The organism is Pantoea sp. UYEF8 (assembly GCF_040546285.1).
Lineage (GTDB): Bacteria > Pseudomonadota > Gammaproteobacteria > Enterobacterales > Enterobacteriaceae > Pantoea > Pantoea brenneri.
Window position 1 is genome coordinate 1 of sequence record NZ_JBEPNM010000002.1, and the last position, 57370, is coordinate 57370.

Genomic DNA, 57370 nt, shown 5'->3' on the forward strand with positions numbered 1-57370 from the left:
GAACTTTTGCTTTGCCACGGAACGGTCTGCGTTGTCGGGAAGATACGTGATCTGATCCTTCAACTCAGCAAAAGTTCGATTTATTCAACAAAGCCATGGAGATGTTAACAGCCGCAGGTTTCAAAAGAATTGAAAAGATTGACATTTACCCGCAAGAATACAATCGGTGGGAAAATACCCATTTCTATGCGTTAGTTTGCCACTTGTAAACTTAAAATAAGGGAGATCCATGAAAGCTTCTGCGCAAAGTTTAAAAAATGAAAACCTCACCTCGTTTCAGAAACGCACGGTTGCGCTTCTGGCAATACTCAAGACTTTCCTTGACGAGCATAATCTTCCTTATTTACTTGATGGTGGGACACTAATTGGTGCTATCCGACATCGGGGAATGATTCCCTGGGATGATGATATCGATCTCTCAATGTTAAGAGGAGATTATGATCAATTAATTTCGTTAAAAGATAAGCTGCCCTATCCATTGCAGTTAGCTTATTGGGGGAACGATCCTCAACATGTCTACCCATTTATCCGGATTTATGATGTCACAACATCTGTTACTTTTGGTTTTGTTAAACCGGTAGTCCGTGGTGTATGGATCGACATTTTTCCGATTGATGGCACGTTTAGCAATAGTTTACTTCGCCGTTGCCATATTAATACGCTGGCTTTTCTACGTATGCTGCTAACCAATCTGATGGGTGCTTATGTCAGTAAACCACTCCCCAGGCGAACACAATGTAAATACTATCTTTTCGGTATTCTGAGCCGGATAGCAGGAAAAAAATTTCTGATACGGGCACAACTGCGGCTGGCGACTTTGAAAGATCCTTTGCAGTCTGAAATATCAGCGCTGGTTGTGAGCATGGCTGGAGACAAAACTCATCAGCGGACCGGGCATTATCTGGATCGAATCGACGTCTGTTTCGAAGAACTTCACTGTTTCGCTCCTGCCGCTTACGATCGCATCCTGAAACAAGTTTATGGCGATTACCGTGTCCCGCCAATGCCCGATCAGCGGGATTCAATACATCAGATTGTGCATGTTGATTTGCATAAATCTTATCTGACCCATCAGTGATGCCTGTCAGTGAAGCGAGATCAGTTGCTGCACCAGGCTGCTGACCATTTTATCATGCGGTCATCATTCAACAGGCAACGCTGACGAACTTCACTTTGCAAAATTCTGCCCATCCTTTCACTGCCATCAGTGTCATTCAGATGGGCGCTGATTGCCTGGTGCCAGTCAGCATACTCGTTCGCTACGCACGTAATCGTAAAAGTATCGCTGCCACTAACGATGGACTTACTACAAATTAAGGGTATACCACAAGCACCATATTCAATAAGGTGCATGTAAACTTCAGCGTAAGTAAGTGGATGCCCATTGTGTGGGATTAGTGCAAGGTCAGGATGCATTTCTGTTAATGTCTTTTGATAAATTCCTTTATCAGCCTCGCGAATTACAATGTTAATCATTGGCCGCAGTGCCGGCGGGCAGTTGCCATAAATTACCCATTCAACCTGATCAGCAAATGCATCAATCAACCTGGCGACAATTCCCTGGATCTCATGATGACAAAGGTTACCTGGCAGGACAATCCGTGGTTTTTTTCCTTGTCTGTGCAAGCTGCTTAGCTGCCTCCATTGTGCCTCAGGCAACAAGGTCGGCATTATTAATATGTCAGAATGCCATGCTGAGAATATCTCAGCCTCTTTTTCATTATTAACAATTAAGCGATCAAAGTAATCGAGGTTGCTTCTTATGCTCGCGATAAAGTTTTGTCCTGCTTGCTGCTCATCTGACGACGTAATAATCTTTTGCAACCTGGTTGGATTGATCATGCCAACTTTGAAAGCCGAATTGAAGCGCGATAATTTTGCTATCCATGAATTAAAATTTTCGTCTATTTGTGGTTCAACAACTATCACGTCAGGATTATAGTTTGTCACTTCAGGTAATGTTGGCAGTGATGAAATGTGTTTTCCTTCAATAATCCCGGCATCGCGTAGGGCAGAGAACGGTTCTTTTACTCTGTAAACATTGATCCTCTCATCATCACCGGTCACTGATATTACCACCGGCAAGGGATGCCAGCTTAAGGGGAGCCAGGTATGCTGATCGCCGTTTTGCAGTGCAAATGGAAAGGATGGCGATAAATTTTTGTTATAAGCCGGGTCCTGACTAATTTGCGTTAGCCAGCGTTCAAGCATGATATTTTCTTCTTCTTTAGACGGTGATGCCGGAATGCCAGATAAGGTCTTTTCTGGCTGTCGACAGCCTCTTGCGTAAGGTGTCCAGACGATTATTCCGCCCAGTTGTTGTACGCGCAAGCAGAAATCAATATCGTCATTGTCGTTCAGATCGGCGTCAAATCCGTTAACGGCATAACAAAGATCTTTACTTACCAGCATAAAATCACCTGAAACGGCCGAATAATTTTGAGCGGCATGCAAACGTTTCATATAACTATTATCACCGTCGTCAGTGCCGTAAAATGGCTCCTCCGCTATACTGCCGTTTATTCCTAATATATAGCCGGCATGGCGAATGACATTATTCGCATAAAGCTGTTTGGCGCCAACAATAGCAACTTCAGGCCGTTGGGCATGATTCATCATATTATCCAGCCATTCTGGGTGCATGACATGAATATCACTGTTTAAAAACAGCAGATAATTACCCTGAGCATCAAGAATTGCCTGATTGGCCATCCCCGCTCGCTGCCAGGCCGCGGGGTAGTGCACTACTCTGATACGTTCAGAACCCAGGCTGGAAATACCTTTCAGCCACGCTGCTCTTTCCTTATCTTCCCGTTTATCTGCCACAATCAACAGTTCATAATTTTGGTAGTCAGTACTTTCCAGTACCGTCATCACACAGCGACTGACGCTGTTAAAATCCCGTGCCAGTATGGCTATGGTAACGAGTGGTTTACTCTGGTGATGATATTTCAGATGCCATGGGCCCTGGTGGGTTGGCAATACTTCTGCCTGGTTAAAACCACGGCGTTGAAGGTGTTCCAGCAGCAGACTCTGTTCCACAGCATGGTGTGTAGCAGGCGCCGTGGCTGTCAGCAAAAGTGGTTCTGTCAGGTGGCCAATGGTATCCATGTTAGCGGATTCAATAAGGCGTAGTTGAAGCTCAAATTCAAACATCTCTGTACAGCCCGGGTTTACTCCACCTGCTGCAATAATCCATTCGCGCTTAAAGAGCCAACCGCGAGACATCTGGTCAGGACAGCTTAAAAACAGATCCAGATTAAAATCAGGCCGGAAAAGGGTCCCCATCGGCTTACCCACCACCGGGTAAATGATGTCTGTATAGATAGCATTATACTGGCTGGCGTGTAGCAAGGTAGTGGACAGCACGTTAATGCCTGAAGGCAACAACTGGCAGCCTGCGTCAAGAAAGAGTAGCCATTCACTCTCCGATTGATTGATTAGGCTGTTCAGCGCAGCCAGACCGTCGGTCAGATCAAGCCGCAACTGTGCCGTTTCGGCAGGCAGATAATTTACCTGCTCGTCGGTCAGGGCAATAATCTGCCAGCTTAACCCGGCCACGCCTGCATTGAGGCTGTCGAGGGTGATATCCCAGGCTTCTCTGTTTCCATTTCGTGCATCAATAAATAACGTACAGCTGGAAGCGATAACGTGAGTAGTAAGATATTCGTTTAATAATTTTTGCTGAGCTGGACGTAATGTTCGCTTATCAAACCACATTTTCATTCTGCTGCTGGCAAGTGAAGCAGCGATTTCCTGCAATAGATTTTGTTCGCTAAATTGTTCTGGATGAGTCAGCGGCGCAACGCGAATTTGGCCAAATTTCCGGGCGGGATCGTGCCAGCCTAACTTTTTTAGCATCAGCGGCATATTTCTATGGGTAGCACTGACCATATCTGCATGTTCGCTGACCGTGGAAAGTGTCTGGCTACCTGAAATGCGATATTGAGAGAGTGTCTGAGTTACCATGGCCAGATGACCATAGCGCAGTACCTTAAGATAAATGGCGAGATCGGCCAAAAATGGCATTGATTGGCCGCCGAGTTTGAATATAGGCTCTCCCCCGGCCAGGATGGCTCGCAGTACAGCCGCGCGAATAAGTACCACGCTGGGTTCACCGATGAAATTAAGCGGCTTTGTCGCCTGGAAATTTATGACATCGAGTCCATAGAGCACACTATCACGGTTAAAAAGAGGCGCTGTGCCTTCGTGGTCTGGCAGGCGGCGTCCTTTAGCATCGATCATTTCACGATGAGACGTTGCCATGACAATATCAGGGTGCTGATTGATGGCTGCTACTAACTTACTGACACAGTCGGGTTTAAGAACGTCATCATCGTGCAGGAACTTTATATATTCACCTTGAGCTCTGTCCAGACAATCTGAGGTATTTGCCATTTCCCCTAGTGACGGACAATTGCGTTGATAGTAAACAGGCCAGCGTGAGAGTTGGCTGTTTTTTTTTACAATGCGTGCAATCTCATTATTGTGACTGTCATCGCCGATGATAATTTCACAGGCAGCATAATCCTGCTGAAGAACACTTTGCAGGGCAATCTCAAACCAGGTTGCTTTCCATGCTGGAATAATAATGCTGACAAGACCGGGAACAGGCACGGGAGATTTTCCTTGTATCAGGAAGCTTACCAGAGAATTACAAAGGATAGGCTTGCGTGAATTTTGGCTGGAATTTGATTTGATGTAATATTTTCACATTCAGATGACCATCAGCATGTCCGGATAAAATTCTGATAAGCATGTTGTTTACATGAAAGTAATTGTATTTTACCCGTTAATTGTTAAAAGCTATCGCGCGAGTATTTAGTAGCTTTGTCCGCTTTTGCCGCGATAAAAGCTCCTTTTATGGGTAGTGATCAGGGATCAGAGCTGCGTTATGAAGCAAATAGCTCTCATCAATTTTTTATTTCATCTGGATAGTTACAGGCGAGGGATTAACTGAAAGTTATTGGTTTTTTGGACGAATTGAGCTGCTTCGTTAATGGGATGCGTTGATTTGTTATTTTACGATAAGTTTCTGCTTATAAGCCATATTCAGCCGGGTAGCGAGTCAGCGAATAGATAAAGGCGAATAATTATAGAGTAAGTTATATTTTTCACCAGCAGCAGGGTTTATCAGGCTGCATCATCTTTTCAGGTTAAAAACGTTGTGCTGCTGAAAACCATCCAGCCAGAAAAGTCCTGACAGTCAACCAGAAAAAACCCCGCCGCAGCGAGGTTAATTCATCAGGCCGGTTTACACCAGGCTGACGGAGAGCAGGGTAATCTCTTCGGTTTGCAGCTCCATGTTCTTCTTAATCTCAAACATATACGCCTCCAGCGCCTCTTCAACCTCATTGCCCTCAATGAAAGCATGCGCGGTTACGTGATCCTCACCTTTTGGCTTAATCACATATGAAACGAACCACTTCTTATTCTGCATAATCGTCCTCTGTCTCAAGATTAAAATGTGCCACTTATTCCAGCTGGACTGCACACAGCTGCAGCCCGCTAATCGATGGGCGCCGGATGCAGCAGATCGATCACATCATCGATTTCATTGCTGGCCGCATGGCGATCCAGCGCTACAGCGTAATAGCGCCCCTTACAGTAGTGCCGGGTTACGGCAACCCGATGACCGGTATCACCGTCCGCTTCACCGCCGCTAGCGGTGCGCAGGTGCGGTGGGATCACCAGCTCAGTTTCCAACTCATCAGCCTCGATAATCAGATGACCACCGTCGCTGGAAAGCAGCAGGTGCTGAACGCTCATAGTCTCTCCTTTGTTGATCTGTCATGGGGTATCGGGAAAAGTGTAGCGCAAGGCTGCCAGGGTGCGGCGAGTGCAGACGCGGGCCGGGCTTCAGGCAAAAAAAAAGCCCCGCAGAGGGGGCTTGATGCAGATGCGATTCAATAGCGATTAGCCTGCCTGGTTCGCCAGCTTAGGTTTCAGAACGCGTTTGCCGATCTGAATACCGGGCTTCTCAACATATTTATACAGCAGCGACGCTAGCGCGTAGGTCACCGGAATAGCAGTAACGCAGACGGTCAGGAAACGCACCAGATCGCTTTTGAATTCGATGTCGGTATGGGTGAGCAGCAGGGCGATCAGCGGGATAACAATCAGCAGATGCAGCAGGTAAACCGAAAACGACACGTCGCCCAGCCAGGTGCTCAGACGGTTATTCAGCAGCTTACGCGGCAGCATAATCAGTCGTGCCATCAGGCTGTTTTCCTGATATTGCCACAGGATGGCGGTCATCCCGACGATCATCAGCGCTTCCATAATCACCTGCAGCTTAATCGCTTCCAGTCCTATCGCCACGCTGGCGACCGGGCCCAGTAGCGCATAAGCCACGTAGAGCAGGGATTTACGGCGAATCGCTTCGGCCAGCAACATACCCGAGAGGAACATGTTGAGCTTAATCAGGATCATCGACGGCATCTCGAAGGCTTCATAATAATCCGCCAGCAGATAACGTCCGGCGCAGCACAGCGCCATAATGCCAATCAGCGAAGCTGCATAGCCAAAGCGCAGCGTCACCAGCATGATGAACGGGAACAGCAGGTAGAACTGCATCTCCAGCCCAATACTCCAGTCTGGCAGCACGGTATTGAAGCCATACTCCGGCAACAGGCCAAACAGGAAACTGAAGTGGGTGAGAATATTGGTCAGGGACTGGTCGGTGTAACGCGATGACTCAGTCGCGGTGCCGGAGTAGAAATGGGCAATGGTGTCACGCATTTCGCCAAACCATGGGCCGTAAAACAGGGCGATGATTAACAGCAGGTAGTAGAGCGGCGCGATGCGGAAGAAGCGTCGGATCCAGAACTTCTTAATGGTCTCTGTGCTCTGCCACGGCTCTTTCTGCTGACGCTCGACGTAGTTTTTCGCCATCAGATAACCCGATAACAGAATAAACAGATCGACCCCAATGCCAGGGGATGAAATAAGCGTGATATGGCAATGAACCAGTAAGCTGATATGGCCAACTAATACCCAGAGAGAAGCGATGCCGCGTAATCCCTCCAGCTCCGTAGACCAACCTCGTGTTGCAGACATAACTATTCCTCGTTTTTATCCGACCTTCGGCGCTCACTAAGCCTTAAGGCAACAAATATGTAAACGGGCCTTTACAAAAGTAAGAAGATTCCGAGCACAGGTAAGAGGGAAAAAGCAACCGAAACAGGGCGGGTAAGCACAGGAAGTTAAGGGCGTGCCATGGCACACCCTTAATAAATATCACTGATTGAGATGGCCGATCAGGCCAGCTTTAACAGAATCATACCGGCCAGCAGCAGGGTTAATCCGGCCCAGCCTTTTTTGTTCAGACGCTGGCCAAATAACACCCAGCCAGCGGCGACAGTGGCGATAATCCCAAAACCACCCCAGACCGCATAGGCCACCGATAAATCGATACCTTTTACCGCTTGCGCCAGCGCACTAAAGGCCAGCAGCACACTGGCCAGCGAGAGCACGCCGTACAGCGGTTTCTTAAAACCATTGGAGTATTTGAGGAAGATGTTGGCGGCAATCTCCAGCACGATAGCCAGCGCCAGCCATGCGGCGTGAATCAGATCAGCGATGACCATGATTCACCTCCGGCGTTGCGCGGGTGCCGGTTTTAATCAGCACGATGCCGACCACCAACGTCATCAGGCCACAGAGTTTCAGTACTGACAGGTTTTCGCCAAACAGCTGCACGCTGAACAGGGTAATCAGCATGATGCCAATCCCTTCCCACAGCGCGTACGCCACGCCTAGCGCGATACGTTTAATCGCAAAACTCAGGAATATATAAGAACAGGCAATCATGCCCAGCATCATCAGGTAGCCCGACTGGCTGCCGTTGAGGCTGGACCATTTCATAAACAGGGTGCCGATAATTTCAGTAACAATAGCGAGTGATAATAAGATCCATGCACGCATGGTTTTTCTCCAGCAACGATAACAGTGCCTGCATCACACAACGTGTCAGCAGATTCAAAAGAGATGTCGAAGCGGAAAAGGGACTACAGGGCGCTACGCCAGTGTTGATCGGCGGCGTTCCAGCCAGAGAGGGAAGTGGTAAAAGTGACAGGGATTGAAATGAACATTCTGCTCATAATATTAACGACGCATCCACATTGTTGCTTCTCATCAGTGGACGAATAGTGCCTCCGGTTATAAACACGCCAGATTTATAGCATTTCGCCTGACTGAAGATCAATAGCAGATTATGCTTCGTTTCGGCTTCATTTAGGTCTATCGCAAGGCAACAACAGCGTAATCAGGATGAATGTGTTAATGAGAGGTGAATATAAAAAACAGCCGGGCAACAACGTGCCCGGCTGTGGTTATGTGACAACGTCACCGATTAGTCAGCGCGCTGCGCGACCTTACGCACCGGGGCATCGCCGGCAACGTAATAGCGGGCGGTGCTGCGCGGCAGCGGATCGCGGCCACGGATCAGATCGGCAATCTTCTCGCCAATCATGATGGTGGTGGCGTTGAGGTTGCCGGTGATGATCAGTGGCATGATCGACGCATCGACCACACGTAACCCTTGCAGGCCATGCACCCGGCCTTCACCGTCGACCACCGACATCTCGTCGTTACCCATTTTACAGGTGCCGCACGGGTGATAAGCGGTTTCGCCATGGTTACGCACAAACTCATCCAGCTGTTCGTCGGTCTGGCACTCCAGCCCTGGGCTGATCTCACGGCCGCGATATTTATCCAGCGCGGGCTGATTAATAATCTCGCGCGTAATACGAATCGCATCGCGGAACTCATGCCAGTCCTGCTCGTGTGACATGTAGTTAAACAGAATCGCCGGATGACGACGTGGATCGCGTGACTTCAGCCGGACATGGCCGCGGCTCGGTGAGCGCATTGAGCCGACGTGACACTGGAAGCCGTGCGCATCGACCGCGTTTGAACCGTTGTAGTTAATCGCCACCGGCAGAAAGTGGTACTGAATATTCGGCCAGCTGAACTCTTCACGGCTGCGGATAAAGCCGCCTGCTTCGAACTGGTTGCTGGCACCAATCCCGCTGCCGTTGAACATCCACTCGGCACCGATTTTCGGCTGGTTCCACCATTTCAGCGCCGGGTAGAGCGACACCGGCTCTTTACATTCGTACTGCAGATACATCTCCAGATGGTCCTGCAGGTTCTCTCCGACGCCCGGCAGGTCATGGACCAGCGGAATATCAAACTGCTTCAGCAGTTCCGGTGAGCCGACACCGGAACGTTGCAGGATTTGCGGAGAGGCGATAGCACCGGCGCACAGCAGCACTTCGCGGCGGGCCGTGACTTTATGGATGCTATTGCTGTCACCCTGCAGATACTCCACGCCGACGGCACGCTTACCGTCAAACACGATGCGGTCGGTGGTGGCATGGGTAATGATCTTCAGGTTCGGCCGGCCTTTTGCCTGGTCAAGATAGCCACGGGCGGTGCTGGAACGGCGTCCCTGCGGCGTCACGGTGCGGTCCATCGGACCAAAACCTTCCTGCTGGAAACCGTTGAGGTCGTCAGTGCGCGGATAACCGGCCTGAACACCCGCTTCGATCATCGCTTCAAACAGCACGTTATTGCCGGCTTTCGGCGTCGCTACGCATACCGGGCCGTCACCGCCGTGGAAGTCATTCGGACCGATATCGCGGGTTTCCGCTTTGCGATAGTAGGGCAGGCAGTCAAGATAGCTCCAGTGCTCCAGCCCAGGCGCGGTGGCCCAGTTATCCAGATCCATGGCGTTGCCGCGGATGTAGCACATGCCGTTAATCAGCGACGAACCGCCCAGGCCTTTGCCGCGACCACACTCCATGCGGCGATTGTTCATGTAAGGCTCTGGCTCAGTTTCGTAGGCCCAGTTATAGCGTTTTCCCTGCAATGGATAGGCCAGTGCCGCAGGCATCTGGGTCCTGAAATCAAATCGATAATCCGGGCCGCCCGCTTCCAGCAGCAGTACATTGACGTTGCTGTCCTCGGTCAGACGGGTGGCCAAAACGTTCCCTGCGGATCCGGCTCCAATAATGATGTAATCAAATTCCATTCATCGTTCCTCAGGTTTTATTGATTAAAATACCGACTGAAAACGCGACAGCTCAACCTGCACTGACTTCACCTGGGTGTAGCTCTGCAGCGTCATCAGGCCATTTTCGCGTCCAATCCCGGAGTGCTTGTAGCCGCCAACCGGCATTTCCGCTGCCGATTCACCCCAGGTGTTGATCCAGCAAATGCCGGCTTCAATCTGATGGATCACGCGGTGCGCCCGGTTCAGGTCCTGGGTGACCAGCCCGGCAGCCAGACCAAAGTCGGTGTCGTTGGCGCGGCGGATCACTTCTTCTTCGCTGTCGTAGCTCAGAATCGACATCACCGGCCCGAAGATTTCCTCACGGACGATCTTCATCTCATCGCGGCAGTCGGTGAACACCGTGGGTGCCACCCAGGCGCCCTGATCGAACTCGCCACCGGTCAGACGTTTTCCGCCGCACAGCAGGCGTGCACCTTCGGCAATACCTGATTCGATGTAGCGCATCACGTTATCGCGATGACTGAAGCTGACCATCGGGCCAAAGTTGGTCTCTGGCTTACGCAGATCGCCCGCCCGGATGCGGGCCACGCGCTCGCTGATTTTGGCTTCGAACGCCGCCTGCAGTCTGGTCGGGATAAATACCCGGGTACCGTTGGTGCAGACCTGGCCCGAGCTGTAGAAGTTGGCCATCATGGCGATGTCAGCCGCCAGATCGAGATCGGCGTCATCAAAGATGATCAGCGGTGATTTGCCGCCCAGCTCCATGGTGACCTCTTTCAGGGTTGAACCGGCTGCGTTGGCCATCACTTTTTTGCCGCTGACAACACCACCGGTGAACGACACTTTGTCGATGCCGGGATGTTCGGTCAGCAACTGGCCGGTGACCGAACCGATGCCTGGCAGCACGTTGAACACGCCGTCCGGCAGGCCCGCTTCGGTGTAAATCTCCGCCAGTTTCAGGGCGGTAAGCGGCGTGATTTCGCTGGGTTTGAAAATCATCGCGTTACCGGCCGCCAGCGCCGGTGCTGATTTCCACAGCGCAATCTGAATCGGGTAGTTCCAGGCACCGATACCGGCCACCACGCCCAGCGGTTCGCGGCGGGTGTAGACGAAAGCGGTATCGCGCAGCGGGATCTGCTGGCCTTCAAGGGCCGGCACCAGCCCGGCGTAGTACTCCAGCACGTCAGCACCGGTAACAATGTCGACGCTGGCGGTTTCGCTCAGCGGTTTACCGGTATCCAGCATCTCCAGCTCAGCCAGTTCATCGTTGCGCTCACGCAGAATATCGACGGCGCGGCGCAGAATGCGTGAACGCTCCATTGCGGTCATCGCGGCCCAGACTTTCTGGCCTTTACGGGCGGCGACAACGGCGCGATCGACATCCTGCTGGCCGGCAGCGTGGACCTCTGCCAGCACTTCGCCGTTGACCGGGTTGATCGTCTGGAACGTCTCGCCAGACGCCGCGGCAACGTAAGCGCCATCAATGTAGAGTTTCTGCTCGGTGAATCGGGACATGGTTTCTCCTTCCGTTATTCGTGCTCGCCAGCCAGTTGCTGACGGATGAATTGGGTCGTCAGTGTGCGGGCCACCACCGGCTTAAACGGCTCACCGCTCAGCGCGGCGCGCAGCCATAAGCCATCAATCAGGGCGGCCAGCCCGTGTGCGGCGAGGCGTGCCTGTTCCAGTGGCAGCTCGCGGCGAAATTCAGCGACCAGCGTCGAGAAAAGACGTCGACTGCTGACCCGCTCAAGGCGATTCAGTTGGGGCTGGTGCATGCTGCTGGCCCAGAAATCGAGCCAGGCTTTCATCGCGGCGCTATGCACCTGAGTTTCATCAAAATTACCGTCGACAATCGCCCGCAGACGTTCTTCTGGTGAGGCATTGGCCAGCGGCTGTAGCCGGCTTGAAACCGCATCACGCAGCTGACGCGTCACATCACGCATCGTCGCTTCCAGCAGGCCGTTCTTGTCTTTGAAGTAGTGACTGATGATGCCGGTCGAGACACCCGCCCGGCGGGCAATCTGGGCGATGGTGGCATCGTTAATCCCCACTTCGTTAATCGTGCTCAGGGTCGCATCAATCAGTTGCCGACGTCGTATCGGCTGCATCCCCACCTTTGGCATAGCTCCAGCTCCACCCTCAAATCGAGGGACTATTAAAACTTTTTTTGATTGCACGTTCAATATAAAAAGAAAAGTTGTTAGGATGCTGTTCTTTAAATGTAGCGAAAGCGAAACGGTATTGAGTGCTAAAACAGACCGGATTGCCGAAGCGACAAATCAGGAAGAGAAATAACAACATCAGGCCGCGCGGCGCGTCAGCCGCAGACGGCGACATTTATCCATTGCGTATTTTCAGGAAAACTAACCAGAGGTAATCGATGAATAATCCACCTGCCGGTGAAAAAGACAGACTCAATCCCGTTGTGTTCTACACCTCTGCCGGATTGATTCTGACGTTTTCACTCGTGACGATTCTCTACAGCGATCTGGCCGCCGGCTGGATCCTCGCGGCGGTCAACTGGGTTTCCGCCACCTTCGGCTGGTACTACATGCTGGCTGCCACGCTCTACATCGTGTTCGTGCTCTACATGGCCTGCTCACGCTTTGGCTCGATCAAGCTGGGACCGGAGCAGTCCAAACCTGAATTCAGCGTACTGAGCTGGTCGGCGATGCTGTTTGCCGCCGGGATTGGCATCGACCTGATGTTCTTCTCGGTCGCCGAGCCGGTGACGCAGTACATGCAGCCGCCGGAAGGGGCGGGGCAGACGCTGGAAGCCGCCCGTCAGGCGATGGTCTGGACGCTGTTCCACTACGGTCTGACCGGCTGGTCGATGTACGCACTGATGGGGATTGCGCTCGGCTACTTCAGCTATCGCTACAATCTGCCTTTGACCATCCGTTCCGCGCTCTACCCGATTTTTGGTAAACGTATTTACGGTCCGATTGGTCATACCGTCGATATCGCTGCGGTGGTCGGCACCATTTTTGGTATCGCCACCACGCTGGGGATAGGGGTGGTGCAGCTCAATTACGGTCTGAAGGTGCTGTTTGATATTCCGGAAGGCCTGACCGCCCAGACCGCGTTGATTGTGCTGTCGGTGGTGATCGCAACCATTTCCGTTACTTCCGGCGTTGATAAGGGGATCCGTATCCTGTCGGAGCTGAACGTGGTGCTGGCGCTGGGACTGATCCTGTTTGTGCTGTTCTTCGGCAATACCGAATTCCTGCTGAATGCGCTGGTGCTGAACGTCGGCGATTACATTAACCGTTTCATGGGCATGACGCTGAATACCTTCGCTTTTGATCGTCCGACCCAATGGATGAATAGCTGGACGCTATTCTTCTGGGCGTGGTGGGTTGCCTGGTCACCGTTCGTCGGGCTGTTCCTGGCGCGTATCTCCCGTGGCCGTACTATCCGTGAGTTCGTGCTCGGTACGCTGATCATTCCGTTCACCTTTACGCTGCTGTGGCTGTCGGTGTTTGGTAACGCCGCGCTTTACCAGATTATTCACGGCAATGCCGGTTTCGCCCAGGAAGTGATGGCCCATGCGGAACGCGGTTTCTACAGCCTGCTGGCGCAGTATCCGGCGTTTAAACTCAGTGCCTCGGTCGCCACCATCACCGGTATGCTGTTCTACGTGACGTCAGCCGATTCCGGTTCGCTGGTGCTGGGTAACTTCACTTCGAAGCTGAAGGATATCAACAGCGATGCGCCTAACTGGCTGCGCATCTTCTGGTCGATTGCGATTGGCGTCCTGACGCTGAGTATGCTGATGACCAACGGTATTTCTGCCCTGCAGAACACCACGGTGATCATGGGTCTGCCGTTCAGTTTCGTGATCTTCTTTGTGATGGCGGGACTGTATAAATCGCTGAAGATAGAAGACTATCGCCGCGCCAGCGCCACCCGTGATACCGCACCGTATCTGGCGCACGCTACCGACCGTCTGACCTGGAAAAAACGGCTGTCGCGCCTGATGAACTATCCTGGCTCGCGTTATACCCAACAGATGATGGAGAACACCATCTATCCGGCGATGCAGGAAGTGGCGAAAGAGCTGGAGCTGCGCGGCGGCGGGGTGACGCTGGAAAGCGTTGCACCGGATGAGGCCAATCCCATCGGTTATCTGGATCTGCGCGTCCACCTCGGCGAAGAGCAGGACTTTGTCTATCAGGTCTGGCCACAGCAATACTCTGTTCCGGGCTTTACCTATCGCGCCCGCAGCGGTAAATCGACCTATTACCGGCTGGAAACCTTCCTGCTGGAAGGCAGTCAGGGCAACGATTTAATGGATTACAGCAAAGAGCAGGTGATTATCGACATACTCGATCAGTATGAGCGCCACCTGAACTTTATCCATCTCAATCGTGAAGCGCCGGGCAGCAACATTACCTTCCCGAGCGTGTAACAACCGGCCCGTAAACATGCAGATGTTTACGGGCTTTTTTATTCCCGCTGCGGCTGACGACGATAATCCGGCACCGTAGCGCGATTAAATCGACTATCTTTAGGGCGTTACTGGCCTGATGCCTGCCAGGTGTAGACAGGGAGTCGTATGCGTAAAATATTCAGTACTTTTCTGCCGCTGTATACCACCACACTGCTGATGCTGCTGGGGTCGGGCTTGTTAACCACCTATGTTTCGCTGCGGCTGGCCAGCGAGCAGGTCAATGGCGCGCTGATCGGCGCAATTATCGCCGCGAACTATATCGGGCTGGTGATTGGCGGCAAGGTCGGGCACAACCTGATTGCCCGGGTCGGCCATATCCGCGCCTACGTCGCCTGCGCCGGGATTATCACCGCTTCGGTGATTGGCCACGGCCTGACCGATTTTATTCCGCTGTGGGTTTTTCTGCGCCTGATTATCGGGCTGTGCATGATGTGTCAGTACATGGTGCTGGAGAGCTGGCTCAACGATCAGGCGGAGTCGTCGCAGCGCGGAGTGATTTTTGGCTTCTATATGGTCGCGACGTACCTGGGCCTGAGCGGCGGCCAGGTGGTGCTCAGCCTGCAAAGCGGCTTTGACGTCAGCACACTGCTAATCGTGGCGCTCTGCTTCGCCCTCTGTCTGGTGCCGATCGCGCTCACCACCCGCACCCACGTGCAGCCGATGTCGCCAGCACCGATGGAGCTGAGCTACTTCATTCGCACCATTCCGAAACTGCTCGGCACCACTCTGGTGACCGGAATGGTGATTGGTGCATTTTACGGTCTGGCGCCGGTCTACGGCAGCAGCAAAGGCTTTACCACCAGCCAGACCGGCTACTTTATGAGTCTGACCATCTTTGCCGGGCTGGTATCACAGTTTCCGCTGAGCTGGCTGTCGGATCGTTACGACCGCCAGCGGTTGTTGTTTATCATGGCGCTGCTGTTTGCCGTGGCCTGCGTGCCGCTGGTGTTGCTGCCGCATCTGACGTTCAACTGGATGATTGGCATCGCCTTTGTTGCCAGCATGATGCAGTTCTCGCTCTATCCGTTGCAGGTGGCGCTGGCAAACGATCAGGTGGCTCCTGAACGGCGGGTGTCGTTAACCGCCTGTCTGCTGATGGCGTTTGGGATTGGGGCCAGTATCGGGCCGCTGGTGGTCGGGGCGCTGATACAGCCGCTGGGCAGCAATATGCTCTACCTGTTCTTTACCCTCTGCGCACTGATGATTGCCGGACTGAGTTACGTTAAAGCGCCGGGGCCGCTGCCGACCACCGAAGTGCCGTTGCCGCACGTGGTAATGCCGGACAGTCTCGCCACGTCACCGCTGGGTGCTGCGTTGATTCCCACGCTGGAAGAAGAGGTGATTCAGGCATCGATGGGCAGCGGCGAGCCGGAGCCTGAACCGGATCCTGACGATTTACAGCCAGACGACGATCGGCAGCAACCGGAACCGACGGACAACCGGTCGCCACACTAACGCGAGCGGTGGGCGCCAGTTCATGCCGCCGCTTAAGCTGCCGCACGAACTGGCGCATGCGCTGCCATAGCAACCTGGCCGGATCTGGCTCTCTCTTGTCTGATTGACGTCTCGACAATCCGGCCAGCTCAGGCGAAGCTGGGGCACACCTTCTCTTCAGGACGACCGCCATGCTGGAACTTCGCCCCAACTGTGAGTACTGCGATACCGATCTACCGCCCGCCTCAACCGAAGCACGCATCTGTTCATTCGAATGCACCTTTTGCGCTGACTGCGCAGAGCAGCATCTTCAGCATCTTTGCCCGAACTGTGGCGGTGAGCTGGTACGGCGACCGATTCGGCCGGCTGAAAAACTGATTAACTACCCGGCGAAACGCCGCGCCTGATCGGCGTAAGACAAAAGGGTTGCGCGGGTGAACGGTGCAAACCTCATCAACAGACGTGGCCGGAACAGGTGCATTGTCATGGCCGGCGCGATCAGCCTGCCGGTATGACACCCAGCGCCAGACGACATCGCGTTGATGACGGCCGATCCCTGCCATGGGCCTGCCCAGCCGGTCTGGGCTGAACAGCCAGCTATTCGATCTATACTTCAGCTACCGCCTCAACACGCTGAAGGCCACACCATGCACTATCACTATCTCAACGGTGAAAACTGGGACCGGATCTGGATTGTCGGGGATCTGCACGGCTGTCGTCGCGAACTCGATGCGCTGTTACTGCAGCACCGGTTCAATCCGCAGCAGGATTTACTGATTTCAACCGGCGATTTAATCGATCGTGGGCCAGATAGTCCCGGCTGCCTGGCGCTGATGGATGAGCCCTGGTTTCGCTGTGTGCGTGGCAATCATGAAGAGATGGCGCTGGCGGCGTTACAGGGTCACGAAATGGATCTCTGGCAGATGAATGGGGGAGACTGGTTCTGGCAACTGCGCGGTGCCGCGCTGATCGGCGCCCGGCATGCGCTGCAACGCTGCCAGGAACTGCCGCTGATTCTGCATCTGCAGCTCGACCAGCGGATTGTAGTAGTGGCGCATGCTGATTATCCGGCGGCTGGCTATAGCTGGGAAAAGTCGCTTAACTGGCAGGATGTGGTGTGGAGCCGCCGCCGACTGCAGGCGATTCAGTCGGGGCAGCGCAGTGCTATCCAGGGCGCAGACGCGTTCTATTTTGGTCATACGCCACTCCAGCAGCCGCTGGAGGTGGAGAACCTGCATTACATTGATACCGGCGCCGTGTTTGGTAATCACCTGACGCTGCGACAACTGCAGTGACTCAGCGGAACAGGCGTCCGTCACGCACCAGTTCGCGCGGATAACTGTTTTTAATCCGGCTGCCGACCTTCTTCGCCAGCCCCAGCGGCTGATGTTGCCAGGTGACAATCATCTCATCACGCGTCGGAGCCGTTTCAGGATAGATATCCCGGCCGCGATACCACTCTTCCGCCTCAGCGGCGCTGAGTTCAAATATCTGTTCCGGCGTTGGCCGGGCCAGCGCGATCACCGCTTCATGCTGCCAGCGATAGCCTTTGGCAAAGGTCTCTGCCAGTTTCAGGCCAATTCGTGAGAAGCGCACTTTGCCTAACAGCGGCGTGACGGCGGCCGGGAACAGCCAGATCTCTTTATCGCGCTGCCACAGCTCCAGTGAATCATCCCACGTCAGTGAAACTGCCGCCGCCGCCTGCCTGATTTCGCTCTCCAGCTTGCGGCTCAGGTGTGAGAACGGCAGCTTGCCCACCTTATACGTCGGGACTGGCAGCGGCTCAACCGACGCCGTTTTACGCAGCCGCGCAACAAAGAAGCCCTCGCTATCGAACAGCTGCGGGAAGACGTGCAGATAACCCTCTGGCGTTGCGGCCTGGGCAGCCCCGTCAAATAACCGATCGAGTGGCTCCACTTCAGCCGCGCCGGGATAGCGCTGCAGCAGCCAGTCAATCACCTGCTGATTCTCGATCTGATTCAGGGTACAGGTCGAATAGACCAGCGTCCCGCCAGGCTTCAGCGCGTGGAAGGCACTGTCAATCAGGTCGCGCTGGGTGGCGGCGATCGCTGCGGTGGTTTCCAGCGTCCAGTTTTTCATGGCGTCGGCATCCTTACGGATCACCCCTTCGCCTGAACAGGGCGCATCCAGCAGTATCGCATCGAACTGCTCCGGCAGTGCCGGGCCAAAAACCCGGGCATCAAAGTGGGTCAGGGCGCTGTTGCTGACGCCACAGCGGCTGATATTGGCATGCAGCACCTTGACCCGGCTGGCGGAAAACTCGTTAGCCAGGATGATCCCCTGGTTATTCATCCGTGCCGCGATCTGGGTGGTTTTAGAGCCCGGCGCAGCGGCCATGTCCATCACCGCTGTCACCTCAGACTGCGCATCAAACAGCGCAGTCACCGGCAGCATCGAGCTGGCTTCCTGAATGTAAAACAGGCCACTCAGGTGCTCAGCTACGCTGCCGAGCGGCAGGCTCTCATCTTCCCGGCTGATCCAGAATCCTTCGTCACACCACGGCACCGGCGTCAGTTGCCAGCCATACTGCGCGGTCTGAGCGAGGAAATCGGCCACGCTGATTTTCAGCGTGTTGACGCGCAGGCTGCGGCGCAGCGGTTGCTGGCTGATGGCGAGAAACGCTTCGAAGCTGGCATCATCTGGCAGGGCCTGGCGCATCAGGGCAAGAAAATCAGCGGGGAAAAACAGAGAGGAGTCTGACACAGGTACATTCCAGTTAAGGCAAAGGCGGCAGTGTAACATGCAGAAAGCAAACGGGCAGCCTGGCTGCCCGGATGAGAGAGTTTGTAGCCTGCAGGCTCAGGGCAAATGTGACTTGCGCAAAGACGCAAAAAGCGCCATCCCTGACAGCTCAGCGCGGGCCATCCGTGGCCCGCGATGCTTTGCTACAGCCACATGTGCCCATCGCTTTATCCCTTTCCACCGTCTGAAGCGGGCAGTCTGGCTGCCCGTTGGCATTCGTTTAGCGCGGAGACGGGATCGCCGTGCCCCAGTTGCGCCACTCTTTCGGCGGTTCATCCTGCAGCAGGAAATGTTTATCCGGATTGGCCTGCGGCGCCAGCGGCACGGTTGGCGGGGTCGCAAACTGAATGCCACCGCGAATAAACTGCTGGAAGGTCCCGGTTTTCACCACGCCGCCAATCAGGCCAAAGTCGAGGTTGTAGCCTGATGCCAGCCAGAACACCGAATTGTTACGCACCAGATGCTGATACTTTTTACTGATGCGCAGCGCAATCTGCACCCGGTCGGCCATATTACCCAGCGAGGTGCCGGTGACGGTACCGACTTCAACCCCACGGAATAGCACCGGCGTACCCAGCGACAGCGAACCGGCTTCGGCGGCATCAACGTAGATATTCAGGCCGTTCAGGTAGCGCGAATCGGTGATGGTGCTCTCCTGCAGTTCAAAAATGCGCGCCGCGCGTCCCTTGCCGGGATCGACGTTGACGTAAGGCTGCAACAGGGTTTCGAGGTGATTCACCCCGGTGGCGGAGATTTCCGGTGACACCACCGAGAAACGGCTGCCGAGACGGGCGAAATCCTCTACGTATTCCGGATAAAGCACCGCTTTCGCCACTACCTGATTGTTATCGCTGCTTAACGACAGCGATTCTACCTGGCCGACGTTAATTCCCAGATAGCGGATCGGCATGCCGGCTGACAGTTTGCTGGCGTCGTAGGTATGCAGCGTGATCTGGCTACCCACGGCGCGGGCGGCGGTTTCCGACGGATAGAGAATGCGCTTATCACCTTTAGCCGACAGCGCGCCGCTCATATTGTCGAAGCTGATAGCGCCTTTCAGCGCGCGGTTGAGCGGGGATGCCTGCACCGTCAGGCCGCTGCCGTTAAGCTGAACCCGCGCGCCGCCTTCGGCCCAGAACACGCTTTCGCTGGTCAGCAATTTGCGGTATTCCGGCTGGATATGCACCGCAATATCAAACGCATCGGCGCGCGGCGTGACTTTGACGATCTCGCCAACCTGATATTTACGGTAGAGCACGATGGAGCCGGCCTGCACATCCGGCAGGCTGGTGGCGGTCAGGGTGAGGGTGGTTGACGGTGCATCGCCAACAATCCCTTCTTCCGCTTTTTCCGCATCGGCAAACAGCGGATAGCTGTTTTTCGGCTGGCCTTTTTTGCCCGGTTCAAGGCGAATGCCGCCATCCACCCACTCACGGGCGCTGGCCCCGAGCACCTGCATACCATCCAGACCGAATTTCACGTCCAGTCGGCTGTTAACGATAAACTTGCTGTCGCCGTGCACCAGTTCGCGGTGTTCCGGATTAACCGCCACCACAAAGTTGACGCCATTTTCATCCAGCGAACGCGACATCACCTGACCAATCTGCATGCCGTGCAGCATCAGCGGCTGGCCCTGATCGATACCATAGCTTTCAGGCGCGCTGAGTTTCACCGTCAGCACGTTGGGTTTCTGCAGCAGAGTTTCATTGGATGCCAGCACGGTGTAGTGCTGCTGCGGCGGACCTTCGCCAGGCACCAGTTCAAGGGTATTGCCGGTCAGCAACGCACTGAGGCTGGTATCGGTCAGGCTGATTTTCGGGCTGCGCATCTCAATGCGGGTACCGCTGCGCATCAGACCGACTACCGACGGATCGATCGTCAGTTCGCCGGTCACCTTGCCGCCATCCTGCAAATTAAGTTTGGTCAGGGTGCCGACTTCCAGTCCCTGATACAACAGCGGCGTGCTGCCCGCTTTGAGGTTTTTACCGTCTGGCAGATCAAGCGTAATCAGCACGCCACGCTGGCTGTGCGCCAGATCGGGATAGAGCCGGTAATTTTGTTCAGCTTTAGCCGGTTCGCCCTCGGCAGGCGAGTCAAACGCCACTGCGCCGTTGACCAGCGCGGCAAGGCTCTCAAGCTGGACTTTGGCTCCGCTCAGGCTGACATCGGCATTCACTCCCGACACGTTCCAGAAGCGGCTGCTGGTTTTCACCAGGTTGGTAAAGCGACGGTCGATCAGCACATCAATCGCCACGCCATCGTTTTTGTTATTGATGCTGTAGTCATAGACCCGACCGACCGGGATTTTGCGATAGTAGACCAGCGATCCGGTGCTCAGCGAACCTAAATCAGGCGCATACAGATGGATCAACAGTTCACCGGTATTGACCCGATATTTGGGTTGGGTATCGAGCGCGGTAAAGGCTTCACTCGGTTTACCTTTGCCTGGCATCATGCCGATGTAGTTACCGCCGACCAGCGCATCCAGTCCCGATACGCCCGCCAGTGAAGCTTTAGGCGTCACCAGCCAGAACTGGGTATCTTCCCGCAGCGCATCACGCATGTCGCTCTTGATGCTGGCCTTAATCTGAATGCTGCGATAGTCATCGCTCAGATTGATGCCCTGCACGGTGCCCACTTCCACGCCCTGATAGCGGATTGGCGTGCGGCCCGGCACGATACCATCCGCCGTCTGGAAATTGATGGTGATGGTGGTGCCGCGCTCCTGATAATTAGTCCACAACAGCCAACAGGCGATCAGCATCGCGATGATCGGCAGCAGCCAGAAGGGCGAAATTTTGCGCTTATTGCGCAGCGTGGCGTTAGTCGGTGTAGTCGGCGTTTCCTGTTGCATGTGCATCCCAGAGCAGGCGGCTGTCCAGCCACTCAACAGACATAATGGTCAGGATCACGGCGGCGCCAAAAAACAGCGCTGCCGGTCCCATGGTAAAAGCCAGCAGCTGATCACGGTTGACCAGCGACATGGTTAACGAAATGACGAACAGATCGAGCATTGACCAGCGACCAACCCAGGTCACCACCCGCAACAGGCGGATGCGGGTTTTCAGTCCCTGTTCGCAGCGGAAATGGATGCTTAACAGCAGCGTCAGCATCACCAGCACTTTGGTAAACGGCACCAGAATACTGGCGATAAACACGATGGCGGCGATGGGAATATTGCCGGAACCCAGCGAGACAATGCCGGAGAAAATAGTGTCTTCGTGCCGCGATCCGTTGAGATAGACGATGGAGATCGGCATCAGATTGGCCGGGATTAACAGCACGATTGAGGCGATCAGCGCTGACCAGGATTTTTGCAGGCTGTGGCGGCGACGGAAGTCGAGCGGGGTGTGGCAGCGCGGACAGCGGCCTCGCGCATCCGGTACGCCGGTGTTGTGGCAGTTCAGGCAGACCTGCAGGTCATCACGCGCCATATTGCCGGGGCTTTGCGGATAGAAATGGTCCCACAGCTGCTCAATATTCAGATGGATCAGCGTCAGCACGCTCAGCACCGTCAGCGCGATATAGGCCACCAGTCCATAGCCGAGTTCCAGCGAGGCGTAGTCCTGCACCTTGATTGAGGCGACGGCAATGCCGATCAGGTAGATATCCAGCATCACCCACTCTTTGAGCTTTTCCAGCATCAACAGCACCGGGCGTAAGTTCATTCCCAGCCGATGGCCGATGCCCAGATAGCAGATGCCGGCGACCAGCGTGACCGGCGCGCCAATGGTGCAAAACGCCACCATTGAGGCGGTCAGTACATCACCCTGTTGGGTCATCTGGACAACGCCTTCCAGCACGCTGGCATTAATGCGCATACCAAGCAGCCGGATATCGACCAGCGGCAGGGAAAAGGCAAACGGCATTAACACTATCATGGTGGCGGCCATCGCCATTAATCGGGTCATCGGCCAGTCACGACCGCTGAGAATTTGTGCGTTGCAGCGCGGGCAATGAGCCGACTGATGAGATTTCACATCCGGTAAGGAAAAAAGGGTATCGCATTGCGGGCAACGCTGATAACGTGCGTGAGGCAATGTCTGGCTGATAGCGTGAATTTTCATAGGGTGATGCAATATTCGCTCATCGTAAGTAACACATATCGGTCGTTAAGACAGCGCCTGTGTGCCTGTCTCGGGCATCACGCTTCGATCCACAGAATGCTAAGGGTATAGTAACTAACGCTATGATTCACCTTGTGGCTCTGGATATTTAGTGCTTATTTTTAACAAGCGGTGAAATAACCCCGCTCAGATGTCATTGGTAACGGTTAAATAATGAACAAAACTGCCTTTTACGCCGATTTGAATCGCGATATGCGCGCCTTACTGGCGGGAGAAACGGCGTTCCTCGCCGCAATGGGTAACTTTAGCGCGCTGTTGTATGAACGTCTCGAAGGCGTGAACTGGGCAGGTTTTTACCTGCTGACGGAAGCGGATACGCTTGTGCTGGGCCCGTTCCAGGGCAAAATCGCCTGTGTGCGCATTCCGGTCGGTAAAGGGGTGTGCGGTACCGCGCTGGCAGAAGATAAAGTGCAACGCGTTGATGATGTGCATGCTTTCCCCGGTCACATCGCCTGTGACGCGGCCAGTAATGCTGAGATTGTGATTCCTCTGAAAGTGAATGGCACTGTGGTTGGGGTGCTGGACATCGACAGCGTAGAGCACAATCGCTTTGACAGCGACGACGAATCGGGGCTGGTCACACTTACTGATGGGCTTTGTGAAGTGCTTGCGAACAGCGACTTAGAAAAATATCTGCAGCTGACGCGCAGCTAATCGACTGGATCACATGGCATTTAGCGATGTTGTCATTATAATGTCGCCTGTTCATGCCTGCGCTGGTCGGCAAACCCGTTGTAATCAGGAAATTTCATGGAAAATCAACCTAAGTTGAATAGCAGTAAAGAAGTCATCAGCTTTCTGGCGGAGCGCTTTCCGCACTGCTTTAGCGCTGAAGGTGAAGCGCGTCCGCTCAAGATCGGTATCTTTCAGGATCTGGTCGAGCGTGTTCAGGGCGAAATGAATCTGAGCAAAACGCAGTTGCGTTCTGCCTTACGCCTTTATACCTCAAGCTGGCGTTATCTGTACGGCATTAAAGCCGGTGCGACGCGTGTCGATCTCGACGGTAACGCCTGTGGCGTGCTGGACGAGCAGCACGTCGAGCACGCACGCAAGCAACTGGAAGACGCCAAAGCGCGTGTTCAGGCGCAGCGTGATCAGCAGCGTGCCGCCCGTCGTGAAGCAGGCGAAAGCGAAGAGGGCGCGGCACCGCGTCGTCCACGCAAGCCGGCTGCGCGTAAACCTGCCGAAGGCGATGCCGCGCGTAAACCGCGTCCGCAGACCGCAGCAGAACGCCCGACCGCCTCACAGCACCGCAAACCGGCCCCACGCCCGGAGCAGCAAGCCCGACCCATCACTGATACCTCAACTTTGCAGCCCGGCCAGAGTATTAAAGTTAAAGCAGGCAAAAGTGCGATGGACGCGACCGTTCTTGAAGTATCTAAAGACGGCGTTCGGGTCCAGCTCGCTTCCGGCATGGCAATGATTGTGCGCGCAGAACACTTGCAGTTCTGAAACGGAGGCTGACCCCGGCATGAACACCCTTTTTAAAATTGGACTTATTGCGGGCCTGCTGTTGTCAGGCCCTTCCTTTGGCGCGGAGAACATTACCCGCGCCGACCAGATTCCCCAGCTTCACGAAGACCCGCAGGACCCGACGGTCAGCGAACGTGTCACCTCACGCTTTACCCGTTCCCACTATCGCCAGTTCGACCTGAATCAGGACTTTTCAGCGAAAATTTTTGATCGCTACCTGAACATGCTCGATTACAGCCATAACGTGCTGCTGGCCTCGGATGTGGCGCAGTTTGCCAGCAAAAAAAACCTCGTCGGCGATGAGCTGCGCAGCGGTAAGCTGGACCTGTTTTACGATCTCTACAATCTGGCGCAGAAGCGCCGTTTTGAGCGCTATCAGTATGCGCTGACGGTGCTGGATCGCCCGATGAATTTTACCGGCAATGACACCATCGACATTGACCGGGCTAAAGCCCCGTGGCCGAAAGATCAGTCTGAACTGAACGCGCTGTGGGATGCTAAGGTCAAATATGACCAGCTGAGCCTGAAACTGGCCGGCAAAGATGAGAAAGAGATCCGCGAAGTGCTGACCAAGCGCTACAACTTCGCCATCCGTCGTCTGGCACAGAGCAACAGCGAAGATGTGTTCCAGCTGGCGATGAACGCTTTTGCGCACGAAATCGATCCGCATACCAACTACCTGTCGCCGCGCAACACCGAGCAGTTCAACACCGAAATGAGCCTGTCACTGGAAGGTATCGGCGCGGTGCTGCAGATGGATGACGATTACACCGTGATCAATTCGATGGTAGCAGGCGGTCCGGCAGCGAAAAGTAAAGCCATTACCGTTGGCGATCGCATCGTCGGCGTCGGTCAGCCAGGCAAGCCAATGGAAGATGTGATTGGCTGGCGTCTGGATGACGTTGTGGCAAAAATCAAAGGGCCGAAAGGCAGCAAAGTCCGACTCGAAGTGTTGCCAGCCGGTAAGGGAACTAAAACCCGCACCGTAACGCTGACGCGTGAGAAGATCCGTCTGGAAGATCGGGCGGTCAAAATGAGCGTCAGAAATGTCGGTAAGCAGAAAGTCGGCGTACTTGATATTCCGGGCTTCTATGTTGGCCTGACCGATGACGTTAAAGTGCAGCTGCAGAAACTGCAAAAGCAGAACGTGGATAGCGTGGTGATCGATCTGCGTACCAATGGCGGCGGCGCGCTGACTGAAGCGGTGTCACTCTCCGGACTGTTTATTCCGAGTGGCCCGGTGGTGCAGGTACGCGACAACAATGGTCGGGTACGCCAGGACAGCGATAACGATGGCGTGGTCTATTACAAAGGTCCGCTGGTGGTGCTGGTCGATCGCTTCAGTGCGTCCGCCTCTGAGATTTTCGCCGCGGCGATGCAGGATTACGGTCGCGCTGTGATTGTCGGTGAGCCGACCTTTGGTAAAGGCACCGTGCAGCAATATCGTTCTCTGAACCGTATCTACGATCAGATGCTGCGCCCGGAATGGCCAGCGCTAGGGTCGGTACAGTACACCATTCAGAAGTTCTATCGCATCAACGGCGGCAGTACGCAGCGTAAAGGCGTCACGCCAGATCTGCTGATGCCAACCGGCGTAGAAGCGGCTGAAACCGGTGAGAAGTTCGAAGACAATGCGCTGCCGTGGGACAGCATCAATGCGGCGACCTACGTCAAATCCGGCGATGTAAAACCGCTGGTGCCGCAGCTGACCCGTCAGCATGCCGATCGCATCGCGCAGGACCGTGAGTTCCAGTACATCATGAAGGACATTGCCCGTTTCAATGCCCTGAAGGATAAGCGCAACATCGTGTCGCTCAACCTCGCCCAGCGTGAGAAAGAGAACCACGAAGATGATGCGTCGCGTCTGGAGCGGATCAATGCCCGCTATCAGGCCGAAGGCAAAAAACCGCTGAAGAACCTGGATGAGCTGCCGAAAGATTATAAAGAGCCTGACCCGTATCTTGATGAGACGGTGAAGATTGCTAACGATCTGGCGCAACTCGACAAGTCTCAGCCGGACACCCCTGCGGCTAAATAGATCGCCGACGCGATGAAAAAGCACCGTTCAGCGGTGCTTTTTTTTTGCCAGAAAAGCACCGGCGTTGAGCATTAATAAGCCGCGGTAAACCCGCAGGCGGGCCGGGCAGGCCAGCGGGCGTGACAAAATGTAAAGTTATGTCTTTTTAGGCACTTAAACGTTAAGGTCGCTTGAAAAGCCGCACAATGCTCATAGGATATGTATCCGCGCATAAGCGCGTGAACCACTGAGGAAGATTAACAAATATGATGCGTATTGCTCTTTTCCTGATGACCAACCTGGCTGTGATGTTGGTATTCGGGCTGATTCTCAGCCTGACAGGGATCCAGTCAAGCAGTGTTCAGGGCCTGATGATCATGGCGGGTCTGTTTGGCTTTGGCGGTGCGTTTGTTTCACTGCTGATGTCGAAGTGGATGGCACTGCGCTCGGTTGGCGGTGAAGTGATTGAACAGCCACGCAATGAAACTGAGCGCTGGCTGGTGGATACCATTGGACGTCAGGCGCAGCAGGCCGGGATTGCCATGCCGCAGGTTGCGATCTATCACGCGCCCGACATCAACGCCTTTGCGACCGGTGCCCGGCGTGATGCCTCGCTGGTGGCCGTTTCAACCGGCTTACTGCAGAACATGAGCCGTGACGAAGCGGAAGCGGTACTGGCACACGAAGTGTCGCACATCGCAAACGGCGACATGATCACCATGACGCTGATTCAGGGTATCGTGAACACCTTCGTGATCTTTGTTTCACGTATTCTGGCGCAAATCGCGGCGGGCTTTATGTCCGGCAACCGTGATGGTGAAGAGAGCAGCAACGGCAACCCGCTGGTCTATTTTGCGGTGTCGATGGTGCTGGAGCTGGTGTTTGGTATTCTTGCCAGCATCATCACCATGTGGTTCTCGCGTCACCGCGAATTCCATGCCGACGCAGGCTCTGCGAAACTGGTAGGTCGTGAGAAGATGATTGCGGCGTTACAGCGGCTGAAAACCAGCTACGAACCGCAGGAACCGAGCAGCATGATGGCGTTCTGTATTAACGGTAAAGGCAAGTCGTTCAGCGAGCTGTTTATGTCGCACCCGCCGTTAGACAAACGTATTGAAGCGCTGCGCAGCGGTCAGTATCTGAAGTAAGCGAGATAACAGCAGAAAGGCGACCTCCGGGTCGCCTTTTTTATGTCTGCGATCAGGCCGCCGCGCGGCTCTGGGTCATACGTGACAGGCTGACAATCGCGGCCACCGTCGAGAAGCCGCCCGCCAGCAGCAGCGAGGCGTGGGTGCCGCTCTGGTCAAACAGATTGAACATCAGCGCCACCAGCGCCGCACCGACGCTCTGGCCTAGCAGACGGGCGGTGCCGAGCATGCCACTGGCTCCGCCGCTGCGGTGACGCGGTGCAGAGGTGATAATGGTGTGATTATTGGGCGACTGGAACAGACCAAAGCCAGCGCCGCACAGCATCATCCGCCAGATAATATCGCCATCGCCCGGCTGAGCCGGCAACAGCGCCAGCAAAAACAGCCCGGCAGCAAACATCGCCAGACCGATACCGCCCAGCAGCCCGGCATGGACCCGCTCAATTAACCGGCCGGCAATCGGGGCGAATACCATGGTCGCCAGCGGCCAGGGCGTCAGCAGCAGACCGGTGGTGACCTCATCGCGGCCCAGCACGTTCTGCAGGAAGAATGGCAGCGACACCATCGCCAGCATCTGCGCGCAGAACGAGCAGACCGAGGTGCCCATCGACAGGCTGAATATCGGAATGCGCAGCAGATCCACCGGTAGCAGCGGCACCGCCATATTGAGCTGACGGCGAATAAAGAACAGGCCGACCACCAGCAACGCCAGCAACTCTGCCATCACCAGCCAGCCATTCTGACCCTGCGCAAAGCCGCTGAGGGCGGAAATCAGCAGGCCGAAAAACAGCGCATTCATGATGGCGCTGGGAATATCGAACTTCTGGGCGGTTGCTTTTTGCGGGTTGTCCGGCAGGGTTCGCAGCGCCAGCCACAGTGCAATCGCCCCCAGCGGGACGTTGATCAGGAACAGCCATTTCCAGCTGGCCACCGACAGAATCGCCGCCGCCACCGTGGGTCCTGCCGCGGTTGATACCGCCACGATCAGCGAGTTGATCGCCATACCCCGGCCCAGATAACGCTGCGGGTAGATAATGCGTATCAGCGCCGTATTTACGCTCATCAGCGCCGCGCCGCCAAAGCCCTGTAATACCCGGGCGAAGGTCAGCATGTTAAGTGAGGTGGAGAGGGCACAAAACAGCGAGGTGGCGATAAACAGCGCCAGACCGGCCTGATAGACGCGGCGATAACCCAGCATATCGCCCAGAAACGACAGCGACAGCAGCGAGACGATAATAGCAATCTGGTAGGCGTTAACGATCCACACTGACTCTGCCGGGCTGGCATTCAGTTCACGCGCAATAGTCGGCAGCGCCACGTTGGCAATTGCGCCATCCAGCACGGCCATGGTGATGCCGAGAGCGATAGTCAGAATGGCCCAGTAGCGCTGGGCGACCGGCAGTCCGTCCTGCGGAGAAGAGAGTGACATGGTGTATTTGCTAAAGAGGGTGAATATCATCATGCTAATGAAATTGCCGCCAAAAAGCAGCGCGGGCGATGACAAAAAGTTGTCTTAAAATATGTCTTAGCCGCAATCGCCTGCGCTGGCTGTCCGCCTGAAACGGCGCATGGCTGCCGCTGCGTTGTCTGCTTAGCCGTCAGCGCGACGGCGCGTCAGCCACTCAGACCGGTCTGCAGGTGTACCGCTCCACGCTATTCCCGGTCACGATTCAGCGGGATAAACCGCACAGCGCGACGTAAAGCATTGCCGCCGCCGTCAGCCTCGCTCTATACTGACAGTCCGTTCCATTTTTTTTGAAACAGGTTTAACAAGGTGCGCGATGTCCTCTGCTGAAAATGACAAACAGCCCGATTCAGTCTCCTCGGTCCTTAAAGTGTTCGGTATTTTGCAGGCACTGGGCGAAGAGCGCGATCACGGTATTACTGAGCTCGCGCAGCGCGTGATGATGTCAAAAAGTACCGTTTACCGCTTTCTGCAAACCATGAAGTCGCTGGGTTACGTTACCCAGGAAGGGGAGAGTGAAAAGTATTCGCTGACCCTGAAACTGTTTGAGCTTGGCGCGAAAGCGTTGCAGAACGTCGATCTGATTCGCAGCGCGGATGTGCAGATGCGGGAGCTGTCGCGTCTGACCAAAGAGACAATCCATCTCGGCGCGCTGGAAGAGGACAGCATTGTCTACATCCATAAAATCGATTCGCTCTATAACCTGCGCATGTATTCCCGCATCGGGCGACGTAACCCGCTGCACACCACCGCCATTGGTAAAGTGCTGCTCGCCTGGCGCGATCGTCAGGAAGTGAAAGAGATCCTGCGGGACGTTGAATTTAAGCGCAGTACTGCCAATACGCTGGTCAGCGCAGAGGCGCTGCTGGAGGCGCTGGATCAGGTCAAAATTCAGGGTTACGGCGAAGATAACGAAGAGCAGGAAGAGGGATTACGCTGCATCGCGGTACCGGTATTTGACCGCTTTGGCGTGGTGATCGCCGGACTGAGCATCTCATTCCCGACCATTCGATTCTCGGAAGACGCCCGCCAGGATTATGTGGCGATGCTGCACCGCGCAGCGCGTACCCTGTCAGCGGAAATGGGCTTTCATCACTACGAATTCTGAAAACAGCGGGCCACTGCGCCCGCTGGATGAGAATTAATTATCGATCACTTCTCCGCTCTTCTTCAGTAGCGGACAATCGGTCACCCCGACCACGCCACTGTCAGTATGCAGGTATTGTGCGCTGATAAGGCCACGTGCCGTAAGGTAACTGCACTGCAGACCCAGCCCCGCGGCATTTTTGGTGCTGCCGGTTAACACGCCGTAGCCGGTAAAAAGCATTGCCAGCCAGATCAGCGCCAGTAACCCAATCGCCCGAATAAACAGTTTCATTTTGTCTCCTTGTGACAGATAACGCAGCGCTCCACGTATTGCTGCTGGCCATGATTGTACCAGCATGCCTCGCTTTTCCGGCGGGATCGATCAGAGATAACTGAAACGGTAAATTCTGCATTGATGCTAACCCCATTATCTTTTGCCAGGGCTAAGGGTAGAATGAGCGGTTACAGCGTTTGGGACATTCCACTAAGGTTTATGAGGCAGTTATGAATGAGTTAGCCGCAAATTCGGGACCACTGGTCAGCTATGGTCTGCTGGTGATTATTTTGATTGTGGCATTTATTGTCTGGTTCTTTGTAAACCGGGCCAGCGTGCGGGCCGGTGAACAGATTCAGTTACTCGAATCGCTACTGGAAGAGCAGAAAAAACAGACTATTCTGTTACGTCGTCTGGTAGATGCGCAGCCTGGCGCAGAGACCAAAAAGAGCGATGAAGATCAGGACAAACGCGATTTTATTCGCCTGATACCGGAACGTTAATCCCCGCATGGAGGCTGGATGGTCTGGAAAAACCCGTGGTACGACAGCAGTAAAACGCATCACACGCCTGAAGGCTTCCGCAATCCTGAACCCGATCTCCGTCAGCCTGGCGATCTGCAACGCTGGCGCCGCGAGCGTAAAGCGCAGGGGCTGCCGTTGCCGCCCCGAGAGGGTTATGCAGCCTTTACCGCGCAGTGGTGGCAACCGGCCGATCTGAGCGGCAGCGATGACCGCGTCTGGTGGCTGGGACATGCTGCTCTGCTCTTGCGGGTTAACCAGCGCTATATTCTGATCGATCCCGCCTTATCGTCGCGCGCGTCGCCGTTACCCTTTGCCGGCCCGCAGCGTAAAACCCCGTCACCACTGAATATCCGCGATTTGCCGCGGCTCGATCTGGTGCTGGTATCGCACAATCATTACGACCATCTTGACAGGCCGACGGTCAGGCAGATTGTGCGGCACTTTCCCGAGGCGACGTTTATTGTCCCGCTTGGTCTGGCCAGCTGGTTCACCCGTCAGGGCGTCGCCCGGGTGGAGCAACTGGACTGGTGGCAGTCGCTCCGGTTCGACGATCTCTGTATCGATGCGGTGCCGGCCCGTCACTGGAGTATGCGAACCCCGCGCGATCGAAACCGTTCACTGTGGTGCGGCTGGGTGGTGCGATCGCCCACCCTGCGTTTCTGGTTTTCGGGCGATAGTGGCTTCAGCGAGAATTTACGCGAGGTGGTGACGCGTCTCGGCCCCTTTAATCTTGCTGCCTTACCGATTGGGGCCTGGGCACCCAAATGGTTCATGGCCAGTCAGCATATGGACCCGGATCAGGCGGTCGAATTATGGCGTGAGGCAGGCAGGCCGCTGACGGTACCGATCCACTGGGGCGTGTTCGAACTGGCGGATGAGTCACTGGACGCGCCGCCAGCCGAACTTGAGCATGCGCTCCAGCGGGCAGGGCAGGATAACCAACGGTTTTCTGCCTGGCGAATAGGGGAAAGTCGGGGACTGGATAATATCGACCAGGAATAATCGCTAAAGCGAGCGAAATGATTTAAATCAGACTCTGTTTTATCTGACATCAATTTTTCAGTTCAAAAGCAAAATTTTTAATAAGCAAATTCCTAACCGCTGCTTTTATTTGGAGCAATCCTGACCGGGGGCTCCTGTTTTTGGTGCAAAGTGCTTTTATATTTGTACTTAATAAAGCTTTTTGTACAGGATTGGCGCTGCGTTAATCATCCTCAGCCGATTACCGCTTCGTTTATTCTTTTAGCTTTTGCCATATTTGTGAAATATTAATTTCTTATGGTATCCATTGGTTTAATGGCGGCGGGGTACAGTAACGTCGGTTGCTGCGACCGCGATCGCAGCGGGCGGAATAGCGAAACGCTTTATTTTATCGGGCAGAAAAGGGCAACTTCTGAACCAGACGGAACATTCATTGTGAGCACTCTGGCAATTGTGTGCAAAGCTTCTCCCCGCGTTTAAAAATGGCTTGCCATTATTTTAAGGATATGTGATAACAATTCGTGGGTTAAACGAGGTACAGTTCTGTTTATGCATGGCATCTTCAGTAAAGAAGTTACGAGTAAAGACGTTGACGTTGAATACCGCTTCCTTGCCGAACCTTAATTAGTGCCTCATTCAGTAACGTCTCTGGTTTCTCTGTAAGTCAGCCTTCGGGCTAAATAAACATTCAAAGGAATTTGCAAAATGGCAAAGATTAAAGGTCAGGTTAAGTGGTTCAACGAGTCTAAAGGTTTTGGCTTCATTACTCCTGCTGACGGTAGCAAAGATGTGTTCGTACACTTCTCCGCTATCCAGGGCAATGGTTTCAAAACCCTGGCCGAAGGCCAAAGCGTTGAGTTCGAAATTCAGGACGGCCAGAAAGGCCCGGCTGCAGTAAACGTTACTGCAATCTGATTCGACTCCGACTCGGTGCACTGCACCTCGACACGGAATCTTAAAGCCCTGGCTAATTAGCCGGGGCTTTCTTTATGCTTCCGATGCGCAAACGTTAAGGGTACACTGCGCCGCGTTACCTGCTGCCGGAGCCCCTCATGTCGTTGATCTGCCCCCTTTGCCATACTCCTCTCGTCCTGACTGCACGCAGCTGGTGCTGCGAAAATCGTCATCAGTTTGATCAGGCGAAAGAGGGCTACGTCAATTTGCTGCCCGTTCAGCATAAACGCTCACGGGAGCCGGGTGACAGCGCGGAGATGATGCAGGCACGGCGCGAATTCCTCGAGGCGGGCTATTATCAGCCACTGCGCGATCGGGTGGTCAGCCTGCTGGACGCGACGCTCTCCCGGTCGGGCAGTCAGATTCTTGATATTGGCTGTGGTGAAGGCTACTACACGGCGGCGCTGGCCGCAGCCAACAGCGAGACGGGACAGGTTTATGGGCTGGACGTCGCCAGAATGGCGATCCGGCTGGCGGCGAAGCGCTACGCTGAGGTGCTGTTCTGTGTCGCCTCCAGCCAGCGTTTACCCTTTGCCAGCCAGTCGCTGGATGCGATAGTGCGGATTTACGCCCCCTGTAATGAAGCGGAGCTGGCGCGGGTACTCAAGCCCGGTGGCATCGTGCTCACTGTGACGCCCGGTCCGCACCATCTGCAGCAGTTTAAAGCGCTAATCTATCGTGAGGTGCAGTTACACGCAGCGGAACAAAAAACCTACCCCGAATTTCACCAGATTGCCCAGTATTCGCTGCGTTACCCGATGGCACTGACCGGGGCTGCGGCCGTCACGCTGTTACAGATGACCCCTTTTGCCTGGCGGGCGCGTGACGAAGTCTGGCAAACCCTGCAGCAGAGCGAACTGTTCAACTGCGACGCCGATTTTACCCTGACGCTGTGGCAGCGCGACTAACGCGCCTCCACCAGGGTGTTATAGATGCGTTCCAGATCGTCAAGCTGCTGCACCGCGATTAACAGCCGGCGCTGTTCAAGCTGAATCACCAGAATGCCATCCTCAGAAAGGTTCATCCCCTGAATCCGCCGGTAATCAATCCAGACGCCGGCATAAAACAGCCCATTGTTTTTCATCAGCAGCTTTGGCCGACGCAACCAGAAGAGCCAGAAGGCGAGAAAGCTCAGCACCATCAGCAGCGAGGTAGTGAGCTGCGGGCCATGATGCGTGACGTTATTCCACAGCAGAATCAGCAGCAGACCGATGAAAATCAGGCTGTCAATTTTATGCCGCCGCTGCAGCGCCACCCGCAGGCGGGTCGGCCCATGACGACGCGGCAGAATTGCCTCATCGTAAATCGCAAACAGCAGCAGGGCGGCAATACAGCCTGCAATTAGCATGTCGGTCAATGACATGGTACCTCCTCAAACAGGGTGAGATCAGCCGCCAGGGCTCAGCTCACCTCGCTCAGCGTAAAAAAAGTCGGGAGCCTGCGCTCCCGACCCGGGGTATTACAGTCCGAGCAGACCAATCCAGTAACCGAAGATACCGATGGCGAAGAAGCCAACGATAATCCACAGCGCATTGACCTTACGGCGCAGCAGCCACATACAGGCGAAGGTCAGCAGCAGCGGGACCACACCCGGCATCAGCTGATCGAGAATCGACTGTACCGTGGTGACGGTGGTTTTGCCGGTTGAATCGGTAATGCGTGACACCACCAGCGGGATGTTGACGTGGGTCCACTTGTTGACCAGTGCCCCCATGACAAACAGGCCCAGTATTGAGGCGCCCTCCGTCAGTTTTTGCAGGAAGCCGCCACCCATATCGCTAACGATATCGATCCCTTTACGATAGCCATATGCCACACCGTAGTAACGGGTCAGCAGACGCGCCAGGTTAAACAGCACAAAGAACAGCAGCGGGCCCAGCAGGCTGCCGCTCATGGCGATGCCAGCACCCAGTGCGGCAAACACCGGACGGACCGTACCCCAGAAAATCGGGTCACCGACACCGGCCAGCGGGCCCATTAAACCGACTTTGATACCGTTAATCGCACCATCATCAATGGCTGCACCGTTGGCACGCTGCTCTTCCATCGCCATGGTGACGCCCAGCACCGGCGCTGCCACGTAAGGGTGGGTGTTGAAGAACTCGAGGTGACGCTTGATCGCCTGTTTGCGTTCGTCATTGTTCTCCGGATAGAGACGGCGGATCACCGGCACCATCGAGAAACAGAAACCAAGCGCCTGCATACGTTCAAAGTTCCACGATCCCTGAAACAGGTTGGAGCGCATAAAGACAGCACGTACGTCGCCCGGCGTTAGTTTCTTTTCGACTTTGGTAATATCAACCATGTTCTCACCTGTTCCTTAATCGAGTTCGTTATCGAGATCGTTAGCGCTGGCAGGACCTGCAGGCGCACCCGCGACCCGGTTGTATTTCGGGCTGAGCTGGATGTAGAGCACCGCCATTACCACACCGATCACGCCAAGCGCGACCAGGTTGAAGTTGGTGAAGGCAGCGGTGACGAAGCCCAGATAGAAGAACGGCATCAGGTAGCCTGCGCGCATCATATTGATGACCATCGCGTAACCGACCACCACGATCATGCCGCCGGCGATGTTGAGGCCGTTGGTGACCACATCGGGAATCGAACTGAGTAAGGCGTGAACCGCACTGGTGCCGACTGAAATCGCCACAATCAGCGCCGGAATGGCGATACGCATCGCCTGCAGCAGCAGGGCAGAGACGTGAATCCAGGAGATCGCAGTAAGGTTGCCTTTCTCGGCCGCCTTATCAGCTGCGTGCTGGAACGCCACGGTAATGGTACGAACGATAATGGTCAGCACCTGACCGGCTGCCGCCAGCGGAATGGCCAGTGCAATACCGGCACCGACGCTTTGACCGCCAGCGATGACCAGAATGGTCGAGATGATTGAGGCGAGCGCCGCATCCGGGGCGACAGCCGCACCGATGTTCATCCAGCCCAGTGCGATCATCTCCAGCGTACCGCCGATGATAATCCCGGTTTTCATATCACCCAGCACCGCACCAATCAGGGTACAGGCGACCAGCGGGCGGTGAAACTGGAACTCATCCAGGATCGACCCCATACCGGCAATACAGGCGACAATAAAGATCAAAATGATTTGTAGCGAGGTTATTTCCATCATACTTCTTGTCCTCAGCAGGATAACGAAAATGAGCCTGGCAAAGCAGGCGCAGACGGCACGCCGTTACGAATTAACCTTCGCAATCAGGTCCATCATTTTCAGTTTCTGGTCGCTGGAAACTTTACGGACTTCCAGTTCAATATTGCGCTCATTTAATTTGCGAAACGCCGCAATATCTTTTTCATCGACCGAGACGGCATTGTTCACCTGAGTTTTGCCCTGGCGGAAAGCCATGCCGCCGATATTGACGGTTTTAATATCGACGCCCTGTTCCACTACCCGCAGCACATCGGTCGGGTTGGTAAACAGCAGCATCACCCGATCCTGACCATATTTCGGGTTATTCCACACCCGCACCATCTTATCGACATCCACCACGTGCGCGGTTACGCCCGGCGGCGCCACCTGCGTCAGCAGCGTTTTACGCACGTGATCGTTAGCCACCTCATCGCTGACCACGATAATGCGCTGAACGTTGGTCTCCTTGGTCCAGCGTGTCGCGACCTGACCATGGATCAGACGGTCATCGATACGGGCCAGACCGATTTTCATGTGGTCGCCGGGTGCCATCGGTTTCGCCGGTTGCGCCGGAGCAGCGACCGGTTTTGCCGCCGCAACCGGCGCGGCCTCTTTGGCTTTCAGCGCCTTCACGCCTTCACGGCCGGTTTCAACCGCCACCGCAATCAGTTCATCAAAACCCGGGTTGTCGTCGCGCGCCATCAGGGTTTCGACCAGCATCGGGATATTGACGCCCGCCACCACTTCATAATCTGGCTTATCCACCACGATGCGGCTGGCCGCGTTAAACGGACTGCCTCCCCAGGTATCCACCAGGAACAACACGCCCTGCGCGGTATCGAGTTCCGCCAGCCGCGCCTGGTACTTTTCAATCAGCGTTTCTGCATTTTCGCCGGGCACAAAGTCGATCCATCCGACATTTTCCTGCTCGCCCAACAGCATTTCTGCTGTCTTTAGCAGTTGTTCCGCTGCCCAGCCATGTGTACCAATTACTATCGCAATGGTCACTTGCTACCTCCGTTCGCTTGAGAAGCTCATCTGAGTCAATGAACCGTATGAGTTATCGCTTCGGTTTTGTAAAAATTCTGTTTACCGAATCATCCGGATAGTCTCGGAAAATCATCGGGTAACTGCGATAAGGCCGTAAAGTCGCGATTTATTTTAGTGATCGAAAAAATAAATTATGTGATGGCTGTCAGCTATTCGCAGCCTGATTAACGGAACGTGCAATTTAATGCGCTCCGTCATTTGAATGGCAGATTGTAAAAAAAAGAAAATTTTTTGACGCCAAAGCGCGACCTGATACATTAACGATCTGTTTATTACTCAGGAGTAACGGGCCTCAGCCCACCTTTATGGATCGTCACCGACGTCGCTTAACCTGTTCTTTGCGCCTGCTGGCGCGTCATCTTTCGCCTGACGGCGTATTCACTGCTTACCCGATCGTCACTCTGTCACGCTTTAACGCGCTGACACGCATCGGTTCACACTTTTCCTCGTTCAGGAGTCATTAATGGAGTTTCTATTCGACCCCTCAATCTGGGCGGGTTTACTGACGCTTGTCGTGCTGGAAATCGTGCTGGGCATCGATAACCTGGTCTTCATCGCCATCCTGGCGGACAAACTGCCGCCGAAGCAGCGTGATAAAGCGCGTCTGATCGGCCTGTCGCTGGCGCTGGTGATGCGTCTGGGCCTGCTGTCGCTGATCTCGTGGATGGTGACGCTCACCACGCCCCTATTCAGCGTAGGTGATTTCAGCTTTGCCGGTCGGGATTTAATTCTGCTGGCGGGTGGTCTGTTCCTGCTGTTTAAGGCGACCATGGAGCTGCATGAAAGGCTGGAGAACCGCCAGCTGGACGGCTCAGGCAACCGCGGTTACGCCAGTTTCTGGGCGGTGGTAACGCAGATTGTGGTGCTGGATGCGGTGTTTTCGCTTGATGCGGTGATTACTGCAGTCGGCATGGTGAACCATCTGCCGGTGATGATGACCGCCGTGGTGATTGCAATGGGTGTGATGTTGCTGGCTTCTAAGCCATTAACCAACTTTGTTAATGCGCATCCAACGGTGGTGGTGCTCTGTCTGAGCTTCCTGTTGATGATTGGTCTGTCACTGGTGGCCGAAGGCTTTGGTTTCCATATTCCGAAAGGTTATCTCTACGCGGCGATCGGCTTCTCGATCCTGATTGAGCTGTTTAACCAGATTGCCCGTCGTAACTTTATCCGGCATCAGTCGCATCGACCGATGCGTGAACGTACCGCCGAAGCGATTCTGCGTCTGATGGGCGGCCGCAATCGCGCCCAGACGGCTAACAGCAGCAGTAATGAAGAGTCCGCGTTAACAGAAGCGATGCCGCAGGAAGCGTTTAAAGATGAAGAGCGCTATATGATCAACGGCGTGCTGACGCTGGCGTCCCGTTCGATTCGCAGCATTATGACGCCGCGCGGTGAAATCTCGTGGGTGGATGCCAACCGTCCGGTCGATGAGATTCGTATTCAGCTGCTGGATACGCCGCACAGCCTGTTCCCGGTCTGTCGCGGTGAGCTGGACGAAATTGTCGGCGTAGTACGGGCGAAAGAGCTGCTGGTGGCGCTGGAACACGGCGTCGATGTGGCGACCTTTGCCGCCAATACCCCGACCATTGTGGTGCCGGAAACGCTGGATCCGATCAATCTGCTCGGCGTGCTGCGTCGTGCCAAAGGCAGTTTTGTTATCGTCACCAATGAATTTGGTGTGGTGCAGGGTTTGATTACGCCACTTGACGTGCTGGAAGCGATCGCCGGTGAGTTCCCGGATGAGGATGAAACGCCGGATATCATCGCCGATGGCGACGGCTGGTTAGTGAAAGGCGGCACCGATTTGCACTCGCTGCAACAGTTGCTCGACTTCCATCAGCTGGTTGACCCGGATGAAGATCACGCCTCGCTGGCGGGCCTGCTGATTGCCCAGAAAGGACAGTTGCCGCAGCCGGGTGAGGTGATTGATATCACGCCGCTGCACTTTCAGATTATCGAAGCGACCGATTACCGTATCGATCTGGTGCGGGTTACCAAAGATCAGCCGCAGGATGAAGAGGAAGAACGCTAAGATGGGTCAGGCGAATAACCGGCGACCGCAGGTTTGCTGAGTCGCCCACTGACTGTCTGAGGTTGTTGAACGCCGCTGCTCTGATGCAGCGGCTTTTTTTTAGCCTGACGTTACCGCCGAAGCATCATCTGCGATCAGGTGGGTACCGGGTCAACGTCTGGCTTGTGCTTTGCCAGCCAGCCGGGGAAATCACCGATGGGCATCGGGCGGGCATAATAATAGCCCTGCAGATGATCGACGCCGCGCGCCCGCAGATAGGCGGCCTGTTCTGCCGTTTCGACCCCTTCAGCGACCAGACTGATATTCAGGCGCTGCGCCAGTGAAATCACCATGTCGGTGACGGTGGCGTTAATCGCATCGGTACCGATGGCGGCGGTAAAGATTTTGTCGATCTTCAGTACGTCGGGCTTTAAATCCTTCAGGTAGGAGAGCGAGCTGTGGCCGGTACCAAAATCATCAATCGCCAGCCGCACGCCGATCTCATGCAGCTGGGCGATGACCGATTGATCAACCACCGGCAGCGCATCGCGTTCGGTTAACTCGACCACCAGCTTCGGTACCGGATTGGCGGGCCACCAGAGGTTTTGCAGATCCTGCAGGATAGCGCGGTCGCGGAAATGGCTGGCGGCAACGTTAATAGCGATGTGGAAACCCGGACACGCAGGCAGGTGAGGGAGCTGTTTTACCACCTCGTTCAGCACGAAGCGGGTCAGCGGCTTAATCAGATTCTGCCGTTCGGCCAGCGGAATAAACACATCGGGTGCCACCCAGCCCTGACGCGCATTATGCCAGCGCAGCAGCAACTCAATGCCATCGCACTGGCCGCTTCTGGCGTTAATCAGCGGCTGGCAGTAAACCATAAACTCATTGGCGGTGATGCCGTAGCTGATTTGCCAGCTCAGGCTCATGCGGTTGGCGGTCGCCAGCCAGACGATATACCCCATCAGCAGGCTGAGCAGCAGCGCCAGCGGCAGCTGCGACGGCAGCGTGTGCAGTGCCAGCCGGGTCGGGGAGGGACCGTACAGCGTCAGGGTGTAGGGATAACGCAGCGAGGCCTGATAGTAACTCACCTCATCTTCCGACGGCAGCGTGGGTTCAATCAGCGGATTGCCATACTCCAGACTCTCGCCGTTGACGTTGAAGACCGCCCGTTCCACCCACGGCAACTGCGGTTCCAGCAGATAATTACTCATCATTTCGATGTTAATTACCTGCAAAATACCGGAGCGATTATCCGGGCTTCTTGGCGTCCAGAGTAATAATACCGGCGACCCTTTTAACAGGTAATTGTCGGTGGCAAGCGTCATGCGCTGACCGGTAAAGGCCAGTTCGGGATAGGTCTCGCTAAACGGGATCGCACGCGGACCAAAGATACTGGAACAGTAGATCGCGTCATTATCGACCAGCAGAATGGCGCGCACCGTTTGCAGCGCGGAAATTTTCTCAATCAGCGGAAAACGCACGTCGCGGCAGGGCACGCCGACCAGCCCGAGGGTGTTATTAGCGGAAACATCCAGCGGTGAAAACATCCGGTCAAACCGCATAATCGCTTTATCGGCGAAATCCATCGCCTGCTGTTCAATACGCGACTTCTCTTCAATATAACGAAATGCCAGCGTCAGAATCAGTACCACGGTGGCGATTGCCAGCGCAATCAGCAAACGCTTGCGTCTGAATTGTCCAACAAATTGCTGGGCCATGAGCATCAGTACCACCTTCCCAAAAAACCAGAAAAAAGCCAAAAATAACGGGGTTGTTATCGGCACGGCCCGATCAACATTGAGGCCGGAATGCAGAAAAGCGGTGCTGGAAAGTTGCGCGACCAGGACAGTCGCGCGGAAATCACTCTACCGGTTTACCCTGCGCTGAGATAGCGCAGGATGTGGATTTCACTACGATTGCACATTAATTAAACAATCAAACGTTTCGATTAATCGCACTGTACTTTAATCGCCAGACCGCCGCGTGAAGTTTCACGGTATTTGGCGTTCATGTCTTTGCCGGTTTCATACATGGTCTCGATCACCTTATCCAGTGAGACGCGCGGTTCACTGGTGCGACGCAGGGCCATACGCGCCGCATTGATCGCTTTGACCGAGGCGATAGCATTTCGCTCAATGCAGGGCACCTGAACCTGTCCGGCGACCGGGTCACAGGTCAGCCCGAGGTTATGCTCCATGCCGATCTCGGCGGCGACGCAAACCTGTTCCGGGCTGCCGCCCAGCAGTTCTGCCAGACCGGCTGCCGCCATCGAACAGGCGACACCCACTTCGCCCTGGCATCCCACTTCTGCGCCCGAAATCGACGCGTTCATTTTATACAGCACGCCGATAGCACCGGATGCGAGGAAGTAGCGCAGGAAAATATCTGGCGTTACCGGCTCAATAAAGTGATCGTAATAGGCCAGTACCGCCGGCACGATGCCACAGGCGCCGTTGGTTGGCGCGGTGACAACCCGTCCGCCGGCCGCGTTTTCCTCATTCACCGCCAGCGCGAACATATTGATCCAGTCGATGACGATCATCGGATCGTTAGAGTGTTTGGATGAGGAGATCAGCAAACGACGCAGCGAGGCGGCGCGGCGCGGCACCCGCAGCGGCCCCGGCAGTACGCCTTCGGTATTCAGGCCGCGATCGATGCAGGCCTGCATGGTCTGCCAGATGTTGGCGAAATAGGCGTGGATCTCATCGCGACTGTGCAGCGCCAGTTCGTTTTTCATCACCAGACCGGATAAGGAGAGTCCGGTTTCGCGGCAGTGCGCCAGCAGATCTTTGGCGGAGTGGAACGGCCACGGCACTGAAACTTCATCCAGCGCCGACTGACCGAAATGCTCTTCATCGACGATAAAGCCGCCACCGACGGAGTAGTAGGTTTTCGACAGAATCAGCAGGTCGCCGGCGAACGCCAGCAGACGCAGACCGTTTTCATGCAGCGAGAGGTTTTCACTGCGGAACACCATGCCGCCCTCACGCGGGAAGTCGACCTCATGCGCCCCTTTGGCCAGCAGTAAACGTTCACGCTGGGCGACATCTTTAATAAAGGCCGGGATGGAATCAATATCGACCGTGTCGGGAGATTCGCCCGCCAGCCCCATAATAATGGCGATGTCGGTATGGTGGCCTTTACCGGTCAGCGACAGTGAGCCGTAGACATCTACCGCAATGCGGGTCACCTCCTGTAGCTTTCCCTGTTCGGATAACAAATCCACAAACTGCTTACCCGCTTTCATCGGGCCGACAGTGTGCGAACTTGATGGGCCAATGCCCACTTTGAACATGTCGAAAACACTAATCACAGGTGACACTCCTCACAAATTATTCTCAGTCTGCCGGGGCAGTTTATGGCGCTAATAGTAATAGTCATGCCGGAGAAAAGAGCAGCTTTTCGCATGAAATAAACTTATTAAAACCGATAGAAAAAATTATAGCGTGGCCCGCCGCTCAGCAGGCCGAAAAGCAACAGGTTAATGGCAAAAGTGGGCGTCAGAACGCAATTTGCTCGCTGAGTGAGCGGATAATGCCGGCGGTCATGCCCCAGACCAGGTAATCCTGATAGCGCGACAGCCAGACCGGATGACGCACGCCAGCGCGGTGCACCTCCAGCGCGCTATAGCGGCTGAGCCGTAACGCTTCGGCCAGCGGCATCTCAAAGGCGCTGCGCACTTCGTCCGGGTTGATTCGTAGCGGCAGATCCGGCGGAATGATCGCCAGCACCGGCGTCACCTGAAAGCCGGTGCTGCTGGTGACGGCAGGCAGCACGCCCAACACCTCAACCTGCTGTGGGTCGATGCCCACTTCCTCCTGTGCTTCCCGCAGAGCGGTCACGATCAGCGAGGCATCGGTATCATCCTGCATGCCGCCAGGGAAGGCGACCTGTCCGGCATGCTTACGCAGCGCATGGGAGCGCTGGGTCAGCAACAGACCCGGTTCCGGTCGCGCCACAATCGGTACCAGCACTGCGGCATGCCGTCCGGCGAGACGTTGCGTATTGTGTTGCGGTGGCTGCAGCAGGAACCGGCTGCGGAAGGCGTCAAGCGTGAGCGCCATTCAGACCCCCTGTTCCAGCGCCGGCAGAATGCGGCTGACTTTATCCAGCGTCTCCTGATATTCCGCCTGCACCTCACTGTCGGCGACAATGCCGCCACCCGCCGCGCAGTAAAGCTGCTGACCTTCAGCAATCAGGGTGCGGATGGTGATGCTGGTATCCATGCGGCCACACAGGCTGAGATAGCCAATGCTGCCGCACCAGGCATTCCGGCGCTGCGGTTCCAGCTGATCAATAATTTCCATCGCCCGGATTTTTGGCGCGCCGGTAATTGAGCCGCCAGGGAAACAGGCGCGCAGCAGATCGGTGGCCTGCAGATCCTCAGGAAGCTGCGCCCGCACCGTGCTGACCAGATGGTGAACGGCAGGGAAGGGCTCGACCACAAACAGCTCAGGCACACTGACTGAGCCAGGCACCGCCACGCGGCCAATATCGTTACGCAGCAAATCGACAATCATCAAATTTTCGGCGCGATCTTTTTCTGCATTTTGCAGATCATCTGCCTGTTGCCGATCGGCAATCGGATCGGCACAGCGTGGACGGGTACCTTTGATCGGGCGGGTTTCGATCTGTTTATCATTCAATGATAAAAAGCGCTCCGGCGACAGGCTAAGGATCGCGCTGTGCGGCAGGCGTAGAAAGGCGCTGAACGGCGCGCGGTTGGCCTGGTTGAGGGAACAAAAGGCCTGCCACTCATCACCCTGATAACCGGCCTGAAAACGCTGAGCCAGATTCACCTGATAGCAGTCACCCGCCTGAATATAAGCCTGAACGGCGGCAAAGCGTGCCGCGTAGTCAGCGTAATTGAGGTTGGATTGCCACTGGCTGGTAAGGCTGAACGGCATGGCTTCACGTTCAGGCCACTGCGTCAGCCAGGCGGCGCGGGCTTCAACATCCTGCAATGCCAGCAACGTCAGGGTCTGAAGATGATGATCGGCAATCAATGCCCAGTCGTAAATGCCGACCGCCATATCCGGCGTGGTGAGATCGGCCTGTGCCTGCTGTGGCAACTGCTCAAACCGGCGACCGAGATCGTACCCGAACAGGCCAAGCGCGCCGCCCTGAAACGGCAGATGGTCATGACTGAGCGGCGTCACGCCCAGCGCATCACACTGCTGCTGAACCAGTTGCAGCGGATCCGCGCCAGATTCGCTGCAGCCGCTGGCATCGGTGATGTGGGTAACGTCACCGCGGGTCACCAGCGTGGCGCGCGGATCGGCGGTCAGAATATCAAAACGATTGTCGCTATGGTTGGCATTGGCGGAAGAGAGCAGCATTGCCCACGGCAGGCTGGCAATCGGGGCGAAACGCTGAATCAGCGCATCCGGGGTATAATCAAGACTGAGGGTTTCAACAATCATCAGGCAGACAAATCAGAGAGCAAAGAGGTCGTCAGACTGACATATTTTTTCCTGACTGGCACCTGTTTGTTCGGCGTGTGATAATCGCTGCCCCCAACGCAGGAGTGAAACATGGCTATAGGATTACCGGCTCTCTCTCATGAGCAGCAACAGCAGGCCGTCGAGCGTATTCAGGAACTGATGGCGGGTGGACTGTCGAGTGGCGAAGCTATCGCCCAGGTGGCGCAGGAAATTCGCCAGAATCATAAAGGCGAGCAAATCCGGGCGCTGTTCGACGACGAGGATGAAGAAGAATAGCGCCCGGCAGGCTTAACGTGCTGCGATGATTTTGATTTCGATTTTGTATTGCGGGTTCATCAAACCTGCCTGAACCGTGCAGCGTACTGGCGCGTTATCCGGGGAAACCCAGGCGTCCCAGGCGCGGTTCATTGCGGGCAGGTCCGCTTTGTCCACCAGAAACAGGGTGGCATCAAGAATTTTGCTCTTATCACTGCCGAGCCGCGTCAGCAATCTGTCAATCACCGCCAGTGCATTGGCCGTCTGCGCTTCAGCATCCTCATCCAGATTCTCTGGCACGCTGGTGTAATAGATGGTGTCATTGTGAATCACGGCTTCGGACATACGATGTTCCGGATCGATGCGGGTAATACTCATCTTTTTCTCCCTGGTTTGATGGGCATTAGCCTGGCACATTCCTTATGCCGCTGTCATCTCTTCCCCCTCACAGGCAGCGTTTGACGATAGCCTGACGATCGGCCATCACCTGCGGCCACATATTAAAAGTGGTAAAGAATTTTACCCCGGCACCGCGTCGCTGTGGCGTCACGTCGGCGAATATCGAATCTTCCCACGTCAGGACGGTGATTTGCTCACCGCGCGGTTGCGTATGCGTAGTATTATCCCTGGCGATCACCTCGGTGGTAGACCAGCCACGATAAATACAGTCACTAAGCTGCGGTGCGGTGCGGGCGCTCTGGGCCTGAAATACCGGCTGACCGAGGCGTGCCTGATCAGGAGTAGGTGCCTGGCAGCCACAGACCAGCAGCACGCCGATAAGCGATCCGATGCGGGAATGATTCATAACGTTCCTCCGCCTGAGGCAGACAGTACGATAGAGGCGGTCTGCGCCAATGTGCCGACCGCGCGTCACCTTACGGATGCCACATCCCAACGATAAGGTGATGTAATGATTATAATCCGTGCGCTTATTTCCTCGCAGCTATCCACCGCATTTGATAGCTGCATCACACAGTATCAGGCGGAGCCGGGCGCTAAGCGGCGCGCCAGGCAACAGAAGTGACGCACCCCGCAGCAAAAAATGATATAAATCAGCCGATAAATGACGCCACAGGATGAGGATGAAAGCATGGCGAATACGCAGTATCTGTTTTGGGTAATGGCAGGCGCACTGACGCTGCTGTTTATTGTGGTGTCGGCGTTTGTCGGTCTGTCGCGTGGTGCGAAGCAGGGTTATATCACCTTTGCCGTTCTCTTTGTCATCATGCTGGCGGGGGCCTTTTACATTCATCACTAGCGGCCACGGCAGCGACAGCAGGATTATTACCGCTTAACTCACACTTTCAACCAAAAGCGGGCGGGCGGAAGTGGCGGTTAACTATGCTGAGATGAAATAGCAGCACTGCTATTTATCACCGGAGGTAATTATGTCTGAACGTCCTGATTACGATGAACCGCTGCCTGATGACGCTGAAATCTATCCGGAAGATGAAGAAGAGGATGAAGAGCCTGGACAGGATCCGTTAGAAAAGGATATTTAATCTTTCATGCCAGCCTCACCCTCGGTAGCTAACGGGATTTTTTAATCACCTGCTGTTATCACGCGACGCAACCAACGCGTCATCCCAACAAAACCGTCATTCAGGCGGTTTTGTTGTTTCTGAGCCGCGTCCGGCTTCCGCCGGGCGGTGTAACCTGACCGGTTTGCCCGGCAATATGCGCGCGTTGGCGACACAATTTTCCCACCTGTTACCCGTCGCTTCGGAGATCGTCAGGCCAGGCCTGACAGCCGTTTTATGGTTAACTTTTTGATTATCCTCTATTTTGCTTTGTGAATTTAATACTGACATAATTACAGTGTTTTTGCCGTTCTTTGAGAGGGTATGTGGCAGACGATTTTGCAGTTGATGGCGCGCTGGCGCAGGCAATAGCCGGCTTCAAGCCGCGTGAAGCGCAGCGTGAAATGGCGCAGGCGGTATCCGAAGCCGTAAAAGAGCAGGGTGAACTGGTGGTAGAAGCCGGTACCGGCACCGGGAAAACCTATGCTTATCTGGCCCCCGCGCTGCGGGCCGGCAAGAAAGTGATCGTCTCGACCGGATCGAAAGCGCTGCAGGATCAGCTTTATGGCCGCGATCTGCCCACCATGATCGGCGCACTAAAATACAAAGGAAAGACCGCCTTACTGAAAGGGCGATCCAACTATCTTTGCCTGGAGCGGCTGGAGCAGCAGTCAATGGCGGGCGGCGATCTGGCCGTACAGGCGCTGACTGACCTGGTGACGCTGCGGAGCTGGTCTTCGCAGACGGTAGATGGCGATATCAGCAGCTGTGCCGGCGTTACTGAAGATAGCCCGGTCTGGCCGCTGGTCACCAGCACCAACGATAACTGCCTCGGCACCGACTGCCCGCGTTATAAAGAGTGCTTCGTAGTGAAAGCGCGTAAGCGGGCCATGGACGCGGATGTGGTGGTGGTGAACCATCACCTGTTTCTGGCTGACCTGGTGGTCAAAGAAGGTGGGTTCGGCGAACTGATCCCGGAAGCGGACGTGATGATCTTCGATGAGGCCCATCAGCTTCCCGATATCGCCAGTCAGTATTTCGGACAACAGCTCTCCAGCCGGCAACTGCTCGACCTCGCCAAAGATATTATCACCGCCTACCGCACCGAAGTGCGCGACGTGCAGCAACTGCAAAAGTCCGCCGATCGCCTGGCGCAGTGTGCTCAGGATTTTCGCCTGTCGCTAGGCGACCCGGGCTACCGCGGTAATCTGCGTGAACTGCTGAGCGATAACAACATCCTGCGGATGTTTACGCTGCTGGATGATGCGCTTGAACTCTGTTACGACGTCATCAAACTCTCCCTGGGCCGTTCAGCGTTGCTGGATGCGGCGTTTGAGCGCGCAGCGCTCTACCGTGGCCGACTGAAGCGGTTACGGGCGATCAATGAGCCGGGCTACAGCTACTGGTATGAATGCACCTCACGCCACTTTATTCTGGCGCTGACGCCGCTGTCAGTGGCGGAACGCTTCCGCGAAGTGATGGATAATCGCAAAGCGGCCTGGATTTTCACCTCTGCCACGCTGGCAGTGGATGAGAAGATGGAGCACTTTGCCGAGCGGCTGGGCGTGAACGCAGCAAAAAGTTTAATTCTGAACAGTCCGTTCGATTATGCGCAGCAGGCACTGTTATGTGTGCCGCGCAACCTGCCTGAACCGAACCGTCCCGGCGGCGCACGTCAGCTTGCCGCCATGATGAAGCCGCTGATTGACGCCAACAAAGGACGCTGTTTCTTCCTCTGTACCTCGCACCTGATGATGCGTGAGCTGGCGGCGGAATTCCGTGCCTCAATGACGTTACCGGTGCTGGTTCAGGGCGAAACCAGCAAAGGTCAGTTGCTGAAACAGTTTATCGATAAAGGCAATGCCTTACTGGTCGCGACCAGTAGTTTCTGGGAAGGGGTCGACGTGCGCGGCGATGCGCTTTCGCTGGTCATCATCGATAAGCTGCCGTTTACTTCACCGGAAGATCCTTTACTCAAGGCGCGGATGGAAGATTGCCGTATCCGCGGTGGCGATCCGTTTACCGATGTGCAGCTGCCGGATGCGGTGATCACTCTGAAGCAGGGCGTCGGGCGTCTGATCCGGGATACCGACGACCGGGGTGTGCTGGTGATTTGCGATCAGCGGCTGGTTTCGCGTCCTTATGGCGCGCTGTTTCTTAACAGCCTGCCGCCAACGCCGCGTACCCGCGATATCGTCCGCGCCATCGCCTTTATACGGCAGCAACCTGACGCCTGATTTTATGCTAAGATGCGCGCCGTTTTCATTCTCCTGAGGTGGTCATGTCAGCCCGAATTTTAGCGCTGGATACGGCGACAGAAGCCTGTTCAGCCGCCTTGCTGAATCAGCAACAGATTGATGCCCGATTTGAGATTGCTCCGCGCGATCATACTCAGCGCATTTTGCCGCTGATCGAAGAGTTACTGCTGGCGCAGCAGCTCGACCTGACCGATCTTGACGCGCTGGCCTTTGGTCGCGGTCCCGGCAGTTTTACCGGCGTGCGTATCGGAATTGGTATTGCCCAGGGCCTGGCACTCGGTGCGGCGCTGCCGATGATCGGTATCTCGACGCTGGCCACGCTGGCAGAGGGCGCCTGGCGTCTGCAGCGCGCCACCCGCGTGTTAACCGCCATTGATGCGCGGATGGGCGAGGTCTACTGGGCCGAATACCAGCGCGACGAACGGGGCGTCTGGCAGGGTGAAGCCAGCGAAAGCGTGCTGTCACCCGCGGCCGCGCTGGCACGGATGCAGGCGCTGTCGGGCGAGTGGATGACTGCCGGCACCGGCTGGCAGGCTTATCCCGAACTGCAGCAGGGCCATTCCCTGACGCTGCACGCCAGTGACGTGAGTTTACCTGCCGCCGAAGATATGTTACCGCTGGCGGTCGTTGCTTTAGGCCAGGGTAATACCCTGCAACCGGAAAATGCCGAGCCAACCTATCTGCGTAATGAGGTGGCATGGAAAAAGTTGCCAGGCCGCTAGATCGCACGCAACTTATTGTTATGCGTCCAGTCTAAATCATTACGTAACGGGAGGACGCCTATGTCAATGTGCGCTAAAGGGCTAACAGGTCTGTTGCTGACCTGTACGCTGGTTTTAACAGGTTGTGTCTCAATTCCGGACAGCCTGCAGGGCAGTTCACCGCAGCCGCAACAGGATTTGTTGCGGGTCATGAACGATCCGGCCATCTATACCGGCCAGGAGTCACGTTTTGGCGGTAAGGTGGTGAATGTCACTAACCTTAACGGTAAAACCCGGCTGGAGATCGCCACGCAACCGCTGGATGAGAGTGCCCGTCCACGGCTGGGAGCGGCTTCGGTGGGTCGCATCTATGCCGATATCCACGGTTTCGTCGATCCGGTGGATGTGAGGGATCAGTTTGTAACGGTGCTGGGCAACATCAAAGGCACTGAGCCCGGTAAAATTGGCGAGGCGAACTACAAATTTGTGGTGATTGATGTGCGCGGCTATCAGCGCTGGCATCTGACCCGACAGGTGATGTCGCCGCCGCAGCCGATCGATCCGTGGATCTGGTATGGACCGACGCGTCATCGTCCCGGCTATTGGGGACCGAATCCCTACTGGGGAATGTACAGCAGCGGTCCGGCACAGGTCGAAACCATTCTGACTGAGTGATAGGGCAGTCACACTTTTCTGGCCCGGTAGCGCTGGTCGCCGCCGGGCTTTTTATTTGTCTGTTTTAACAGCACGAAATTTAGTGATGGACTTCGCAACCTCAACATGCCGAAACAGGCAAACTGGTACAATCAGTTAAAATATTGTTAACAAACCAGATTGGCTGAGGCAGCGATGGAAATACAACATGATTATCGGGGTGGATCCTTGAATAAGGTTTGGCTTAAACGCTACCCGGCTGATGTGCCAGCCGAAATAAGTGCAGATCGTTATACTTCGCTGGTGGATCTGTTTGAGCAGGCCGCCAAACGCTACGCCGATCAACCTGCATTCTGGAACATGGGTCAGAAGATGACCTATCGCCAACTGGAAGAGAAAAGCCGCGCGTTTGCGGCTTATCTGCAACAGCAGCTTGGTTTGAAAGCCGGCGATCGGGTCGCGCTGATGATGCCTAACCTGCTGCAGTATCCGGTGGCGCTGTTCGGCGTACTCCGCGCCGGCATGGTGGTTGTGAATGTGAATCCGCTCTATACGCCGCGCGAACTCAAGCACCAGCTGAATGACAGCGGTGCCAGCGCCATCGTTATTGTCTCCAACTTTGCCCATACGCTGGAAAAGGTAGTGGCGGAGACCGCTGTGCGCCACGTGATTCTGACCCGAATGGGCGATCAGCTGGCACCGGTCAAGGCGACGCTGGTTAATTTCGTGGTCAAATACGTCAAGCGACTGGTACCGAAATACCATTTGCCCGGCGCAATCTCGTTTCGTCAGGTAATGGAGCAGGGTGCCACGCTCACGTATCAGCGTCCGACGGTCAGCAATGACGATCTCGCTTTCCTGCAATATACCGGCGGCACTACCGGCATCGCCAAAGGCGCGATGCTGACTCATCGCAATATGCAGGCCAATCTGGAACAGACCAAAGCTACCTACGGTAAAGTTCTGCGCGACGGCAAAGAGTGTGTGGTCACGGCGCTGCCGCTCTATCACATCTTTGCCTTAACGGTGAATGGCCTGCTGTTCCTGGAGCTGGGCGGTCAGAATCTGTTGATTACCAATCCGCGCGACATCCCTGGCTTTGTTAAAGAGCTGTCGAAGTTTCCGTTTACCGCCATCACCGGCGTCAACACGCTGTTCAACGCGCTGCTGAATGATGAACAGTTCAATAAGCTCGACTTCAGTACGCTGCGGCTGTCAGCCGGGGGCGGGATGGCGGTGCAGAAAGCGGTGGCGGAACGCTGGGAAAAACTGACCGGTCACTATCTGCTGGAAGGCTACGGGCTGACGGAATGCTCGCCGCTGGTGTCGGTCAATCCTTACGATATCAGTTGCCACACCGGCAGCATTGGCTTACCGGTTCCCTCAACCGATGTGTTGATTCTGGATGATAACGGCAATGAGGTTTCACCAGGCGAACCGGGTGAACTGTGTATCAGCGGCCCACAGGTGATGCTCGGCTACTGGCAGCGCCCGGATGCCACGGAGGAAGTGCTGAAAAATGGCTGGCTCCATAGCGGCGATATTGTTACCGTTGATCAGGAAGGCTTTATTCGCATCGTCGATCGTAAGAAGGATATGATTCTGGTATCCGGCTTCAATGTTTATCCCAACGAGATCGAAGATGTGCTGATGCAACATCCGAAAGTACGTGAAGCGGCCGCGATCGGCGTGCCCAGCGATCTTTCCGGCGAGGCGGTGAAAGTCTGCGTGGTGAAAAAAGATGCCTCACTGACTAAAGAAGAGTTGCTCGACCACTGTCGCCGTCAGCTGACCGGATACAAAGTGCCGAAAATTATTGAGTTTCGTGATGAGCTGCCAAAAACCAACGTCGGCAAGATTCTGCGACGCGAATTGCGCGACGAAGTAAAAGCCAGCGCAAGCTAAGCCCTGGCAAGGATTCAGGTTAGACGCCGGCATGTCCGGCGTTTTTATTGTTTTTAACATGGAGCACCGCACGTTGTTGGCTGCGGTGAAAAACTAGACGTGAATTATTCTCTGATTGACCAGGATGAACAACTAGCTGAAGTCTGCCAGAAAGCGCGCCAGCATACGGCAGTGGCACTGGATACTGAATTCGTCCGCACCCGGACCTACTACCCGCAGCTCGGTTTGATCCAGCTGTTCGACGATCACCAGTTAGTGCTGATCGATCCCCTTGCGATCCGTGACTGGTCACCGTTTATCGCGTTGCTGACCGACACCGCAGTGACCAAATTCCTGCACGCCGGCGGCGAAGATCTGGAAGTCTTCCTGCACCGCTTTGGCGTCCTGCCACAGCCGATGATCGATACTCAGATTCTGGCGGCGTTCTCCGGCCAGCCGCTGTCGTGGGGCTTTGCCTCAATGGTGGCGCATTTTACCCAGGTCGAACTGGATAAGAGCGAGTCGCGTACCGACTGGTTAGCGCGTCCGCTGACCGAGCGTCAATGTCAGTATGCCGCGGCGGATGTGCACTATCTGCTGCCGATTGCCCATCAGCTGATGGTGCAGACCGAGGCGGCAGGCAACATGGCGGCTGCACTGAGTGAGTGTGACAATTTGTGCCAGCGTCGCCTCGACAGCTTAGCGCCTGAAGAAGCGTGGCGTGATATCACCAACGCCTGGCAACTGCGTCCGCGTCAGCTGGCAGCCCTGCAACGACTGGCCGCATGGCGTCTGAAGCTGGCGCGTGAAAAGGATATGGCGGTTAACTTTGTGGTGCGCGAAGAGCATCTGTGGAAAGTGGCGCGCTTCATGCCAGGTTCGCTGGGCGAACTGGACCATCTCGGCCTGTCCGGTCATGAGATCCGTTTCCACGGTAAAACGCTGGTGGCGCTGGTGGCAGAAGCCCAGGCGCTGGATGAGAGTGAACTGCCTGCGGCGCTCGGCAATCTGATCGACCATCCGCATTACAAGCAGGTGTTCAAGGCGATGAAAGCGCTGGTGCAGCAGGTGAGTGAGCAGAGCGGATTCAGTCAGGAATTACTGGCGTCACGGCGTCAGATCAACCAGGTTCTGAGCCAGCACTGGGGATTGAAGCCACAGGGACGTCAGCCGGAGTTACTGACCGGATGGCGCGGCGAATTGCTTAAACCCGGCATAGAGAAGATTCTGGCCGAGGTGTGACCGATAAAATTTCCCCTGCAACAGCGCAGGGGAAATTCAGGAAACGGTCAGCGTCATTTAGTCACTTCTTCCGTTTCCGGTAGCGTAACGTTCAGCTCCAGAATGGAGATATCGTCACCTTTCTGATCGAGCTGAACCGTGACCATTTCCGGATCGATTTTCACATATTTGCAAATCACTTCCAGAATGTCGCGCTTAAGTTGCGGAAGATAGTGGGGCTCACTGTCGCCCCTTCTGCGTTCTGCCACGATAATCTGCAGCCTTTCCTTGGCTATATTGGCAGTGTTCTTCTTCCGGGATAAAAAGAAATCAAGTAATGCCATGGTTTATCCCCCGAACAGGCGTTTCAGGAAACCCTTCTTCTCTTCTTCAATAAAGCGGAAGGGGCGAACTTCACCGAGCAACCGTTCAACGGTATCGGCATAGGCTTTGCCAGCATCTGATTCACCATCAAGGATCACCGGCTCGCCCTGGTTAGAGGCACGTAACACCGATTGATCTTCCGGGATCACGCCGACCAGAGGAATGCGTAAAATTTCCAGCACATCTTCCATGCTCAGCATATCGCCACGATTAACACGGCCCGGGTTGTATCGGGTCAGCAGCAGATGCTCCTTAACCGGCTCCTGGCTGTTTTCAGCGCGACGGGATTTTGACGAGATGATGCCGAGAATACGGTCTGAGTCACGTACCGATGAGACTTCCGGGTTAGTGGTGATGATCGCTTCATCAGCGAAGTAAAGCGCCATCAGTGCACCGGTTTCAATCCCTGCTGGCGAGTCGCAGACGATGAAATCGAACTCCATCGCCGCTAAATCGTTCAGTACTTTTTCGACGCCTTCACGGGTCAGTGCATCTTTGTCGCGGGTCTGTGACGCAGGCAGAATATAGAGCTGCTCGGTACGTTTATCGCGAATCAACGCCTGATTCAGCGACGCATCGCCCTGAATCACGTTGACGAAGTCGTAGACCACGCGTCGTTCACAACCCATGATCAAATCGAGGTTACGCAGGCCGATATCGAAATCGATAACGACCGTTTTTTTGCCTTTCTGCGCTAAACCGGTGGCGATGGCCGCGCTTGACGTGGTCTTACCAACGCCCCCTTTACCGGATGTAACTACAATAATGCGTGCCATAAATGTTGATTTCCTTAACAAAAGAAAAGGGGCCTAATTAAGTGTCTGGATGGTGAGCGCGCCATCCTGCAGGCAAAGGCGCGCCGCTTTACCAAAATACGCTTCGGGGATCTGATCCATGATCCAGTATTCGCCCGCTATCGAGACCAGCTCTGCTGCCAGATTGGTACAGAAAATCTGACAGTTGCGGTCTCCGCTGGCACCGGCGAGCGCGCGACCGCGCATCATGCCGTAAATATGAATGTTGCCGTCGGCAACCAGTTCGGCGCCGGCACTGACGCTGCTGGTGATGATTAAATCAGCGTCACGGGCATAAATTTGCTGACCCGAACGCACCGGGGTATTCACGATGCGGGTTTTTGCTGCCATCACCGGCTCAGCGGCGACCGGCTGAGGTTCCGGCACGGCGGCCGGGACGTCACTGCGCGTTTTCGCCTCTTTACCTTCCGCCAGAACCGGCAAGCCAGCGCGGGCGATCATGCGTTTCAGCGCGTCATCTTTGCAGCCGCTGACGCCGACAATCCGCAAACCGGTGGCGATAATCGCCTGCTGTAGCTGCTTCCAGTTAATATCGGCACTTAAAGCCGCAACGTTCAGCACCACCGGGGCGTTTTTCAGAAAATCCGGAGCCTGGTCAATCTTGTCCTGAAGTGCCTTACGAATCACCGCGGGATCGTGGTGATGCAGATGGACGACAGATAGGGTGAAACTGCTACCTTTGAATTCGATTGGCGTTTGCGACATCTGTCCCGACTCAGTCCTGTTTTCACTACCGCTGGCTAAGCGATGATAAAATCATCATTAAAGCGCCAACGGTGAATATTCGAAGTTCTGCAAGCATGTTATAGTTACAGCTATATTCAGACAAGCCTCAACGCTGGTTAATTCGAGTAAAAAATATGTTTTGTGTGATCTACAGAAGCCCGTTGCGCGACCAGACTTATCTCTATGTTGAAAAAAAAGACGATTTCTCTCGCGTTCCGCCAGAGTTGCTGAAAGGGTTTGGCAAGCCGCAACTGGCGATGGTGCTAAAGCTGGCGGGCCGTGACAGGCTGGCTAATGCGGATATCAATAAAGTAAAGCAGGGATTGAGTGAGCAGGGCTATTATTTACAACTCCCGCCGCCGATAGAAAGTCTGCTTACCGTTCATCTGCAGACAGATAAAAAAGTTTAATTCAGATTCATCTGTAAATATTAATCCTGTCGCTCTGATGCCGTCAGGATTAATATTTTTCTGGCCCCGCTAAAATTAACTGTACTGCTTATCTATCCAGTCATTTTTAAATCGCCTGCCTGATATTTAACGTCATTTGTACGTTTATTCATCACTTCAGCGTGCTGATTCACGCTTTTTGACAAATTCTCCACCCCGGACCGGTAAAAGCGTCTTATTATCAGGCGATGAGGTTGGCATTTCGATCAACACAGCCGCAAACATCGACCCGCCAGCCACGCTGGCATCACACCTAACCTACGCAGGGGATAAGCATGTATCAGCATCGTAACTGGCAAGGCGCTCTGTTGGATTTTCCGGTCAGCAAAGTGGTTTGCGTTGGCAGCAACTATGCGAAACACATTAAGGAGATGGGCAGCGCCACACCCACCGAACCGGTCATTTTTATCAAGCCGGAAACTTCACTGTGTGATTTGCGTCAGCCGCTGTCGATTCCGGATGCGTTTGGCGAAGTTCATCACGAGGTTGAGCTGGCGGTCCTGATTGGCGCAACCCTTAAGCAGGCGACAGAAGCGCATGTGGCGCAGGCGATTGCCGGCTACGGCGTGGCGCTTGATTTAACGCTGCGTGACCTGCAGGCAGGGCTGAAGAAAACGGGCCAGCCGTGGGAAAAATCGAAAGGTTTCGATAATTCCTGTCCGATTTCCGGTTTTATCCCGGCCGCTGAATTCAGTGATGACCCGCAGAATACCGAACTTAAGCTGCGGGTGAATGGTGAGGTGCGTCAGCACGGTTCCACCGCGGATATGATCCATAAAATCCTGCCGCTGATTGCCCACATGAGCCAGTATTTCACCCTGCGCGCCGGTGATGTGATCCTGACCGGAACCCCGGAAGGGGTCGGCCCGATGCGCTCTGGCGACACGCTGGAAGTGTCACTGGCCGGACACGGCATCAGCACGCGCGTACTGTAAAACTTGCATCGCCGCACCAGAGGCTTTATAAGGTGCGGTTTACGCTAAACCCGGACAATCATCATGACTGACACCCCTTTCTGGCAACACAAACGCCTGGCACAAATGAGCGATGAGGAATGGGAATCCTTGTGTGATGGTTGTGGGCAGTGTTGTCTGAATAAGCTGCAGGATGCCGACACCGATGAAATCTACTTCACCAACGTCGCCTGTAATCAGCTGAATATCAAAACCTGCCAGTGCCGCAATTATGAACGTCGCTTCGAACTTGAAGAGGATTGCATCAAGCTGACGCGCGAGAACCTCACCACCTTCGACTGGCTGCCGCGCACCTGCGCCTATCGCCTGTTGGGTGAGGGCAAGCCGCTGCCAGCCTGGCATCCGCTGCGTGCTGGCTCAAAAAAAGAGATGCACGCCCAGCGGATTTCAGTACGTTACATTGCGGTGCGGGAGAGTGAAGTGCGCGACTGGGAAGATCACATTATCGATCGACCTGACCGCAACGGCTAACTGCCGGGATCATCATTAAAAAAGGCTGCCAGTGGCAGCCTTTTTGCTATCTGCGACTAACCAGTTTGTTATCAGCGACTAAACAGATCGCGGCGTTTCGCTTTAAACGGCTGGGCAATCAGTACCAGCAGCGCGACCAGCAGGTAAGCGGCGAACACCACGATCATCCACTGCGGCATGCTGAAGGTCAGGAAGGTCCAGCTGCGCTCTGCACAATCGCCGCTGGCGAGAAACACCGACGGCAGCCATTTATCCAGCGGTAAGCCACTGGGGAAACGTGCCGCAAAGTCACAGGTGGTAAAAGGATTGGGATGCAGCTGAATCATGGTGTGTTCATAGGAGAGGCGCAAACCTTGCCAGGCGCTATATAACCACAACGCCAGCGCCACCAGCCGTAACGGCGTTTTTGGCGCAATGGCACCGATCAGACCCGCACCCATTACGCCGAATAAGGCATTGCGTTCATAGATACACATTACGCAGGGCTTGAGACCCATAACATGCTGGAACCATAACGCCGTAAGTTCCAGCGCCAGCGCTGTCAGGGCCAGTAATAACCAGGCTCCGCGACCACGAGAACATTGATTCAGATATCGTAACATATTGCATTCCCTGTAAACGTTAATGCCTCGCAGTGTAAACCAAAAGCGCCGCCAAACCAGCCTGGCGCAGGGAAAAATCATGTTCA

General features: G+C 55.0%; 55 protein-coding genes. 26 read left to right on the top strand and 29 right to left on the bottom strand.

The genetic code is table 11. The features are described from left to right. Positions 1-63 (bottom strand): hypothetical protein (locus ABIB18_RS03485; protein ID WP_223226699.1); only part of this gene is annotated, 63 nt, incomplete at its 3' end. A gap of 166 nt (positions 64-229) precedes the next feature. On the opposite strand from ABIB18_RS03485, the gene ABIB18_RS03490 reads away from it, so the two are divergent. Continuing rightward, a complete protein-coding gene (locus ABIB18_RS03490; RefSeq protein ID WP_354473682.1) occupies positions 230-1078 on the top strand; it encodes a LicD family protein in 849 nt (282 codons plus the stop codon). 20 nt (positions 1079-1098) lie between these two features. On the opposite strand, the gene ABIB18_RS03495 is transcribed toward ABIB18_RS03490, so the two are convergent. The 9 genes from ABIB18_RS03495 to betI form a co-directional block, all read right to left on the bottom strand. Then, positions 1099-4617 carry a glycosyltransferase gene (locus ABIB18_RS03495; RefSeq protein WP_354473683.1) on the bottom strand — a complete coding sequence of 1173 codons (3519 nt, stop codon included), beginning with the start codon at positions 4615-4617 and terminating at the stop codon, positions 1099-1101. A gap of 637 nt (positions 4618-5254) precedes the next feature. Continuing rightward, entirely contained in the window at positions 5255-5440 is a 186-nt protein-coding gene (locus ABIB18_RS03500; RefSeq protein ID WP_069728566.1) for a hypothetical protein, read from the bottom strand. A gap of 68 nt (positions 5441-5508) precedes the next feature. After that, a complete protein-coding gene (locus ABIB18_RS03505) occupies positions 5509-5769 on the bottom strand; it encodes a hypothetical protein (RefSeq protein ID WP_031377477.1) in 261 nt (86 codons plus the stop codon). Positions 5770-5916: 147 nt separating this feature from the next. Beyond that, positions 5917-7059 (bottom strand): acyltransferase family protein, encoded by a 1143-nt coding sequence (locus tag ABIB18_RS03510; protein WP_069728565.1) that lies wholly within the window; start codon positions 7057-7059, stop codon positions 5917-5919. Positions 7060-7259: 200 nt separating this feature from the next. Next, complete coding sequence (gene mdtI / locus ABIB18_RS03515) at positions 7260-7589, bottom strand: multidrug/spermidine efflux SMR transporter subunit MdtI (RefSeq protein WP_031377475.1); 330 nt, start codon at positions 7587-7589, stop codon at positions 7260-7262. Beyond that, a complete protein-coding gene (gene mdtJ, locus ABIB18_RS03520) occupies positions 7576-7926 on the bottom strand; it encodes a multidrug/spermidine efflux SMR transporter subunit MdtJ (RefSeq protein ID WP_354473684.1) in 351 nt (116 codons plus the stop codon). The genes mdtI and mdtJ overlap by 14 nt, the downstream gene beginning before the upstream one ends. Before the next feature lie 427 nt (positions 7927-8353). After that, positions 8354-10036 (bottom strand): choline dehydrogenase, encoded by a 1683-nt coding sequence (gene betA, locus ABIB18_RS03525; RefSeq protein ID WP_031377473.1) that lies wholly within the window; start codon positions 10034-10036, stop codon positions 8354-8356. Between the two features lie 24 nt (positions 10037-10060). Beyond that, the gene (gene betB, locus ABIB18_RS03530) at positions 10061-11533 is read right to left on the bottom strand and encodes a betaine-aldehyde dehydrogenase (RefSeq protein ID WP_046288275.1); all 1473 of its coding nucleotides are present in this window, start codon (positions 11531-11533) and stop codon (positions 10061-10063) included. A 14-nt stretch (positions 11534-11547) separates the two neighbouring features. After that, positions 11548-12141, bottom strand: coding sequence for a transcriptional regulator BetI (betI, locus tag ABIB18_RS03535; RefSeq protein WP_354473685.1), 594 nt, complete (start codon positions 12139-12141; stop codon positions 11548-11550). 257 nt (positions 12142-12398) lie between these two features. On the opposite strand from betI, the gene ABIB18_RS03540 reads away from it, so the two are divergent. From ABIB18_RS03540 to ABIB18_RS03555, 4 genes are all read left to right on the top strand, one after another. Continuing rightward, entirely contained in the window at positions 12399-14429 is a 2031-nt protein-coding gene (locus tag ABIB18_RS03540) for a choline transporter (RefSeq protein ID WP_031377471.1), read from the top strand. Between the two features lie 147 nt (positions 14430-14576). After that, complete coding sequence (locus ABIB18_RS03545) at positions 14577-15926, top strand: MFS transporter (RefSeq protein ID WP_031377470.1); 1350 nt, start codon at positions 14577-14579, stop codon at positions 15924-15926. Positions 15927-16096: 170 nt separating this feature from the next. After that, positions 16097-16312 carry a DUF1272 domain-containing protein gene (locus ABIB18_RS03550; protein ID WP_031377469.1) on the top strand — a complete coding sequence of 72 codons (216 nt, stop codon included), beginning with the start codon at positions 16097-16099 and terminating at the stop codon, positions 16310-16312. Positions 16313-16552: 240 nt separating this feature from the next. Further along, positions 16553-17200, top strand: a complete 648-nt coding sequence (locus ABIB18_RS03555) for a metallophosphoesterase (RefSeq protein ID WP_031377468.1) — start codon at positions 16553-16555, stop codon at positions 17198-17200. Position 17201: 1 nt separating this feature from the next. Here ABIB18_RS03555 and rsmF read toward each other — a convergent pair whose 3' ends face one another. The 3 genes from rsmF to yebS all read right to left on the bottom strand — a co-directional run bounded on the left by rsmF (position 17202) and on the right by yebS (position 22735). Then, positions 17202-18629: a 16S rRNA (cytosine(1407)-C(5))-methyltransferase RsmF gene (gene rsmF / locus ABIB18_RS03560; RefSeq protein WP_240493203.1), complete on the bottom strand. Its 1428-nt coding sequence runs from the start codon at positions 18627-18629 to the stop codon at positions 17202-17204. Positions 18630-18888: 259 nt separating this feature from the next. After that, positions 18889-21522, bottom strand: a complete 2634-nt coding sequence (locus ABIB18_RS03565) for a PqiB family protein (protein ID WP_069728559.1) — start codon at positions 21520-21522, stop codon at positions 18889-18891. Next, positions 21491-22735 (bottom strand): membrane integrity lipid transport subunit YebS, encoded by a 1245-nt coding sequence (gene yebS, locus ABIB18_RS03570; protein WP_354473686.1) that lies wholly within the window; start codon positions 22733-22735, stop codon positions 21491-21493. Before yebS ends, ABIB18_RS03565 begins: the two co-directional genes overlap by 32 nt. A gap of 213 nt (positions 22736-22948) precedes the next feature. Here yebS and msrC point away from each other — a divergent pair, with 213 nt between their 5' ends. The 4 genes from msrC to htpX all read left to right on the top strand — a co-directional run bounded on the left by msrC (position 22949) and on the right by htpX (position 27433). Next, positions 22949-23449: a free L-methionine (R)-S-oxide reductase MsrC gene (gene msrC, locus ABIB18_RS03575; protein ID WP_354473687.1), complete on the top strand. Its 501-nt coding sequence runs from the start codon at positions 22949-22951 to the stop codon at positions 23447-23449. A gap of 96 nt (positions 23450-23545) precedes the next feature. Next, positions 23546-24247 carry an RNA chaperone ProQ gene (gene proQ, locus ABIB18_RS03580; protein WP_046288277.1) on the top strand — a complete coding sequence of 234 codons (702 nt, stop codon included), beginning with the start codon at positions 23546-23548 and terminating at the stop codon, positions 24245-24247. 19 nt (positions 24248-24266) lie between these two features. Further along, a complete protein-coding gene (gene prc, locus ABIB18_RS03585; protein ID WP_031374644.1) occupies positions 24267-26306 on the top strand; it encodes a carboxy terminal-processing peptidase in 2040 nt (679 codons plus the stop codon). 245 nt (positions 26307-26551) lie between these two features. After that, positions 26552-27433, top strand: coding sequence for a protease HtpX (gene htpX / locus ABIB18_RS03590; RefSeq protein WP_031374643.1), 882 nt, complete (start codon positions 26552-26554; stop codon positions 27431-27433). A 52-nt stretch (positions 27434-27485) separates the two neighbouring features. Here the strand turns inward: htpX and ABIB18_RS03595 are convergent, their stop codons facing one another. After that, a complete protein-coding gene (locus ABIB18_RS03595; protein WP_354473835.1) occupies positions 27486-28862 on the bottom strand; it encodes an MFS transporter in 1377 nt (458 codons plus the stop codon). A gap of 352 nt (positions 28863-29214) precedes the next feature. Here ABIB18_RS03595 and kdgR point away from each other — a divergent pair, with 352 nt between their 5' ends. Beyond that, positions 29215-30006 (top strand): DNA-binding transcriptional regulator KdgR, encoded by a 792-nt coding sequence (kdgR, locus tag ABIB18_RS03600; protein ID WP_031374641.1) that lies wholly within the window; start codon positions 29215-29217, stop codon positions 30004-30006. A gap of 33 nt (positions 30007-30039) precedes the next feature. Here kdgR and ABIB18_RS03605 read toward each other — a convergent pair whose 3' ends face one another. After that, positions 30040-30276 (bottom strand): YobH family protein, encoded by a 237-nt coding sequence (locus ABIB18_RS03605; protein ID WP_031374640.1) that lies wholly within the window; start codon positions 30274-30276, stop codon positions 30040-30042. Between the two features lie 212 nt (positions 30277-30488). On the opposite strand from ABIB18_RS03605, the gene ABIB18_RS03610 reads away from it, so the two are divergent. The 5 genes from ABIB18_RS03610 to rlmA all read left to right on the top strand — a co-directional run bounded on the left by ABIB18_RS03610 (position 30489) and on the right by rlmA (position 33625). Then, the gene (locus tag ABIB18_RS03610) at positions 30489-30761 is read left to right on the top strand and encodes a YebO family protein (RefSeq protein ID WP_069728557.1); all 273 of its coding nucleotides are present in this window, start codon (positions 30489-30491) and stop codon (positions 30759-30761) included. A gap of 18 nt (positions 30762-30779) precedes the next feature. Next, complete coding sequence (locus ABIB18_RS03615) at positions 30780-31784, top strand: MBL fold metallo-hydrolase (RefSeq protein WP_089561420.1); 1005 nt, start codon at positions 30780-30782, stop codon at positions 31782-31784. Positions 31785-32312: 528 nt separating this feature from the next. Continuing rightward, positions 32313-32387, top strand: a complete 75-nt coding sequence (locus ABIB18_RS03620; RefSeq protein WP_143811575.1) for a DUF2627 domain-containing protein — start codon at positions 32313-32315, stop codon at positions 32385-32387. Positions 32388-32468: 81 nt separating this feature from the next. After that, positions 32469-32678 carry a transcription antiterminator/RNA stability regulator CspE gene (gene cspE / locus ABIB18_RS03625; RefSeq protein ID WP_003852684.1) on the top strand — a complete coding sequence of 70 codons (210 nt, stop codon included), beginning with the start codon at positions 32469-32471 and terminating at the stop codon, positions 32676-32678. A 137-nt stretch (positions 32679-32815) separates the two neighbouring features. After that, positions 32816-33625 (top strand): 23S rRNA (guanine(745)-N(1))-methyltransferase, encoded by an 810-nt coding sequence (rlmA, locus tag ABIB18_RS03630; RefSeq protein WP_354473688.1) that lies wholly within the window; start codon positions 32816-32818, stop codon positions 33623-33625. Here rlmA and ABIB18_RS03635 read toward each other — a convergent pair. The 4 genes from ABIB18_RS03635 to manX all read right to left on the bottom strand — a co-directional run bounded on the left by ABIB18_RS03635 (position 33622) and on the right by manX (position 36867). Continuing rightward, positions 33622-34080, bottom strand: coding sequence for a DUF986 family protein (locus tag ABIB18_RS03635; RefSeq protein ID WP_031374636.1), 459 nt, complete (start codon positions 34078-34080; stop codon positions 33622-33624). The two genes, rlmA and ABIB18_RS03635, sit on opposite strands and share 4 nt — an antisense overlap. A gap of 96 nt (positions 34081-34176) precedes the next feature. Then, positions 34177-35022, bottom strand: coding sequence for a PTS mannose transporter subunit IID (locus ABIB18_RS03640; RefSeq protein WP_031374635.1), 846 nt, complete (start codon positions 35020-35022; stop codon positions 34177-34179). A gap of 15 nt (positions 35023-35037) precedes the next feature. Continuing rightward, on the bottom strand, positions 35038-35838 hold the full coding sequence (locus tag ABIB18_RS03645; protein ID WP_031374634.1) for a PTS mannose/fructose/sorbose transporter subunit IIC: 801 nt from the start codon (positions 35836-35838) through the stop codon (positions 35038-35040). A gap of 66 nt (positions 35839-35904) precedes the next feature. After that, positions 35905-36867 (bottom strand): PTS mannose transporter subunit IIAB, encoded by a 963-nt coding sequence (gene manX, locus ABIB18_RS03650; RefSeq protein ID WP_354473689.1) that lies wholly within the window; start codon positions 36865-36867, stop codon positions 35905-35907. Positions 36868-37372: 505 nt separating this feature from the next. On the opposite strand from manX, the gene ABIB18_RS03655 reads away from it, so the two are divergent. Next, positions 37373-38944 carry a TerC family protein gene (locus tag ABIB18_RS03655; RefSeq protein WP_031374632.1) on the top strand — a complete coding sequence of 524 codons (1572 nt, stop codon included), beginning with the start codon at positions 37373-37375 and terminating at the stop codon, positions 38942-38944. 134 nt (positions 38945-39078) lie between these two features. Here the strand turns inward: ABIB18_RS03655 and pdeD are convergent, their stop codons facing one another. From pdeD to pabB, 4 genes are all read right to left on the bottom strand, one after another. Then, positions 39079-40650 (bottom strand): cyclic di-3',5'-guanosine monophosphate phosphodiesterase PdeD, encoded by a 1572-nt coding sequence (pdeD, locus tag ABIB18_RS03660; protein WP_031374631.1) that lies wholly within the window; start codon positions 40648-40650, stop codon positions 39079-39081. 224 nt (positions 40651-40874) lie between these two features. Beyond that, positions 40875-42239 carry an L-serine ammonia-lyase gene (locus ABIB18_RS03665; RefSeq protein ID WP_316552853.1) on the bottom strand — a complete coding sequence of 455 codons (1365 nt, stop codon included), beginning with the start codon at positions 42237-42239 and terminating at the stop codon, positions 40875-40877. A 187-nt stretch (positions 42240-42426) separates the two neighbouring features. Continuing rightward, on the bottom strand, positions 42427-42990 hold the full coding sequence (locus ABIB18_RS03670; RefSeq protein WP_046288278.1) for a CoA pyrophosphatase: 564 nt from the start codon (positions 42988-42990) through the stop codon (positions 42427-42429). After that, positions 42991-44349 (bottom strand): aminodeoxychorismate synthase component 1, encoded by a 1359-nt coding sequence (gene pabB / locus ABIB18_RS03675; protein WP_354473690.1) that lies wholly within the window; start codon positions 44347-44349, stop codon positions 42991-42993. 111 nt (positions 44350-44460) lie between these two features. Between pabB and ABIB18_RS03680 the strand changes: the two genes are divergently transcribed. Then, positions 44461-44646 (top strand): YoaH family protein, encoded by a 186-nt coding sequence (locus tag ABIB18_RS03680; protein WP_031374628.1) that lies wholly within the window; start codon positions 44461-44463, stop codon positions 44644-44646. Positions 44647-44658: 12 nt separating this feature from the next. Here ABIB18_RS03680 and ABIB18_RS03685 read toward each other — a convergent pair whose 3' ends face one another. Together ABIB18_RS03685 and ABIB18_RS03690 are read right to left on the bottom strand one after the other, a co-directional pair. Continuing rightward, positions 44659-45003 (bottom strand): RidA family protein, encoded by a 345-nt coding sequence (locus tag ABIB18_RS03685; RefSeq protein ID WP_031374627.1) that lies wholly within the window; start codon positions 45001-45003, stop codon positions 44659-44661. Between the two features lie 67 nt (positions 45004-45070). Continuing rightward, positions 45071-45430 (bottom strand): hypothetical protein, encoded by a 360-nt coding sequence (locus ABIB18_RS03690; protein ID WP_089561425.1) that lies wholly within the window; start codon positions 45428-45430, stop codon positions 45071-45073. A gap of 285 nt (positions 45431-45715) precedes the next feature. Between ABIB18_RS03690 and ABIB18_RS03695 the strand changes: the two genes are divergently transcribed. The 6 genes from ABIB18_RS03695 (at position 45716) to rnd (ending at position 52884) form a co-directional block, all read left to right on the top strand. Then, on the top strand, positions 45716-45883 hold the full coding sequence (locus tag ABIB18_RS03695) for a hypothetical protein (protein WP_162836815.1): 168 nt from the start codon (positions 45716-45718) through the stop codon (positions 45881-45883). Between the two features lie 588 nt (positions 45884-46471). Beyond that, on the top strand, positions 46472-48382 hold the full coding sequence (yoaA, locus tag ABIB18_RS03700; RefSeq protein ID WP_354473691.1) for a DNA repair helicase YoaA: 1911 nt from the start codon (positions 46472-46474) through the stop codon (positions 48380-48382). A gap of 44 nt (positions 48383-48426) precedes the next feature. Then, positions 48427-49125: a tRNA (adenosine(37)-N6)-threonylcarbamoyltransferase complex dimerization subunit type 1 TsaB gene (gene tsaB / locus ABIB18_RS03705; protein ID WP_046288280.1), complete on the top strand. Its 699-nt coding sequence runs from the start codon at positions 48427-48429 to the stop codon at positions 49123-49125. A 60-nt stretch (positions 49126-49185) separates the two neighbouring features. Then, positions 49186-49779 carry a Slp/YeaY family lipoprotein gene (locus ABIB18_RS03710; RefSeq protein WP_031374624.1) on the top strand — a complete coding sequence of 198 codons (594 nt, stop codon included), beginning with the start codon at positions 49186-49188 and terminating at the stop codon, positions 49777-49779. 207 nt (positions 49780-49986) lie between these two features. Next, positions 49987-51663, top strand: a complete 1677-nt coding sequence (gene fadD / locus ABIB18_RS03715; RefSeq protein ID WP_122983616.1) for a long-chain-fatty-acid--CoA ligase FadD — start codon at positions 49987-49989, stop codon at positions 51661-51663. Positions 51664-51762: 99 nt separating this feature from the next. Next, a complete protein-coding gene (rnd, locus tag ABIB18_RS03720; RefSeq protein WP_031374623.1) occupies positions 51763-52884 on the top strand; it encodes a ribonuclease D in 1122 nt (373 codons plus the stop codon). A 53-nt stretch (positions 52885-52937) separates the two neighbouring features. Here the strand turns inward: rnd and minE are convergent, their stop codons facing one another. The 3 genes from minE to minC are packed head-to-tail and all read right to left on the bottom strand — an operon-like array spanning position 52938 to position 54767. After that, a complete protein-coding gene (gene minE / locus ABIB18_RS03725; RefSeq protein ID WP_031374622.1) occupies positions 52938-53207 on the bottom strand; it encodes a cell division topological specificity factor MinE in 270 nt (89 codons plus the stop codon). Between the two features lie 3 nt (positions 53208-53210). Then, positions 53211-54023, bottom strand: coding sequence for a septum site-determining protein MinD (gene minD, locus ABIB18_RS03730; RefSeq protein WP_031374621.1), 813 nt, complete (start codon positions 54021-54023; stop codon positions 53211-53213). 33 nt (positions 54024-54056) lie between these two features. Continuing rightward, positions 54057-54767 carry a septum site-determining protein MinC gene (gene minC, locus ABIB18_RS03735; protein WP_031374620.1) on the bottom strand — a complete coding sequence of 237 codons (711 nt, stop codon included), beginning with the start codon at positions 54765-54767 and terminating at the stop codon, positions 54057-54059. Between the two features lie 155 nt (positions 54768-54922). Between minC and ABIB18_RS03740 the strand changes: the two genes are divergently transcribed. The 3 genes from ABIB18_RS03740 (at position 54923) to ycgN (ending at position 56682) form a co-directional block, all read left to right on the top strand. Then, positions 54923-55198 (top strand): YcgL domain-containing protein, encoded by a 276-nt coding sequence (locus tag ABIB18_RS03740; RefSeq protein WP_031374619.1) that lies wholly within the window; start codon positions 54923-54925, stop codon positions 55196-55198. 314 nt (positions 55199-55512) lie between these two features. After that, complete coding sequence (locus ABIB18_RS03745; RefSeq protein WP_354473692.1) at positions 55513-56172, top strand: fumarylacetoacetate hydrolase family protein; 660 nt, start codon at positions 55513-55515, stop codon at positions 56170-56172. A 63-nt stretch (positions 56173-56235) separates the two neighbouring features. Next, complete coding sequence (gene ycgN, locus ABIB18_RS03750) at positions 56236-56682, top strand: cysteine cluster protein YcgN (RefSeq protein ID WP_031374617.1); 447 nt, start codon at positions 56236-56238, stop codon at positions 56680-56682. 71 nt (positions 56683-56753) lie between these two features. Here ycgN and dsbB read toward each other — a convergent pair whose 3' ends face one another. Continuing rightward, complete coding sequence (dsbB, locus tag ABIB18_RS03755) at positions 56754-57284, bottom strand: disulfide bond formation protein DsbB (RefSeq protein ID WP_031374616.1); 531 nt, start codon at positions 57282-57284, stop codon at positions 56754-56756. Positions 57285-57370: the final 86 nt, after the last annotated feature.

Bases quoted from the DNA above. Each gene is read 5' to 3' on its own strand.
- ABIB18_RS03710 (WP_031374624.1), top strand. From the start codon at position 49,186: ATGTCAATGTGCGCTAAAGGGCTAACAGGTCTGTTGCTGACCTGTACG.
- rlmA (WP_354473688.1), top strand. From the start codon at position 32,816: ATGTCGTTGATCTGCCCCCTTTGCCATACTCCTCTCGTCCTGACTGCA.
- ABIB18_RS03655 (WP_031374632.1), top strand. From the start codon at position 37,373: ATGGAGTTTCTATTCGACCCCTCAATCTGGGCGGGTTTACTGACGCTT.
- ABIB18_RS03510 (WP_069728565.1), bottom strand. From the start codon at position 7,059: ATGTCTGCAACACGAGGTTGGTCTACGGAGCTGGAGGGATTACGCGGC.
- ABIB18_RS03565 (WP_069728559.1), bottom strand. From the start codon at position 21,522: ATGCAACAGGAAACGCCGACTACACCGACTAACGCCACGCTGCGCAAT.
- cspE (WP_003852684.1), top strand. From the start codon at position 32,469: ATGGCAAAGATTAAAGGTCAGGTTAAGTGGTTCAACGAGTCTAAAGGT.
- betB (WP_046288275.1), bottom strand. From the start codon at position 11,533: ATGTCCCGATTCACCGAGCAGAAACTCTACATTGATGGCGCTTACGTT.
- mdtJ (WP_354473684.1), bottom strand. From the start codon at position 7,926: ATGCGTGCATGGATCTTATTATCACTCGCTATTGTTACTGAAATTATC.
- minE (WP_031374622.1), bottom strand. From the start codon at position 53,207: ATGGCATTACTTGATTTCTTTTTATCCCGGAAGAAGAACACTGCCAAT.
- ABIB18_RS03540 (WP_031377471.1), top strand. From the start codon at position 12,399: ATGAATAATCCACCTGCCGGTGAAAAAGACAGACTCAATCCCGTTGTG.
- ABIB18_RS03595 (WP_354473835.1), bottom strand. From the start codon at position 28,862: ATGTCACTCTCTTCTCCGCAGGACGGACTGCCGGTCGCCCAGCGCTAC.
- betA (WP_031377473.1), bottom strand. From the start codon at position 10,036: ATGGAATTTGATTACATCATTATTGGAGCCGGATCCGCAGGGAACGTT.
- ABIB18_RS03545 (WP_031377470.1), top strand. From the start codon at position 14,577: ATGCGTAAAATATTCAGTACTTTTCTGCCGCTGTATACCACCACACTG.
- pdeD (WP_031374631.1), bottom strand. From the start codon at position 40,650: ATGCTCATGGCCCAGCAATTTGTTGGACAATTCAGACGCAAGCGTTTG.
- ABIB18_RS03670 (WP_046288278.1), bottom strand. From the start codon at position 42,990: ATGGCGCTCACGCTTGACGCCTTCCGCAGCCGGTTCCTGCTGCAGCCA.
- proQ (WP_046288277.1), top strand. From the start codon at position 23,546: ATGGAAAATCAACCTAAGTTGAATAGCAGTAAAGAAGTCATCAGCTTT.
- prc (WP_031374644.1), top strand. From the start codon at position 24,267: ATGAACACCCTTTTTAAAATTGGACTTATTGCGGGCCTGCTGTTGTCA.
- ycgN (WP_031374617.1), top strand. From the start codon at position 56,236: ATGACTGACACCCCTTTCTGGCAACACAAACGCCTGGCACAAATGAGC.
- htpX (WP_031374643.1), top strand. From the start codon at position 26,552: ATGATGCGTATTGCTCTTTTCCTGATGACCAACCTGGCTGTGATGTTG.
- ABIB18_RS03690 (WP_089561425.1), bottom strand. From the start codon at position 45,430: ATGAATCATTCCCGCATCGGATCGCTTATCGGCGTGCTGCTGGTCTGT.
- dsbB (WP_031374616.1), bottom strand. From the start codon at position 57,284: ATGTTACGATATCTGAATCAATGTTCTCGTGGTCGCGGAGCCTGGTTA.
- tsaB (WP_046288280.1), top strand. From the start codon at position 48,427: ATGTCAGCCCGAATTTTAGCGCTGGATACGGCGACAGAAGCCTGTTCA.
- ABIB18_RS03605 (WP_031374640.1), bottom strand. From the start codon at position 30,276: ATGAAACTGTTTATTCGGGCGATTGGGTTACTGGCGCTGATCTGGCTG.
- betI (WP_354473685.1), bottom strand. From the start codon at position 12,141: ATGCCAAAGGTGGGGATGCAGCCGATACGACGTCGGCAACTGATTGAT.
- kdgR (WP_031374641.1), top strand. From the start codon at position 29,215: ATGTCCTCTGCTGAAAATGACAAACAGCCCGATTCAGTCTCCTCGGTC.
- pabB (WP_354473690.1), bottom strand. From the start codon at position 44,349: ATGATTGTTGAAACCCTCAGTCTTGATTATACCCCGGATGCGCTGATT.
- ABIB18_RS03640 (WP_031374635.1), bottom strand. From the start codon at position 35,022: ATGGTTGATATTACCAAAGTCGAAAAGAAACTAACGCCGGGCGACGTA.
- ABIB18_RS03680 (WP_031374628.1), top strand. From the start codon at position 44,461: ATGGCTATAGGATTACCGGCTCTCTCTCATGAGCAGCAACAGCAGGCC.
- minD (WP_031374621.1), bottom strand. From the start codon at position 54,023: ATGGCACGCATTATTGTAGTTACATCCGGTAAAGGGGGCGTTGGTAAG.
- ABIB18_RS03505 (WP_031377477.1), bottom strand. From the start codon at position 5,769: ATGAGCGTTCAGCACCTGCTGCTTTCCAGCGACGGTGGTCATCTGATT.
- mdtI (WP_031377475.1), bottom strand. From the start codon at position 7,589: ATGGTCATCGCTGATCTGATTCACGCCGCATGGCTGGCGCTGGCTATC.
- minC (WP_031374620.1), bottom strand. From the start codon at position 54,767: ATGTCGCAAACGCCAATCGAATTCAAAGGTAGCAGTTTCACCCTATCT.
- ABIB18_RS03740 (WP_031374619.1), top strand. From the start codon at position 54,923: ATGTTTTGTGTGATCTACAGAAGCCCGTTGCGCGACCAGACTTATCTC.
- ABIB18_RS03745 (WP_354473692.1), top strand. From the start codon at position 55,513: ATGTATCAGCATCGTAACTGGCAAGGCGCTCTGTTGGATTTTCCGGTC.
- yebS (WP_354473686.1), bottom strand. From the start codon at position 22,735: ATGAAAATTCACGCTATCAGCCAGACATTGCCTCACGCACGTTATCAG.
- ABIB18_RS03555 (WP_031377468.1), top strand. From the start codon at position 16,553: ATGCACTATCACTATCTCAACGGTGAAAACTGGGACCGGATCTGGATT.
- ABIB18_RS03615 (WP_089561420.1), top strand. From the start codon at position 30,780: ATGGTCTGGAAAAACCCGTGGTACGACAGCAGTAAAACGCATCACACG.
- ABIB18_RS03500 (WP_069728566.1), bottom strand. From the start codon at position 5,440: ATGCAGAATAAGAAGTGGTTCGTTTCATATGTGATTAAGCCAAAAGGT.
- ABIB18_RS03685 (WP_031374627.1), bottom strand. From the start codon at position 45,003: ATGAGTATTACCCGCATCGATCCGGAACATCGTATGTCCGAAGCCGTG.
- msrC (WP_354473687.1), top strand. From the start codon at position 22,949: ATGAACAAAACTGCCTTTTACGCCGATTTGAATCGCGATATGCGCGCC.
- ABIB18_RS03635 (WP_031374636.1), bottom strand. From the start codon at position 34,080: ATGTCATTGACCGACATGCTAATTGCAGGCTGTATTGCCGCCCTGCTG.
- ABIB18_RS03645 (WP_031374634.1), bottom strand. From the start codon at position 35,838: ATGGAAATAACCTCGCTACAAATCATTTTGATCTTTATTGTCGCCTGT.
- ABIB18_RS03695 (WP_162836815.1), top strand. From the start codon at position 45,716: ATGGCGAATACGCAGTATCTGTTTTGGGTAATGGCAGGCGCACTGACG.
- ABIB18_RS03610 (WP_069728557.1), top strand. From the start codon at position 30,489: ATGAATGAGTTAGCCGCAAATTCGGGACCACTGGTCAGCTATGGTCTG.
- ABIB18_RS03550 (WP_031377469.1), top strand. From the start codon at position 16,097: ATGCTGGAACTTCGCCCCAACTGTGAGTACTGCGATACCGATCTACCG.
- ABIB18_RS03490 (WP_354473682.1), top strand. From the start codon at position 230: ATGAAAGCTTCTGCGCAAAGTTTAAAAAATGAAAACCTCACCTCGTTT.